Genomic DNA, 57,671 nt, shown 5'->3' with positions numbered 1-57,671 from the left:
GGAGTAACAGAGCATGGTTACGGCTGCTATGCTCAGGCCATTCACGAGGATGGCGCTCGCCTTGGCCGATACACAATGCGCTGGATGCGCAATTGGGAAGCGAAAATATTGCTTTCTGCTTCTTGGGTAATCGCTCCGACCCACAGCGGCATCGCTCAGATTGCCCGCGACTTGGGAATTTCTGCAGTACCATCAAACTGGTATCAAGTGGCTCATGCGCATCCGAAACTTAACCATTACGGAAAGGAAGAAGCACGAAATCGGCTTGGTTGGAACAGTAACACAATTTATTTACTTGCAATCGGCCGTATCGCACCAGTCAAACAGTTTCCACTATTGATTCAGGCTTGTGCCAGATTAAAGATAAAAAAAGACTTTCAATTAGTAATCCTGGGTGAAGGAAATCACGACGATCTACAAAAACTAGCACAACAATTGAGCTTTCCGCGAAAAATCATATTCGCCATTACCGAAGATATTGGTTTATATCTTTGTGCCGCCGATCTGTATATCAGTGCTTCTGCTTCTGAATCCTTCGGCATGGCCAATCTCGAGGCCTTAACTGCTGGCACTGCTGCGATCTGTACCGCTGTAGGCGGCGTACCGGAGGTGGTAGGTGATGGTGCATTCCTGGCAGAACCGGATCTTGATTCCTTGTCAGAAGCAATACAACGTATGTTGAATGACAAAGCGCTATGTGAAGAAATCGCACAAAAAGGACAATTAAGAGCCAAAGCATGGCCAGATATTATTCATGTTGCTGATATATATGAAGAAATTTATAGAAAAGTGGCAACAAGCTAAGATAGCCAAGTTACAGCTTTGTCCATTACCGGTTCCACTTATTCCTATCGAGGCTGGAAGAATACTTATTTTCGCACCGCACCCGGATGATGAAGTACTTGGTTGCGGCGGCACGTTAACTTTGCTTCGGCAAAAGAAATGTGCTGTCAAGGTCATTTTCGTCACCAACGGTGCCGGCGCCGGGATCCTCAGTGCCGATGCACTTATGATCCGGCGAAAGGAAGCAGCAAAATCTTTAGCAGTATTGGGTGTAGACGACATGTTTTTCTTCGATGAACCCGATGGCAGCTTCCGCACTTCAGCCGGCTTTGAGAAAAAAATCCGGCAATTACTGCAGCAATTTAAGCCGGATTGGCTGTTCATGCCTTCCGTACTTGACTATCACCGCGACCATGTTGCAACCGGTCAAGCCATTTTATCCTGCTGGCAACAGTGTGGCGCACCGGGGCGCGCATTTTTTTACGAGATCTGGAGTCCGCTTCCCGCCACGCATGTGGTGGATATCGCGAGTGTAATCGAACTTAAGAAACAGGCAATCTCCTGTTATGCATTGCCGCTGTCCCACTGCGACTACCTGTCTGCCAGCATTGGGTTAGCAAGTTACCGCGGTCTCTATCTTCCCGGCAAGCAAGGCAGCAACTATGCAGAAGCCTTCACTGAAATTGAAAAAAAAACCTCTTTGGGAGGCATGCTGCAAAAAATGTTAAACTTGCGCCTCTATCTCGAAAGCTTTTTACAGCATTAGATCTGATTTATCTCTTGAACTATTTCTCTCCTGACCGACCCCGGAATCACAGACACTTGGATGTTTGAAAAAAACGGCGTAACCCAACCTCTTGTCAGCATCATTATCCGCAGCATGGATCGCGATACGCTTCCCGATGCATTGGATTCTGTCGCCATGCAGACGTACCCGAATATTGAGGTCGTCATTGTCAATGCCAAAGGGCCAGATCATCGGAAGCTAGGCGATTGGTGCGGACATTTCCCGCTCAGAACTATTGCCATTGAAAATGATGAACCAACAGATAGAAGCCGAGCCGCCAACATTGGACTTCACTCAGCCAAAGGAAGTTATCTGATTTTCCTTGATGACGATGATTTATTTTGTCCGGAACACATTACCAATCTAGTTACTGCTCTACAAAGTCACCCCAGCGTTCGATGCGTATACTCTGGCGTTCGCGTTGAGCACTACGTGGATCAGCAACTTAAGAACGTCACTGCATTTAACGAACCTTATGATCGGGGTCGGCTTTGGGGAAGAAACTTTATTCCGATTCACGCCCTGTTGTTTGAACAATCTTTAGTCACTATCGATCATTGCGGTTTTGATGAAAATTTGAAAGTCTTCGAAGATTGGGATTTCTGGATTCAATTGAGTCAACACAGTGAAATATTGCATATCGATAAAATTACCGCTACTTATCGCAATTATGGATACTCTGGCTTAGGACTTAAACAGGATGAAGCTTTTATAAAGGAATCGAGAAGCCGAGTTTACGATAAATGGAAACTGCTTCTGACCGGTGAACAATTGGAGGAGTTAATTCAATACCGCGAGAATATGATATCCAGTCTCCGCGACCAGTCAGCTGATAAAGAACTATTGATCGCTTCGCTGCAAAATCGCCATGAGCAAGCTAGGCTTGCAAGTATTAGAAACGAACAATCGTTACAAAAAACAATTAACGATCTACAAAATACAATTCATGATTTGCAGAAAACAATCCATGATTTATCTCATTCAACCTCATGGAGAATCACTGCTCCGTTGCGCTTTCTAATCCGGATTATTCGTGGTCAGCATCAGGAGGCATGGGATGGGCTGCGCCGCAGAGTTTTACCTTGGCTGAAGCGTATCTACTGGCGGTTACCCGTACGCTGGCGCAACAAAACATTAGGTGTGGCTTACCGGATAGCCGGTCCTCTGCTCTCCGGAACGGGACATTATGAGATATGGCGTGCAAACAGAGCCGGTTTTTTAGCTCCGGGATCTGTCGATGCCTACGGCTTGCTGGCAGGAATGGTGGATCTTTCCACAATTGCTCCGCTAACAACACGACCAGCCGGACGCATTGCAATCCACGCACACATTTTCTATGCAGATCTGGCAGAGGAATTTGCAAAATTCTTGGGAAATATGCCGTTCCCCTATGACTTGTTTGTCTCAACACCCGATGAGGCAGCAAACCAAATATGCAAACAAGCTTTAGCGCATTTACCTCAACTGGAACAACTGACTATTACCGCTGTGCCTAATCGTGGGCGTGATATTGCCCCCCTGTTTTGCACCTTCGGAGAAATATTGCAGCAATATGATTACATCGCCCATATCCATAGCAAGAAATCACTTTATAACAAAAACACAACAAATGCGTGGAGTGGATGGCGAGAATATTTGTTCACAAATCTGCTAGGAAGCAAAACACAAATACAGAAAATATTCACACTCCTGACCGGAGAAAAAGCTGTCGGTCTTGTTTATCCGCAAAACTTCTCCGAATTATCCTATATTGCCAACTCCTGGCTTTCCAACAAAGCACTCGGATATCTCTGGTGCCACAAATTGGGTATCACCAGAGTCCCAATCGGGTATTTTGATTTACCAGCAGGATCCATGTTCTGGGCCCGGACAGAGGCACTGCGTCCGTTATTCAAAGCGCATATCCAGATTGAGGATTTTCCCGAAGAAACAGGACAAACCGACGCAACCCTGGCGCACTGCATAGAACGCTTATTTGTCCTGGTAACCAAGCGGTCAGGATTCGATGCCGTCATTCTTCGAGACAACAAATCCGTTAGTTGGTCTCGCTGGCGCTTTGAACAATATCTGTTACGAAGCCAAACGAATGCTCATGCTATGCTGGCTGATCCGGCTTTGCGTGTAGTTGTTTTCGATATTTTTGATACGTTACTGACTCGGCCGCTGCTTAATCCTGAGATGATTAAAAATATTGTCGCCCGGCGTGTCGGCGGTGAAGCAGGAAAACTTTATCTTGAATGTCGTGCCATCGCAGAATCTCAGGCGCGTCAGAAAGCAGGCCGCGATATTGGTCTGGATGCTGTTTTTACAGAGTTCTCCGTCTTATCTGGACTCTCACCCGAAGCCGCCAATCAGTTGCGTAGCCTTGAAGAAGCGATCGAGCTGGAAATCGTCACGCCACGACCGGAAGTCATCACTCTGCTACAACTTGCACTTTCCTTAGGTAAACGCGTCGTATTAGCCAGTGATATGTACCTATCCAAATCCGTTATCGAAAAAATGCTAACGCGCCACGGCATCAGTGGATGGCATGCGTTTTACTTATCTTCCGATAATGGCTTCAGAAAAGATACCGGTGATTTTTATCGGCAGTTGTTGATACATGAAAATGTGTCTCCAAGCGAAGTCCTGATGATTGGAGACAACGAACATTCCGATGTTCAAATTCCTGATAATCTGGGCATGAAGTTGCTGCATGTCATGCGGCCCGTTGAATTGGCGCGAACTATTCCCCGCTTGGGTCCACTCATCGAAAGTTCGTTATATAGCGATGATCTCCATCGGCAGCTTACCGTTGGCATGATTACGCAAGCAAATTTTCACCCTGTATTCTTCCCGAATTTCGATCCTGCAGATCTCGTTCCTGCCACACCTTGGTCGATTGGATTCACTATTGCCGGACCTGTGGTGCTGGCCTTCGTACAATGGCTGGCGGAAAAAGCCGCTGCCGACCGAATGGGGCGCTTGTATTTTCTTGCGCGCGAAGGGCAAATACTAAAAATAGTTTATGATCAGTGGGTATCCCATAATACCAACGCTATCGCATCTGACTATCTGGTGCTTTCCCGCCGCGCAATTACGGTACCTATGATCTCAAATTTTGATGATATGCTGCAAATTGCGCGTGTGCAGTATTTTCCAAACCAGTTAACTGAATTTATCCGGGAGCGATACGGATTAGCGTTATCTGATGACGATATTGAAGAACTTGCACGGCAGGGAGTCTGGTCAAAAAATAAGCTTGTCACAGTTGATAAAGGTGAAATTGATCATCTCATACCTGTATTGCACGCTCTGGAAAAACGTATTCTGTCCATTGCGCAATCTGAACGCCCAGGGCTGTTAGCTTATCTAAATGAGCTGGGATTGAATAAGGCAACTAATGCTGCCATTGTAGATATCGGTTATTCAGCTACCGTTCAAGGGTATTTGAATGAAATGATCAATCAAAGAATCAACGGCTACTATTTAATGACGCGCAAACCTGCCGAGCATGTCGCTTCTCAATACAAGGTCATCGCTGCGGGGTACTACTGTCAGTATATTAATCCTAATATTCACTCACCCATTATTTTAAGAGAAAGCTTTTCCTTGGAAAAATTATTAAGCTCTGATGATGCGCAAATCGTAAGGTATCATCAGACCGGCAATGGCGAGGTTCATCCTGAATTCCGTGAACTGGCAGCTGAAGAGCGTGAATCCATGATGACGCGCACGGAAATCAGGCGCGGAATAATGGATTTTGTAACCCAATCCATCACGATACGCGATAAATTAGTCGGCGATTTCAAAGTTCCTCCAGACATTGCAACCGGTTTATTTGAAGAATTTATCGAGCACCCTTCGCAAGCGGAAAAAGACATCCTAAGTGCATTGGTGCTGGATGATCACTACTGTGGCCGCGGGATTGTGAGTTAATGCCTCTCATATCACACGATAAGAAATATTGGCTTACAGTGTATTTTCAGATAACGCATTAATGAAGGAGCCTTTCTTCTCCGTCGTAATCGTCAATTATAATGCCGGTGACATGCTGCTTAAGGTCATGTCATCGCTAGCGCAGCAAACGTATAAAAATTTCGAAGTGATTATTGTCGATAATAATAGCCAGGATGATTCCTGGCGTGCGGCAGAAAACTTGCCTTTTCCATGCCGCTTAGTGCGATTGAACAACAATATTGGATTTGCCGCTGCCAATAATCTCGCTGTAAAAAATCATGTTCATGGTAAATGGTTATTTTTATTGAATCCCGATGCTTATCCAGAGCCCGAGTGCCTGGCAGCCATAGTAAAAAACATAAACCAAATAGACGTGGATTGCTTTTCCTGTGTATTAATTGACGCAAATCAGCCAACCCAACTGGATGGACTGGGCGATGCCTATCATATATCCGGATTACATTGGCGTAATGGTCATGGCGCTCCCTGCTGCATCATGCCCGCGTATCCGGTAGAAGTCTTCTCGGCGTGCGCGGCTGCTGCAATATATCGCACTGAAACATATCGCCGGTTAGGGGGCTTTGATGAAACTTACTTTGCTTATTCAGAAGATGTTGATCTTGGTTTCCGCTTACGGCTAGCCGGTGGGAAGAGCGTGTTACTACCCGATGCCAAAGTCCATCATGTCGGTTCGGGCATTACAGGCCGCACAAGCGATTTCTCGATTTATCATGGGCACCGCAACCTCACCTGGACATTTATGAAGAATGTGCCCGGTCCGCTAATACTCGTCCTCTTGCCAGTACATCTGCTCATGATATTTTATTTGGGATTCTTATTTGCTGCCTCTGGCCGCTTCAGAATTTATATGCGGGCTAAAGCCGATGCTTTTAAGCAGATCCGTTCTCTGTTGGCACGAAGGAAAGAAATCCAGCGTACCCGCACGTGTTCTTGCTTGGATTTACTGCAAATGATGTCCTGGATGCCACGCAGTTTTGCGGCTAAAGTACAAAACAAGTAAGAAAGTCGTAACCTCATTAACACATAAAGAAATAAGGATATGATTGATAAAGCGGGCTTTGCCCGGCTTAAGTCAATGCATCTGCAGATAGCTTACTCTCGTTCCTTTTGCAAAAACAACTGCGCACGGAAGTGTTCCATCTGCGTCAATAACATCGAGGGCGACACTTGGCTATCGAACACCAATCCAGTAGCATAATTTGCCACCGCCTCGGCGGGAGCTCCGAGATTGAAGCAACACAACGGAACACCGCACGCCATTAATTCGTGTGCAACGTAGGAAAAAGTCTCCGGCCAAATCGACGGGAACAGGAAAATATTCGCACCGGACTGCTCGATGGCTGATGCAAGCCCAGTCCTTTCATAACGTCCCGTCACATTCAAGCAGACCGCAGAAAACTCCGGCACTAGTGAACCAATTACTGTCACACGAAATGGCAAACGATGGGAATCGATCTCCTCACAGAGTTGCTTGACAATATTCCACCCCTTCTGCCAGCCGATTGTTCCGACAACACCAATATGCAGCGGCTTGCTAAGATCGACCGGAATAGAACGATGACGGAAGCGTGCCATTGAATGTGGCCGCACCACGATCTTTCCGGCATATTCCGGATAGATGCGAATGAATAAATCGCGCGTACTGTTAGAAAAAGCAACGATACTATTAACCATTGCCAGCGCCTTTTTCCAAGTTGCACGCCATTCGGCAATCGAGTCGGTGCCAATGGGGTAATCAATCGGTAAACGGCTAAAGCAGCGATTGCAGGTCGCGCTATCGGGCAATCCGCAATAATTTCTATCGCTATCAATAAGAAAAAGGCTTGGGCATAACATGAAGAAATCATGTAGCGCAATACTCACTGGAATTCCTTCGATAGCCGGCTCCTGCGAGAGCCAGTGCAAAAAATCCATCGGCCGACGGAAAGAATAGAGATTGTTGATCAAGATACTCTCCGGTTGGATACCGGCAATGACTCGGCCCCAAGCGGCGTAGTCGCTAAAATTCAAAGTGAGCCGCGCATTGGGCGAAACCCATTCGGCGCGTAATTCCCCGGTGCGGATATCATCCAGCAAGTGCAGCACAGGCTTGTCGGCATCAAGAGTATTAGCGATCAATTCGCGGCTATACGCGTAGGCCCCTCCTTCAATTACGTTATCAATTATAACGAGAGCAGGATGATCGGCCTGTTTTGCCAACACCATCAAATACAAGAAATCACGGAGCGGCCGGATAGGATCATGGCGAATAAAATCTTTATAATATTCGAACAATCCCGGGTAACGTTCGCGCAGTATTGCCTCATTCCGATCCGCCAGCGCTTGGCGCTCCTGCGACGGAAAAGAACCGCCATGCTTATGATATACAAACAAGTTGGGTGCCAAAACATGTTGATAGCCCGACACTTTAGCCCTTTGGCACCAATCATTCTCTTCTCGATACCCCTTGCCGAATACGGGATCAAATAAACCGATACGTTTTGCGGCTTCCTGGCGAATGGCCATACAGAAACCGACTCCGGTCGGAATTTCAATGGCCGCAGCATCCTGTAATCGAGCCAGCACAGCGTCTATTCGCAGCGCATCCATTCCTTGGGGAAGTGTGTTATCCACAAAAAATTTTGGAAAACTGCAAATCGTCCCGGCATTTGTAAACGGAGTAACACTCGCCACCTGCGGATTTGCCAAAATTGGTGCAAATAAACGTTCCAACCAAAAGGGAGGTACTTGCACATCGGAATTGAGCAAGACAAAATCATTTTCTACATGGGTAAAGAGCCTATTAACTGTTCCCACGAAGCCCAGATTGCTTTCGTTGTATAACAAAATAGTGCCAGGAAAATTTTGCAGACGCTGATTCAACCAAGGTTGCACGCGTTCATCCGTACTCGCATCATTGCAAACCAGTAAACGAAACGGTGTACTTGTCGCACGCTCGAGACTATCGAATAACGATTCAAGAAACTCAAAACCATTGTAGATCGGGATCAAAACATCGATACACGCCGGCAAAACCGGAAAAGATGGTGGATTATTATGCATATGCGGCGCAGCAGTAACCGGCAATGTGTGCCGATCGGATACTTCTGAAGCTTGGACTGCGAGCGATAATTTGCGTCGAGCAGGTGCCATCTGGCCGCTCAGCAGCCACCCCAGTACACGCAATCGCGCTCGCCTATCCAATAGACCAAATCCACGCCAAGCCCGTTGAGCCAGCCGAAGCTTGGTGACAACGCTGCGCAGAGGGCTGGTAATGCGCCAGGAGTGCGAACTTTCGTAAAGTGCGATTGTGCGCTGCTGATCCGCTTGGATTCTGCTTGATTCAGCCAACAAACGCATCTTGCCTTCCAACTCTCGTTTCAAATTAATGAGCTCAAGGCGATCCGCATGCGCTTGTACTTCCTGTAGCTGAGAATAAGCACGTGCCCGATTGACTAGATCATAAAAAATGGAAGTATCCATGCGTGTCTGCCACTTCGTATACATGACACGCTCAGCCAATCTTGCGAGTTCGGGATCACCATGGATAGCAAATTCACCACCCTCATCCATACGGTAATTTGCCGTTATAGCATCAACGAAAATAAAGTTACCGTATTGGGCAACTTGTATCCAGAAATCCCACTTCTCACAAGAATTCAATGCTTCATCGAAACGCGCTCCTGCCGTATACACTCGACGCTTAAACAAAACAGCATGATGGGTTGGCAAGAAATTGCCTAGATATAGCGAAAGTATATCGAATTGTGTGGCAAATTCATTTAGCAGATGCCCGTTGGAATCCATCGCGCGTATGCGCGAGTAAGCTGCGACAGCATCCGGATGTTCACGCAAAGCTTCCGCGAGGCACGTCACATGATCCGGGTGCAGTAAATCGCCATCTTCAAGAAAACCGATCAGACCTCCGCGAGACACCGCCAAGCCTGCATTTGCCGCTGCGCTATATCCAATCGAATCCCCTTCCTGATTGATCAGGCGTAATGGAAAGCGACCGCAACTTGAGCCAAGATCGGCATGATTGCCGCCCGTGGCATTAACCACTATTACTTCGATATTCGGGTAATTCTGTCCCGCCACTGAATCGAGTGTCTCACTGAGTGATGATTGACTCATACTGCAGATGATAAGAGTCACCAAAGGAGAAGAGGGGATCGCAAGAATACTCATCTTAGACTAACAGTGATGGAGCAAGCACGAATTGGGCGCATACCTTGACAAACGTCGTATTCAATACTTGATCAATCATAAAACTGGATATTACAGAATTTATTATTGCTGCTGAATTTACCTTGATAAGGCCGGTAACAATTTATTTATTAAAACAACCACAGTATTAGAAAACGGCTTTTCTTCCAAACTGTTTCAGGATAAAGTCGATACGAATGAAGATCAGCGAAGAGTCATTACGATGAGAAATACTTTGAGCTAACAAATTTTAATGTATATTCCGCAACAATGCTAACGATTTGATCGATGAAAATCCAGCGCAAAGATAAGAACTCAAATCGCAATATATAACAGTCACATCCATTTGGATCTCCATCACAACCATAGCCATAACCATAGCGAATACTAAGAATCCCGATATGTTCACACATAATTCTAATTCTCGATAGAGATACAAATATGTACAACGCTACATGAGCAGCTGTTTCTAGGAAATTAGAATATTATAATTATCAGTATTCCTAACTGGAATCGAATCATACCTTGCTCTACCCCAAAATAAGGACAAGACAAGGAACACAGAGATATCCATGAATTCCATAACCGGCGCTGATACAACAATTACGGAGATAAGAAATGGTCAGATATCGTAAGTACCGGTTAATTAGCACACGTCATTTCGACTGGTATCATCTACTAAAGAATCTAGATCCGAACATGGAGTTGGAATAAATTGCATATCTCCGGTCTTGAATCGGTTGCGGTTGTTATAGTTAACCACAATGCCGGTTCACTGCTCACTCAATGTGTCGTTTCTGCACTTGAGCAAGCACAGAATGCCATAGTAGTCGATAATGCTTCTTCAGATACCAGTCTCACTGAACTGGAATTGAGGTTTTCTACCGAAAATCGCCTGCAGGTCATCCGCTTAGAAAACAATGTTGGTTTTGCCGCCGGTTGCAATACCGGCCTTAGCGCCACAACGCAACCCTATATTCTTTTCCTGAATCCGGATTGTCTTCTGCAGGAAAATTCACTACAACGCATGGTTCAAGTGATGGAATCCGATCCTACTATCGGCATGGTGGGCGGCTATCTCATCAATCCGGATGGCTCCGAGCAAGGTGGCGGACGGCGCGCCATCCCGACGCCGTGGCGGGCTCTTGTGCGCGCCTTCGGCTTGTATCATCTGGAGAAATACTGGCCGCGATTGTTTTTTGATTTTCATCTGAATAAACGCCCCTTACCCCAAACTCCTGTCGAAGTTGAGGCGATATCCGGGGCATTGATGCTGGTCCGGCGGCAAGCCGTCGACGATGTCGGTCCCTGGGACGAACAGTATTTTCTGCATTGCGAGGATCTGGATTGGTGTATGCGGTTCAAACAAAAAAACTGGAAAATTGTTTTTGTGCCGGATGCACCAGTCGTTCATTTCCAGGGCACCTGCAGCCGCTCGCGGCCATTCTTCGTCACCTGGCATAAACACAAAGGCATGCTGCGTTTCTACCGGAAATTTTTCCGCCAGCACTATCCAAACACGTTGATGGGATTGATTACGGCAGGCGTATGGCTGCGCTTCGCTGTTACGGTGCTGTACCATTCGGCGCGAAACTGCTACCGGCTGCTGAAATTCAAGCATGAATAAGCAATACGTAGGCTTATTGGGCGCCACAAGCCTGGTCGGCGAATGTCTGTTAAGAAAACTGATCGAGAATAACTGGCATATCGCTGCATTTTCCCGCCGGCCAATCACAAATGTCATGCAGCACTCGCAAATTACATGGCAACAATTTGATACAATAGGCAGCGTGAAAGATTGCATCGAGGAAAACGAAATTCACGCTTGGTTATGTGTAGCGCCCATTTGGGTATTAGCCGAACACTTTGATCTTTTATCAGCTTATAACGCCCGGCGGATCGTCGTATTATCCTCCACCAGCCGTTTCACCAAAGATACTTCATCCGATCCCAACGAAAGAAAAATTGCACAACAATTGATTGAAGGCGAAGAGCGTTTACAAACGTGGGCTGCTGCGCATGGCGTGCAATGGATCATATTGCGCCCGACGCTCATTTACGGATACGGGCGCGACAAAAATATCGCCGAAATTGCACGATTTATTCGTCGCCTTGGATTTTTCCCTCTGTTGGGACCGGCGCGCGGTTTGCGGCAACCGGTGCATGGCGAAGATATCGCTGCGGCATGCTATGCCGCGCTTAGTGTATCCAATCTATCCGGTCGCGCCTATAACTTAAGCGGCGGAGAAACTTTGACCTATCGCGCGATGGTGGAACGCGTGTTTCAGGCAATGAATCGTCCCGTGCGTACATTCACGGTGCCACTGTGGCTTTTTCAGATAGCAACCTGGGGATTGAAATGGTTGCCGCATTACCGTAACTGGACTGCGGCCATGGCGGAAAGAATGAATCAGGATTTAAAATTTGACTGTTCGGAAGCCAAACAGGATTTACACTTTCGCCCGCGGCCGTTCAATCTGACAATAAACGATTTGCCTAGTCAAAGCTGACCATCAGCAATTATAATTAATTCAATCGATTACATTTTCACCGATAAATCTCTCAACAGCACGGTATTGATAACCAGATGAAGTTCAAATTTAAAGCGCCTCAGAATGAAATTGCGCAGGTACTGACCAGCTTTAAGAAAACCTTTAGAAACATTGGCGTTTTCAGCGCCGTCATCAATGTGCTGATGCTTATGCCGGCCATTTATATGCTGCAGCTTTATGACAGCGTATTAACCGGCCGCAACGAAATGACGCTGCTCATGCTGACACTGATCATGCTGGGCGCCTACACGTTCATGGGAGCGTTGGAATATGTGCGCAGCTTTGTATTAATCCGTGTCGGTGCGCAACTCGATATGAAATTGAATAAGCGCGTATACACGGCTGCTTTCGAGGAGAGCCTGAAACAAGGCGACAGCAATGCCGGGCAAGCTTTAAAGGATCTGACCAATCTGCGGCAATTCCTCACCGGCAATGCGTTGTTCGCTTTTTTTGACGCGCCGTGGTTTCCGATTTATTTACTCGTAATCTTCATGTTTCATCCCGTTTTGGGCGTTTTTGCTTTGTGCGGCACAGTCATACTCATCGCGCTGGCCTATATCAATGAAAAAATTTCGCATAAGCCGTTAGCCGAGGCCAATTCAATGGCGGTTGCATCCACCAATATCGCCTCCAATAATCTGCGCAATGCCGAAGTCATCGAAGCAATGGGCATGCTGCCCAATCTCCAAGCGCGCTGGTATAAACTGCACCGGCGTTTTCTCAATCTGCAAGCCGAGGCCAGCGAAAAAGCCGGTATCGTCACAGCGTTGTCGAAATCCTGCACTGTCGCACTGCAATCATTGATGCTGGGGTTGGGCGCCTTGCTGGTTCTGGACGACAGTATTACGCCGGGGATGATGATCGCCGGTTCCATCCTATTGGGCAGAGCCATTGCACCGGTGCAATTACTGATCAGCGTGTGGAAGCAAATCGGCGGTACACGCAGCGCTTACGAACGATTGATCAAATTGCTTGACCAGCACCCGGAAAGAAAAGCCGGGATGGCGCTGCCTAAACCGCAAGGTTCTGTTGCCGTCGAAAATGTCACGGCAGCCCCACCCGGCAGCAAGCTTCCGGTACTCAAGGGATTGACTTTTTCCCTGGCTGCCGGTGAAGTACTCGGCATCATCGGTCCGAGCGGATCGGGGAAATCAACGCTGGCGCGTTTGCTGGTTGGCGTATGGCCGGCTGCCGCGGGGAAAGTCAGATTGGACGGCGCCGACGTTTATCAATGGAACAAAGACGAGCTGGGGCCGCACATCGGCTATTTGCCGCAAGATATCGAACTCTTCGGCGGATCGGTTTCGGAAAATATCGCCCGCTTCGGTGAAGTGCATGCGGAAAAAGTTATCCTGGCGGCGAAACGCGCCGGAGTTCACGAAATGATTCTGAATATGCCGGATGGTTACGACACGCTATTGGGTGATGGCGGTGCCGGTCTTTCCGGCGGACAAAAGCAACGCATCGGCTTGGCGCGCGCAATGTACGACGACCCCTCGCTGATCGTGCTCGATGAGCCCAACTCCAACCTCGATGACGTGGGCGAGCAGGCGTTGCTGGCCGCCATCGTCGATCTGCGCAAACGCGGAAAAACCATTGTCTTGATCACACACCGCACCAGCATCCTGAGCGCAACCACTACATTACTATTGCTGCAAGAAGGAACAGCGAAAATATTCGGACCGACCAATCAAGTGGTGGAAGCGCTCGCGAAACAACAACAAGCGCAACAGGCGCAGCTCGCACAAAAAAAAGCCGGCCAGCAAACTGCGCCAAACCAAGTAACCCAAACCGTTCATGCGGCCGATTCCCAAAGCGGCTGATTCTTTGCCGCGCTTTTCCATCGCACATTTAGAAACATTGATACCGGACAGAAAAAATAATGAAGCCCGCAGCTGAAGAAAAAAAGACCGTTATTGCCAATGTTCCAACGGATTCAACGCATCATGTGGAGACAGACGAAACGCTGCATACCCGGTTGGGCTGGTGGATCGTGCTGGCGGGTTTCGGCGGATTCATTCTGTGGGCGGCTTTCGCGCCGCTGGAAAAAGGCGTACCGGTTCCAGGCACCGTCACTGTCGCCAGTCATTTGCAGGCTGTTCAGCATCAAATCGGCGGAATTATCGACAGCATTCTGGTCAAGGAAGGTGATCATGTAACAGTCGGTCAAGTGCTGGTACGGATGAACGATACCCAAGTCAAGGCGCAAGCTGAGATCACCCGCAGTCAACTCTATACCGCCCTGACCATGGAAGCGCGCTTATTGGCGGAACGCGATGGCGCGGATAAAATCACGTTCCCGCAAGATTTACTGGCAGCACAAAATGACCCGCGCGTCGCCAACAATATCATCACACAGACTCAGCTTTTTACATCGCGCAGATTGGCTCTGCAACACGAGATCGGCGCTCTGGACGAGAATATTGCCGGTTTAAAAATGCAGTTGCGCGGACTGGAAGCATCCAAATCCAGTAAAAACATGCAATTGAAGTTCCTGGAAGAGCAGCTCGTCAATATGCGTGACCTGGCGCACGACGGTTTTGTACCCCGCAATCGCGTGCTGGAACTGGAGCGCACATATACCCAATTGACCGGAGATATTTCTTCCGAAACCGGAAACATCGGCCGGATTCAACGGCAAATTGCCGAACAGGAGCAACGGCGCGTTTACCGTCAACAGGAATATCAAAAGGAGGTAGGACAGCAGCTAACCGAAACGAAGCGGGAAGTTGACTCCTTGCGCAGTCGCCTGAACGGGCAAGATTTCGAGTTGGCCAACATCGAGGTTAAAGCGCCTGTGGACGGTATCGTGGTCGGCATGAATGTGTTCACCGAAGGCGGCGTTATCAGCCCGGGATTCAAATTGATGGATATCGTGCCAAGCGACGATATCCTGGTCGTTACCGGGCAAGTACCGGTTCATTTGATCGACAAGGTGCATGTCGATTTGCCGGTCGATCTCATTTTCTCCGCCCTGAATCAAAAGAAAACACCCAATATTCCAGGCATTGTCACCCGGGTATCGGCAGACCGTCTGATGGACGAGCGAAGCGGGCTGCCATATTACAATATGAAGGCTGCCGTAACGCCGGAAGGCATGAAAAAACTCGCCGAAGAACAGATACGCGCGGGTATGCCGGTAGAAATATTTATCAAAACGGGGGAACGCTCGTTGCTGAGTTATCTTTTCAAACCGATACTGGATCGTGTGCATTCAGCTCTGAGCGAAGAATAGCGATAATGATGGATATTCCTAAAATCTCATTTTCAGTTTGGCTTTTGTTCAGTTCATTAAGCCCTATTCAGGCAATGAGTTTACTGGATGCCTATGAAGCTGCACTCAGCCATGATCCGATTTATCGCTCTGCTTACTATGAAAATGAAGCGGGACAACAAATGGAAGCGATTGGTTTGGCGAGTTTGCTACCCAATCTCGCAATTACGCATACACAAAGCAGAAGCACAGGTACTATAACAAACAATCAAAATAATACTTCCAGTTCAGGCAATTTCGACAGTCAGGTCAGCTCGTTAACGCTACGCCAACCTTTGATCAATTTAGAAGCCGTGGCCAGTTACCGGATGGGCAAAGCACAAGCTGATTCGAGTCGGGCAAAATTTACCGGTCGCAGTCAACAGCTTGTCGTGCGGTTAGTGGAAGCTTATGTGGAAACACTGCTTGCACAGGATCACGTCAAAATCGCCGAAGCGCAACTGAATTCTCTCGAAGAACTCAAGCGTGTCAATGAACGTATGTTGATAAAAGGCGAAGGCACCACCACCGATGTTCTGGAAACACAATCGAAACACGCGATTGCACAGGCTCAAGCCATTGAAGCAAGAGATGAACTGGAATCCGCCCAACTTATACTCGGAGCGATCGTGGGACAAAAAGTAACCCAATTGGACCGATTGTCCGATGCTTTCAATTCCCGCGCCATCCAGTTGCAGGATTATGACGAATGGCACGCCATGGCTTTGGAGCGTAATGCCGAGATCGTGACGCAACGCCACACCGTGACATCCGGCAAGGAAGAAATCAGAAAGAATTTTGCTGGTCATGCCCCGCGCGTTGATTTGGTCGCCAGTCTATCAAAAAATAACCGTGGATCTTTTGTCACACGCAATCAAGATGCGGAGCTTGCCACTATTGGTGTTGAAGTCAATTTTCCTTTATACGCGGGCGGCCGTGTGAATGCACTCACGGCTCAAGCCAAAGCCAATCACGCGCGGGCGGAAGCGGATCTCGACGCAATGACCGACAAAGTGCTCGTCGAGTTGAAAAAACAATACAATCTGCTGAAAAGCGGTGTCAAAAAAATTGACTCGCTAGAGCTGGCTGTCAAATCAGCCGAACTGCTCGTTGATGCGACACAAAAAAGCATCCGCGGCGGCATACGCATCAACTTGAACCTTCTGGATGCCCAGCAACAACTGTATACCGCGCAACGTGATCTTTCTCAGGCGCGATACGATTATCTGCTGGCCTATCTGCGCCTGCAACTGGCCGCAGGCACGTTGGTATTGGATGATTTAAGAAATATAGCCAGCTATTTTAAAGCGAATTTTCATTGACCCTTTGGAATACGGTACTGTCATTCTCAGATCAAAGCGTAACAGCCCATTCCAGCAGATACAGTTCATATCCGATCAACGTGCTATAACCGGCCAGCACCATATACTTGAGATGTCTGACGCGGATTTTTCCGGTCAGCCGGACATTGTGGTGAATAGCCAGCAAAATAAGCGCCATGGAAGTCAGCGCGAGTTTGCAAGCAACAAATTTTCCTGCGCTTTCTTCAATCAGCACCGCCATAAACCAATTAAGCTCCTCGCCGCCTTTAACGAGAATGTTAAGCGTCAAGTAAGCATCGCACGCACTCAAAAATAAAATCGCAACAACGCAGAACACCAAGTTTCCCGCATAGTGATCTACGTATCCCGGTTTCCGGCTCGCCGTTATCCGGCGCTCGCCGATCCGCCTGCCCGTCTTGATTCCCAAGTGATAAGCGCAAAAAAACGGTATATCCTGACGGCGGTCTTGTTTTCTGGTATCTGCAATCGCAATTACATCAGCCATATCAAACTCCCTTTTTTGTATCCACTCACATCCGGGCAAAAATAATCATCCTTCCACTCCATCTACCCGGTCATCAATGCACAATTGAGCGTATAAGCATAGCAGAACGGATCGACTCTATTTCTAGTATATCTATACTAAAAAAAGAGGAAATAACGCCTATATACTCAAGAAAGTGATTGTTTTACATTGCGGCAGTAAAAATTCCAATAAATAAAAATAGTATGATATAAATTGTTAAAGTGTAAGAATTACTTGCAGCAGTTGTTTTTGTAGTCGTGTTCTTTATTTTTATGCCATGGAGATAAAAAATGAAAAAGAAAATAGTAGCTAATATAATCGCGCTGACTTTCGTCGGTGCAGCAGGCGGAGCATATGCCGGGGCCATTCCCGACAGTTACAACATGCTGAACGGCAACACCGGCAGCTATAATTACTGGGATGAAACTTACAACGGCGCCGGTTGCGTGACCTGTGATAACGCAGCCTTATCGGGTGGGCGCGGTGATCTGACCGACGGGTTTATCGCAACCGACAACTGGTTTGTCACTGAAGCCCTCCCCGGCAATGGACCTTATGTCGGATGGACTCTGAATCCAACCATTACCTTTCATTGGAACTCTCCGGTCAATGTCACTTCAGTCACATTCTATTTTGACGATTCCAATGGTGCTGGTGGCGTCAGTGCGCCGTCAAGCGTCGATGTCAATGGCACGAATTTTCCCATCGCGGATCCTGTCGGCTCAGCACCCTTCTCTTTCGTGGCAAGCGGTTTATCGTTTACAGGAAACGACCTTGCCGTGACACTCCACAGAAATAATGCATGGGTGTTTTTGAGCGAAGTCCAGTTTAATGTTTCACCAGTTCCGGAACCTGAAACCTATGCCATGTTGCTGGCCGGCCTCGGGTTACTGAGCTTTGCTGCTCGCCGTAGAAAATCGATTGCATAATTTAAATTTTCTGAATAAAAAACGGGAGTCTTAGCTCCCGTTTTTTATTGGAAAGAGATAAAAGCTTAATAGGCGAAGTATCCAAGCCGGATTTGAAAATCACACAGGGAATTATCAAGCCGGTTCTGCAGCTTTGGCATGCTGCAGGCGATAGCCATATCCATAGATTGTCAAAATATCCCACTCGCTTTGCGCCGAGAGATTGAGTTTATTGCGGATGCGGCTGATGTGCGTATCCACGGTACGCGTATCGATCTCAGCCGAGAGTCCCCATATTTTCTCCAGCAAATGAATGCGTGATAGCAGTTTGTTCATATTTTGAAACAGATAGCTAGCAAGCGCGAATTCTTTCTGGGTAAGTCCGGCATTTTTGCCGTCAACGATAATCGCTTGGTTTTCCGAATCGATTTTGTAGGGACCGAATTGCAACATTACCGGTTGTTTTTCCCGGCTGCGGCGCGCCAGCGTCTCAATTCTGGCGAGCAGCTCGAAATGCCGGGAAGATTTCACGAAATAATCATCCGCGCCCATATGCAGGACATTGACAACATCCGCTTCGCTGTTGCGCGAAGTGACGCAAATAATCGGAATATGCCAATCCAGATTTTCGCGAATCCATTTGAGTGCTTCCCCAGCGGTACCGTCCGGCAGTATCCAGTCGATCACGAGCAAATCGAATTTCTTCTCCCGCAGTGCATCGAGGAACGAAGCAATGGTTCCAAAAAATTCACATTGATATCGATTCGACGGAAGCAGCAGCTCATAAATGGCTACCTGGGTTGGTTCGTCTTCAAGTATTCCTAAGCGCATAGACATTGAATTTAATACGATTGATTTAAGTTGATATCCGTTTAGCAGCCCGACTGCCGCGTACTCCTCAGTGCGCAGCAATTGCTGGATTGATAATCGGGTATTCAGGGCATTTCTTGAATCGAGAGTGTGAACAGCAAAACACGCTTATTTATAAGTTCTTCAAACCGGTTCCAGGTGCATCCACCTGAAATCCAAGAAAAACCAAACAAGCGTGCACCCGGACGATAACCGGAACCTTGCAGCACTATGCGGAAACTTCGTCTAATACGATACCTAAAGCATCGGCGATCCCCTTTCCGTACGCCGGATCGGCTTTCAGGCAATTACGGATATGGCGGATCTGAATATCGCGCGGCGCGGCACTGATGGAGCGAGCGGTATTGCTGAACAGCACCTGTTGCTGCGCTGGCGTCATCAACCGGAACAAGGCGCCGGGTTGCGAGTAGTAATCGGTATCTTCGCGGTGATTCCAGTGATCGGCCGCGCCTTCGAGCGACAGCGGCGGTTCGCGGAAATCCGGCTGCTCCTGCCATTCACCGTAACTGTTAGGCTCATACCCCAACGTACCGCCATGATTGCCGTCGACCCGCATCTGGCCATCGCGGTGATAGCTGTGGAACGGGCAACGCGGCGCGTTGACCGGAATCAAGTGGTGATTGACGCCCAAGCGATACCGTTGCGCATCGCCGTAGGAAAACAACCGGGCTTGCAGCATTTTATCCGGCGAAAAACTGATGCCGGGCACGACATTGGCGGGATTGAACGCCGATTGCTCGACTTCGGCGAAGAAATTCTCCGGATTGCGATTGAGTTCCATCACGCCCACCTCGATCGGCGGAAAATCCCGGTGCGGCCACACTTTGGTCAAGTCAAACGGGTTGTACGGCACTTTGGACGCTTCGGCTTCCGACATGATCTGCACAAACAGCGTCCATTTCGGAAACTCGCCGCGTTCGATGGCTTCATACAAATCGCGCTGATGGCTTTCGCGATCCTTACCGATGATCGCCTCGGCCTCGGCATCGGTCAAATTTTTGATGCCTTGCTGGCTCTTGAAATGGAATTTCACCCAATTGCGCTCGTTGTTCGCGTTGATGAAGCTGAACGTATGCGAACCGAAACCGTGCATAGTACGGTAACTCGCCGGGATGCCGCGGTCGGACATGACGATGGTGATCTGATGCAGCGCTTCCGGCAGTGAAGTCCAGAAATCCCAGTTATTCTTCGCGCTACGCATATTGGTACGCGGATCGCGCTTGACCGCGTGGTTCAAATCGGGAAACTTCAACGGGTCACGCAGAAAAAACACCGGCGTATTGTTGCCGACCAAATCCCAATTACCCTCCTCGGTATAAAACTTGACCGCGAAACCGCGAATATCGCGCTCGGCATCCGCCGCGCCACGCTCACCGGCAACCGTAGTAAAGCGCGCGAACAACTCGGTTTTCTTGCCGATCTGCGAAAAAATCCTGGCACGGGTGTAGCGCGTAATATCGTGCGTCACCGTGAACGTACCGTAAGCGCCGGAACCTTTCGCGTGCATACGCCGCTCTGGAATCACCTCACGGTCGAAATGCGCCAGCTTCTCGAGCAGCCACACATCCTGCAACAGCGCCGGGCCGCGCGGTCCTGCGGTCATCGTGTTCTGATTGTCCGGCACCGGCGCACCGGCAGCTGTGGTCAATTTCTTTTGATCGCTCATGGCATCCTTCTTGTCAATGTGAATCAGCAGTTTACAATGCAACGAAATCAAATAGACAGCAAGCCGGAAAAAACATTTCCCGAACTGAAGATTTAAGAACACCGGAATTGGGCACAAAGCGGAACCGCCAAAATCTGAAGCACGCAAACTGCCGCGGTTTGCAGCGTGCAACCGGCTTCCGGTTAAGCAATCCGGGTCAACTCACCGTAACCGCCCTATTCTTCTGAATTCTTAAGTTACTGTGCTGATGTTTTCAACAAACGCTTGAACTTTTGCGGGAAACGTGTATCTTAAACGAGTCTTTTGGATTCAAGTTGTGAAATGTGATGCTTATTAGTTGAGCTTTTTCCTTGATATTCGATGGTCACTACGGATCACTGTAGAAGAAGTAAATTCATAAATTATTAAGGAAATAAACATGGCAACAGGTGTAGTTAAATGGTTCAATGACGCTAAAGGTTTTGGCTTTATTACCCCGGATAACGGCGGAGAAGATTTGTTCGCACACTTCTCTGCAATCAACAGCAGCGGCTTCAAATCATTGCGTGAAGCACAACGCGTTACTTTCGACATTACCACAGGCCCTAAAGGCAAACAGGCATCGAACATCGTGCCGCTGTAAGTCGAGCGTAAAGCTTAAATAAAAAAACCCCGGTAATCCGGGGTTTTTTATAGGTAAAACCCAATAATCGTTTCTTTCCTTGAGATCTTTACGGCGCCTGCAGTAAATCCGGTTTTGTATAAGGTTTGCCAAACAAATCCACCGCCAGGTAAACCAAATCTGCATTGAGCTTTGGCATATCATCCTCAAGGCAAATCTCTCGCAGCAACCAATCCGCATTTTCACACGCTATTTGCGGCAGGTGTTTCTCACGCATCAGTTGATACAAGGCATCATTCACCAGTGTGCTGAGAGGAAAATGATGGCGCAATTTGTGGCAAACATCACGGCAGATACGGTAGCATAGCGGCTTTTCAATAACCGCAAAGATGACACTATGCCCGTCAATATTCCTCCACTAACCCCCGAACAATTGCTGCCCGTTGCGGGTGTTGCGCTTGGCATCGCCGAAGCCGGGATCAAAAAGACTAATCGTAAGGATTTGCTAGTGATGGCGCTGGATGAGGGCACGCGAGCAGCCGGGGTGTTTACGCAAAACCGTTTTTGCGCCGCGCCGGTGACCGTGGCGAAGCAGCATTTGGCGCACACCGCCGTCCGCGCATTGGTGGTCAACACCGGCAACGCCAACGCCGGAACCGGCGAAGCGGGCATTCAGCATGCGCTGGCGACCTGCGCCGAAGCGAGCCGGTTATTGGGTTGCGCCACGCAGCAGGTGTTGCCGTTCTCGACCGGTGTGATCATGGAACCGCTGCCGGTCGATAAGATTGTTCAAGGATTGTCCGCTGCGGTGGCGAATTGCAAGGCGGATAACTGGTTTAACGCCGCGCATGCGATCATGACGACGGACATCGTGCCGAAAGCAGCGTCGCGGCAAGTGCAGATCGGCGGCAAAACGGTCACGGTGACCGGCATCGCCAAGGGTTCCGGCATGATCCGCCCGAACATGGCGACGATGCTGGGGTATGTGGCAACCGATGCGGTCATCAGTCAAACTTTGTTACAGGAACTGGTCAGGTACGCGGCGGATCATTCGTTTAACCGTATCACGGTGGACGGCGATACCTCAACCAACGACGCTTTCATCGTGTTGGCGACGGGAAAAGCCGGGCATGCGGAAATCACCCGGCAAGACAGCGCGGAATTCGCGCAATTACAGCAAGCCGTCACCGCCGTTGCCGCCGACCTGGCGAAAATGATCGTGCGCGATGGCGAAGGCGCGACCAAGTTCATTACCGTGCAAATCGAAGCGGGCAAGGATGCGGAGGAATGCGCCAAGGTGGCATACGCGATTGCGCACTCGCCACTGGTCAAAACCGCGTTTTTCGCCTCCGATCCGAATCTGGGCAGGATTCTCGCGGCCATCGGTTACGCCGGGGTCAATGATTTGAATGTCGATACCATTCAGCTTTATCTCGACGACGTGCTGGTGGCGGAGAAAGGCGGCCGGGCAGCCCATTATCAAGAAGCGGATGGACAGCGCGTGATGAACCAGTCTGAAATCACCATCCGTGTCGTGCTCAATCGCGGTGCCGCATCGACGACCGTGTGGACCTGCGATTTTTCTTACGATTACGTCAAGATCAATGCGAGTTACCGCAGTTGATGAAGTGAAGCATCGTGAGCGATTGGAATAAATTCTATCAACGGGCGGACAGGCTGCTCGATCACCTGGAGAAGCTGCTGCCGCCCGCACAACCGGAACCGGATTGGCAAGCGGCGATTGCCTTCCGCTGGCGCAGACAGGGAAACAGCGGATTTATTCAACCGGTGACGCAGCCGCACCGCATTACGCTCGACGCGTTGTGCGGCATCGACGAGCAGAAACGGCGTATCGACCAGAACACGCAGCAGTTTGTGCAGGGATTCTCCGCCAACAATGTGTTGCTGACCGGCGCGCGCGGCACCGGCAAATCGTCGCTGATCAAAGCGCTGTTGAATAAGTATGCGCAGGATGGCTTGCGCCTGATCGAAGTGGAGAAGCATCATCTGGTCGATCTGCACGACATCGTGGAAAAGATTTACCGGCGCCCGGAGCGTTTCATTTTGTTTTGCGACGATCTGACGTTTGAAACCGACGAAGCGGGTTACAAAGCGCTCAAAGTGGTGCTGGACGGTTCGATCGCCACGGTGTCCGACAACGTACTGATTTACGCCACATCGAACCGGCGTCATATGGTGCCGGAATTCATGCGCGACAATCTCGACACCAAGCATATCGGCGGCGAAGTACATCCGAGCGAAGCGATCGAGGAAAAAATTTCGCTGTCGGAACGCTTCGGTTTGTGGGTGTCGTTTTATCCGTTCGATCAGGATCAATATCTGGACATCGTGCGCTATTGGCTGGCTTATTTCGGCATCGCGGAAATGACCGCACTGACGCGTACCGAAGCGCTGCAATGGGCGATCGAGCGCGGTTCGCGCAGCGGACGAGTAGCGTGGCAATTCGCGCGCGATCTGGCGGGACGGCAACAATCAAACCATTCGCCATGAATCACATGACTGCTTCAGCCGTTGAATCCGCTCCGCTGGTGGAAGTCGTCGCGGCGGTGATTTTGCGGCCGAACGGACAATTTTTGCTGACACGCCGCCCCAGCGGCAAAATCTATTCCGGTTATTGGGAATTTCCCGGCGGCAAAGTTGAATCTGGCGAATCGCTATTCCATGCGTTGGAACGGGAATTATGGGAAGAACTCGGCATTCATGCCGTTTATGCCACCCCTTGGATCACGCGTATTTTTACTTATACGCATGCCACGGTGCGATTGCATTTTTTCCGCGTGACGGAATGGGAAGGCCAGCCTGCGCCGCGAGAAAAACAGGGATTATCCTGGCAATTGCCGCATCAGGTTGACGTATCCCCGATTTTGCCTGCCAATGATCCGATTTTGCGGGCGTTGTCGCTGCCGCCGGTTTATGCCATTACCCGCGCCGCCGAGATCGGCGTTGAAGCCGCCTTAAAGCAAATTGAACAAGCGCTGCAAAACGGTCTGCGCTTGCTGCAAATCCGCGAAAAGCACATGACCCCGGATCAGCTGCGCGCTTTCATCAAGCAGGTCTTGTCTCTCGCCCGCACTTATCAAGCCAAAGTGTTGATCAATGGCAATGCTGCAATGGCGCGGGAAACCGATGCGGACGGCGTGCATTTCACAGCGGCACAATTGCTCGCGATGCCATCCCACCCCGACCCAGCCGATGGGCTATGCGCCGCATCGTGTCACAATGCCGAAGAACTGTTTGCGGCGGAACAGCTGGGATTGGATTTTGTAGTGTTGGGGCCGGTGCAAGCCACACTCAGTCATCCGGGATTATCGCCATTAGGCTGGAGAAGGTTTGCCACGCTGATTCGCGATTATCCGTTACCGGTTTATGCCTTAGGCGGATTAAACACGGAAGATTTGCCCATCGCCCAGGAAATGGGCGCGCACGGCATCGCGATGATGCGTGGAATCGTATAAATCGTCTAATCCGTTACCGCATCGGCGTACACCGCCACCTGATTGCGTCCGCCTGTTTTGGCGGCGTAGAGCGCCTGGTCGGCTCTATCCAGCAAGGTCGTGCAGATAAAATCGGCATCGTGTTGCTGCGCGGTCAGCAGGCTGCGCAGGCTTGCCATGCCGATCGAGATCGACACCTGGAATTGCTTGTCTTGAAAACTCAGCGCTGTGGCGCAAACAGCCTGGCGTAACCGTTCGGCAATTTCGTGCGCCGCTTGCAGTGCTGTCGAAGGCAAAGCAACGACGAATTCCTCGCCGCCATAACGCGCCACGATGTCGCACGACCGGACCTGTTCCTTGATCAAACCGACCATATGCTGGAGTACCCAGTCGCCGGTTTGGTGACCATAGGTGTCGTTTATTTTTTTGAAATGATCCACGTCGAGAAACATACAAATCAGATCATCATCCCAGCGCACGCAGCGGGCGATCTCATCTTTGAAACGCAGGTCGAAATAGCGGCGGTTGTAAGCTTGCGTCAACACATCCTGGTAACTGATTTCCTTGAGCCGTTGCTGATTGAGACAGTTTTCGATCGCAACTGCGGCCATCGCGGATATCTTCTGCAGGAAAAGCGTCCCGATACCGGCTTGATAACGATGCGGATCGTGACTGAGCAACAATAGCGCGCCGATTGTCTGTTCGCCGCGCAGCAGCGGCAGGAATGCGGCGCTTTTGACCTGAGCGCGGTTTTTCAGATTGGCGATCATCCAGCGGTAATTCTTCAACGCCTCCGCGCCCAGCACCGGATGACCGGCCAGTGAATGGATGATTTCCGCATCTTTTAAGGTATCCAGAATCAAGAGCTTGTTCTCGTAGCTCAGCTGCACCTCTTCATCGCGTTCAAAGAACAGACGCTCGGTGTCTTTATGGTAGTCGACCAAGCACAGAACGACATCGAGCAGTTGAAAACGCGCAATGGTTTGCGACAACAGCAGATCCCGCAGCTGTTTGGGCGTGCTGGCACCGATGATCTCAAAGCCGAAAGTTTCATAGAGCTCCTGCTTTTTCTCATTGGCTCTGGCCTGTTTGAGCAGATGATCGAGCTTGCGCTGCAACTCGCGGTTCTTCTCGTGGACCGATTCATCCATCATAGCGGCTCAGTGGTTGAATTATCTTGCGGATCTTTTTCAGACTCAGGAATGCGGTAAGATTCTTGGGCCCATTGCGACAAGTCATTCGTTTTGCACCGCCCCGAACAGAAGGGACGAAAACGGCTTGCCGGTTCCCAGACTACTTTCTTACCGCATTGCGGGCAATTAACGGTGCGCTGTTGCATAAAAGCAGATCATTGCTAAATTGTTCTATGAAAGGGTGTTGTTTTAGCAAAAAATAAGCTGAATAGTTATAAAATTACTATACGTGCATAAACTTATTGTATTTTACAAAAATTTTGCATCGGTTAGCTTTAACTTTTCAAATTATTTTTAATCACTTACTTAAAGGTCGGAATCCTGGCAACTCGACAAGAACTATCAGATTTTCTGATTGAAACCGAGAAACGTGCCTATAAACAAGCCTTGTTCGCAGTTCATGACGAACATATGGCATTGGATATCGTGCAGGATTCCATGATGAAACTCACAGCAAGTTACGCCGCAAACCCGGTAGAAGAGCTGCCGCTTTTGTTTCAGCGTATTCTGCAGAATACCATCCGCGATCATTACCGGCGGCAGAAGATCCGATCGCTATGGACTACGTTGTTTTCAGCGTTTGCGCCCAACGATCAAGATAAAAACCAGGAAGACTTCGATATTCTCGAAACTTTACAAGTAAAGCAGGAATCGAATGATCCGGATGCTCAGCTTGAAAGAACGCAACTGCTTAATTTAATAGAGAAAGCAATGGAAATTCTCCCGCCACGTCAACGCGAAGCCTTCGTACTGCGTTACTGGGAAGAAATGAGTTTGGCTGAAACGGCCGCGATTATGAAATGCTCGGAGGGCAGTGTAAAAACGCATTGCTCACGCGCAGTTCATACACTGGCTACAATACTCAAAGAGAAAGGAGTAAAACTATGAACGAGCAAGAGTTTGGAAAAGAAATTGCTAAGTTATTGGATCAGGCTGCTGACCAGACTATCAAACAAAGTACGTTGTACCGTTTGCAATCAGCTCGTCGTGCAGCTCTGGAAAATTGCCAACCTGCATTGAATATCATCCAGTCAGGCAGCGACACTTCCGTCTATGGCAAGCACGGCGGACACTATTACCTGGGTAAAGCGTTATTGCTGATAACCGTGTTGCTGGTTCTCATGAACATCGTTTACTCTCAATTTTGGGAAAATGATAAATACGCGGCTATTGATACCATGATACTGGCCGACGATTTACCGATAGATGCATACATTACCAATGAGTTTGATGAATGGTTGGATATCGATTAATCATATTCGGGTTATTATTTCTTCTCTCCGTTGATGCTTTAAGTGAATCCGAATTCAGTAAGCCTCGATGGAGTGAACTAAAACCGCAGCAGCAAAAAATTCTGGAGCCGTTAGCTGGAAGCTGGGATACTATGGACTCGACCAGAAAGAAGAAATGGCTGGGTGTCGCAAAACGTTATCCTAAAATGACGGCGCAAGAGCAGCAGCGCATCCAATCGCAAATGCAAAACTGGAATTCGCTGACTTCGGAGCAGCGAAGACAAGCGCGCGAAAGATACAAAAAAATGGAACAGTTGCCAGCCCAGAAACGTCAGGAAATCAAACAACGCTGGTACGAATATGAACAATTGCCGGGAAAGACCTGAGAGCGAAATAATTCCAAAATTACCGTCCACCGGTAAATTGAGCTCACTATGTCCTTCTGCAATTTAATAGGCAAAATGCATACAACCATAAATTTCTCGGGAAGCTTGTTGTAAATAACTGCTGCGGTCAATTCGATTCGCGGTTGATTGCACTACTTCCCCCTCCGATAAAAATCCCTTTTTGTATTTATTCGCAAGCTTATCTCATGCAACAGATTCATCATTTATCATTGAGCACCTTGCCTTCGAAATGGATTGACGGGCTTTCTTCACAATTAACCGATGAAGAAAATATTCTTGCCTGGCTTGAAATCGATTTAGATCATCAATTGCACTTTAATGCAGGCATTGTGGTTGTGACCGATAAGCGCTTACTGGCGAAAATGGCTGCTGATGAAATTTGGCACGCATGGCCTTATCAGCAAGGATTATTGCTGGCACAGCGCGATCATGCCGGTGTCGGTTGCCTGGAGTTGTTTGATCAACATGCACAATTGACTTATTGGCGTTACCGGTTAGGTAACGGGATGGTGGTCAACCGATTGATCGAATGCTTCACACAACAACTTGAACATCACCTGAGCGGCAAGCCGATTGAATCAGCGCACGCATCGATTCAATGCTCCAATTGCGGCGCCTTCCTGCCGGCCGAACAAGAGGAATGCCCGTTTTGTGAAAAACAAAACCATACGCCGCCTTCCACCTGGACATTACTGCGCTTGTGGCGCTTCGCAAAACCCTATAAGGGACGCTTGCTCATCGGATTTCTACTGACTCTATGCAGCACCGCCGCAACCTTGGTACCACCGTACTTAACCATGCCGCTCATGGATAACGTGCTAATTCCCTATCAGAACGGCCAACCCATCAATACCGACTTAGCGACATTCTATCTATCCGGTTTGCTGGTCGCAGCAGTTCTCGCCTGGATGCTGGGTTGGACGCGAACCTACATGCTGGCGCTGGTTTCGGAACGCATAGGCGCTGATTTGCGCACCACCACCTACGAACATCTGCTGAATCTCTCGCAGGAATACTTCGGTGGTAAACGGACCGGCGATTTAATGGCGCGTATCGGTGCTGAAACGGATCGGATCAATCTTTTTATTTCGCTACATTTGCTCGATTTTGCCACCGACGTCATCATGATCTGCATGACCGCCATCATCCTGATATCGATCAATCCCTGGCTGGCGCTGGTAACACTGGTACCGCTGCCGATCATTGCCTGGTTGATTCATCTGGTTCGTGACCGTTTGCGCATCGGCTTCGAAAAAGTCGATCGCATCTGGGCTGAAGTGAACAATGTGCTTGCGGATACGATCCCGGGCATCCGGGTGGTCAAGGCTTTCGCGCAGGAAAAAAGAGAAGCGGCACGTTTCCACGCGGCAAATCAGCGTAATTTGCAGATCAATGATCGAGTCAACAGAGTCTGGTCATTATTTACCCCGACCGTCACCCTATTAACCGAAATCGGCTTATTGGTGGTATGGGTGTTCGGTATCTGGCAAATATCCCAGGATGAAATTACCGTCGGCGTACTTACCGCTTTTCTTGCCTACATCAGCCGTTTTTATATCCGGCTCGACTCGATGAGCCGCATCGTATCGATCACACAAAAAGCTGCTGCGGGCACCAAGCGCATCTTCGATATTCTGGATCATGTATCCAGCGTTCCGGAACCTGCCAATCCCGTGCATTTGCCGACGACTCAGGGGCAAATCGAATTGCGCCACGTCGGTTTCCGCTATGGGACACGCAGCATCACGCACGACATCAATCTGGTTATCAAGCCCGGTGAAATGATTGGTCTAGTCGGGCACAGCGGTTCGGGTAAAAGCACGCTGGTTAACTTGATCTGCCGATTCTACGATGTCACGGAAGGAACCATTCTGGTCGACGGTCATGATATCCGTACACTACCGGTCGCCAAGTATCGCAAACATATCGGCTTGGTGCTGCAGGAACCCTTTTTATTCTTCGGCACCATCGCGGAAAACATCGCCTACGGCAAACCGGATGCAAGCCGGGCGGAAATTGTCGCAGCGGCCCGTGCCGCACATGCACACGAGTTCATTTTAAGATTACCGCACGGCTATGATTCGCTCGTCGGCGAGCGCGGCCAGGCATTGTCGGGCGGCGAACGCCAGCGCATTTCGATTGCCCGTGCTCTGCTGATCAATCCGCGTATCCTGATTCTGGATGAGGCCACTTCCTCGGTCGACACCACCACTGAAAAAGTCATCCAGAAAGCATTGGACAATCTGGTACGCGGCCGCACCACGATCGCAATCGCACACCGCTTATCCACTTTACGCGAAGCCAACCGGCTGATCGTCCTGGATCGCGGCAAAATCGTCGAAATCGGCAATCACGCCGAATTAATGGCGCGGGCAGGCTATTACTATCGCCTCTATCTGGCGCAAGCGCGCAATGTCGATACCGAAGACCGCGTGGCTATTCCAACCGTGGAACATAGCATTGCCAGTGAAATAAAATGAGCTACACAATCGATTATCAACTAAGCCGCAATTCTTTTGGCCGCCTGATTTTCACGGACAAATCCGGTGTGATGCACGAAGGCGTGATACCGGTACGGTCGTTTCCGATTACCGAACCGGAACAAGGTATCGCACTCATGGATTCGCATGGCCACGAACTGGCCTGGATTGAACGACTTGATGACTTGCCGGAAGAATATCGCTCGCTGATCAAAGCCGAGCTGGCAAGCCGGGAATTCATGCCAGAGATCAAACGTATTTTGAAAGTTTCGAGTTTTATCACGCCGAGTACCTGGCAAGTGGCAACGGATCGCGGTGAAACTGCGCTTGTTCTCAAGGGGGAAGAGGATATCCGCCGCTTAACCTTATCGTCGCTCATGATCACAGACAGTCATGGCATTCATTTCCTGATTCGGGACCGTTCGGCTTTGGATCGCCACAGCATTAAACTGCTGGATCATTTTCTCTAGTGCTGGATTGCGCATGTTAAAAGTGGATGGCAGAAATAACCACAGTCAGCTCAAGTACGATTACGGCGCAAAAGGCAAGGTCAGATGAAATTTGGCGCCGGGTCCTCCATCGGGCTCCACCCAGAGTTCGCCCCCGTTTGCTTCAATCAATGCTCGGCTGATCGCAAGCCCCATCCCGATGCCAGTTTGTTTGGTGGTAAAGAAGGGTTCGAATATGCACTGTGCCATGGCCTGATCAAGACCGGGCCCGTTATCTTGCACGATAACCAGCGCCCTATTTTCATCATTCAGGGTTCGTACCTTAGTGATGATCGTCAAAATGGGTGCATCGAGGGTTCGCATGGCTTCTACAGCATTCCTAAAAAGATTCACAAGAACTTTATGCACTTGTGTGCGATTGCACTGAACAACAGGAAGGTCTTTTTCCAGCTTCAATCTCGTACGGAATCTCGCAGATCCGTCGTTGACAACAATATCCAACGCCTCACGTATCACATCATTCAGATCCAGTGGTTCGGTTGCCAGCTCGCTTTTTTGCAAAAACGCAATCAATTCGTGCAAGCCACGGCCAGCACGCTGCGTTTGCTCCACACAACCTTGCAGCGCATTTTTCAGATGCCTAACGTCAAAGCTATCGTTTCGTAATGTCTGCAGTACTACTTCACTATAAGCGGATATCGCGGTCAGCGGCTGGTTAAGTTCATGCGCAATAGCCGAAGCCGTGCGCGCAGCCACTTGTTGTTCAGGAATATTTTCCGCTTCATTGTGCGGTATTCGCAATTTTTTCTGGAGAATTTTCTGTGCCGTCACATCCCGGGCAACACTCACCAGCCGGTTTGCACTACCGGCTTCAAAATATACTCGTCCCGCAACGGCAATCCAGCGTTCGGTTTTATCAAGCGGGTCAACGACACGATATTCCGCCTTGTATGCGCCATGACTGACCGGATTCATCGCATAATCCAAAGCCGCTTGCCGGTCAGCTCGATCCGCAGGGTGTATCATGTCAACGAATCCTTCGTAGCTGATAACCTCCCCGGGATACCCGCCCCAGAATTCACGCATTTGCCTATCCCAATAAACGATGCCTCGTTTGAAGTCATAGTCGAAAATACCAAAACCCCCGGTCTGCTTGGTCAAGCGTAAACACTCTTCACTCACTCGCAGTTTATCCTCGATTTTCAGACGTTGCCGGGAAACTGTGAATGTGATTAAAACATACAGTTGTTGCTGCGCTTCTATTGGACTGAAGCTTGCATCCAGCAGCATTTCCTGACCGGAACGACCGCATACCATGAATTCGTTGCCGGTTCCCATGGGAAGCTTGGCCGGTTTGTCCAGAAAAAGCGTTTGATAATAGCGGTACTGCTTCCGGTAGCGCGGCGTTATCAGCATTTCAACCGCCAAGCCCATGAATTCATTTTCGCTATAACCGAATAACTGCTGCGCGGTCGGATTCATCAACACGACATGCCCGGTGTTTTCAATCACTATCGCTGCATCCGCCATCGCGTCAAATAATGCTCTGAAACTTAAATTTTTTAATGCTTCAACCACATTATGTACCCCCATATAAAGTAATTATTTTGTTATAAAAAAATATTTAAGTTCAATTTTGATTCTTTCCCACTAATTTCCCAAATATAAGGGTTTAACCTTATGTGATTATTGATACGTGCTTACGCGTATATTGCATTCTTTTTTATGCAAGTAATATTTTCCAGGGAAATAAATTTTTTAAATACATCATTGGAAACTAAATAGGGAGAGGTAAAAAGAATGACTTGGAAAAATGCACGGCGTACCCGTTGGATGGCTTTGGCCATTACCGGGTCTCTGTTAAGCAGTAATTATTCATATGCAGCAGAAGCAGAAAAAACCGAAGGGGACAAGACAAAAAAACCATCCGTTGTCGTGCAAAACAAAACCGTGCCGGCCAATGGAACCAATGGCGCACCCTTTGGTGCACTGGGAACACCAGGAAGTACACGGTTTGACTTTGACAACTTGACCAAGCTGATGGAAGAACACAAAACGCCGCTGGCAGCAATGGCGCCGGATTGGCTGAATGTCGCAATCGAGCACCGCACGCGTTACGACGTCTACGATCACGGTTTTACCAAAGCTATTCCGGGATTTAACGATCAAGTTAATCAACGCACCCGCTTCTTGTTTGAAGTCAAGAATATCATCGATCCGCTCAAGTTCACGCTTGAATTGACCGACTTCCGCGTCCCGATGGCCAGTTACGGACAAGAACATAACCCGAATCTAGCCGATCATTTTGACTTTACTCAACTGCACCTCGGTGTGCACGACAAAAACTTTCTCGGCACAGGCTATGCGGCGAAATTCGAAGTTGGACGTTTCTTGATGGATTTGGGAGAAGCCCGTCTGGTAGGGGGACATCGCTGGGGTACCTTCACGCCCGCATTTGACGGCTTGCACTTCATGATGGGCAATACGGATGAAAAATGGAGTTTGCGCGTGTTCGGTTCCCGGCCGGTTCAGCGGGATCCGACATCCTTGAATTGGAACACCCCCGAAACTTACTTCTCCGGTGCTTACGTGACCAACCGCGATTTACGCTGGGCTAATTTCGACGGTTATTTCCTGCAGCTGAACGAAGGCGATAATCTCAGACGGCGCAACTTGTCGACCACCGGTTTCAGGTTGTTTGCCAAGCCGACGAAAGGCAGTGCGGATTATGAAATTGAATCCATGTATCAGTTTGGCGATACCCAGAATGAAAGCGTATTCGCTCATCGCCATCACGGCGAGGTCGGGTATAGCTTCAATACACCGATGCCGCTGCGGGCCGTTTACTTATTCGACTTCGCATCGGGAGACCGCGATCCGAACAAGAATTTCGATATTCTGTACGCAAAACGCCGCGTCGAATATGGACCGACCGGTATGTTCGGGCCGTTCTTCCCATCCAACCTGTTGTCGCCTGTCGGCTTCCGCGCCACACTCGTCCCTATACCCAACGTGCGTTTGATGATGTCGCATCGCGCGTATTGGTTGGCCGATAAACACGGCGCTTTTGTCGGCAGCGGCCTGCAAGACCCGACCGGCCGTGCCGGCGGTTTCTTGGGCAATATGCTGGACCTCAGCCTAGGTTGGGATCCGCAGTGGAGTTACTTGAAGCGGGTGAGTTTCGATTTTGGTTATAGCCATATATTCAAGGGCGATTACTTCGATAAGGTTCCATTTAGCCCGGGTATGAAAGACACCAATTACGGTTACACTATGGTGACGTTCAAGTTTTAGTCCTATAAATATCTGAAAAAAGGCTGCGAGCATCAGCCAAGTAAGGCGAAGTCGGGTGAAAAAACGCAATTTACAAAGAACAAATGAGCATTTTTCGCCCGATTTCAACACAGCAGTTCTCCAAAGCTTTCCTGACAGATTCATCCATACAACTGCCGCTTCAACCCACAGCGATCCAGAATGATCGCGCTGATTTCCTCGATGGAAATGCGCGTGGTGTCGAGGTATGGGATATCGAAACGGCTAAACAATGACTCCTGCCACTGAATTTCCTGCTGGCACTGCGCCAGCGAGGCGTATTGACTGTTTGGGCGGCGCTCCTGGCGGATGAAGTGCAATTGCGCCGGGGTAAGGGTCAGACCGAACAGTTTGGGCTTGACCGGTTCCAGCACTGCCGGAAATTGTTGCACGTTCATGTCGTCGGGCGTCAATGGATAGTTCGCCGCGGCGATACCGTATTGCAGGCCCAGATACAGGCAGGTCGGCGTTTTACCGCAACGCGATACGCCGATCAGAATGATGTCGGCTTGCGCGAAATGCTTCGGATTGACGCCGTCGTCGTGTGCCAGCACGAAATTGATCGCTGCGATTCGCTTGGCATACGCCAGGTGGTGCTGCACACCGTGCGAACGCCCGGCCATGCGCGCGAACGGCTGGCGCAATTCTTCTTCGACCGGACCAATGAAAGCTTCAAAAAAATCAAGCACCCGGCAGTCGGCTTGCTTGATCAAATCGAGAATATCCGGTTGCAGCAGTGTGCTGAACACCAAAGGCCGCTGACCGTCGCGCTCGGCAGCCTGATTGATCTGCGCCGCCACAGCCTGGGCTTTTTCGCTGTCATCCAGAAACGGCACGTTGACTATCTCCCAGGCGACGCCGTCAAACTGTGTCAGCAAGCTATGACCGAGTGTTTCCACGGTGATGCCGGTACGGTCGGACAAATAGAATACGGTGCGTTTGTGCTGCGTCACGCGGAATTCGGTTTGTTCAATTTGGATAGGCGCAGCCAGGTATCCACCACGGAATCGGGATTGAGCGATAGGCTGCTGATGCCTTGCTGGTAGAGCCAAATGGCAAAATCCGGATAATCGGATGGTCCTTGACCGCAAATGCCGATGTATTTTCCCTGCTTGCGGCAAGCGTCGATGGCCATTGCCAGTAATTTCTTGACGGCCGGGTTGCGCTCGTCGAAAACAGGCGCCACCAGACTGGAATCCCGGTCGACCCCCAGCGTCAATTGCGTCATGTCGTTGGAGCCGATGGAAAAACCGTCGAAGTACTGCAAGAATTCTTCCGCCAGCAACGCATTGGAAGGGATTTCGCACATCATGATGAGGCGCAAACCATTCCGGCCGCGCACCAATCCCTGCGACGCGAGCAATGCGGTGACTTGCTCGGCTTCCTCCAAAGTGCGGCAAAACGGAATCATGATCTCGACGTTGGTTAATCCCATGTCATCACGCACCTTGCGTAACGCCCGGCATTCGAGCTCAAAACAATCGCGGAACGGAGCAGCGATATAACGCGATGCCCCACGAAAGCCGATCATCGGGTTTTCTTCGTGCGGTTCATAGCGGTTGCCGCCGATCAGATTGGCGTACTCGTTGGATTTGAAATCGGAAGTGCGCACAATCACCGGATGCGGGTCAAACGCCGCCGCCAAGGTGGCAATGCCCTCGGTCAATTTTTCCACGTAAAAATCGACGGGGTTGGCGTAACCGGCGAGGCGCCGGCTGATTTGATGTTTCAGATCGCTGGGTAATGCGTTGAATTCCAGCAATGCCTTGGGATGAATGCCGATGCGGTTGTTGATGATGAATTCCAATCTTGCCAGTCCGACCCCTTGATTGGGTGTGCGGGAGATTGCGAAGGCGTGCGACGGATCGCCGACGTTCATCATGATTTTGACCGGCAGATCGGGCAGGTTGCCGGTATCGGTTTTCAGGTGTTCGAACGGCAATAATCCTTCGTAAACGCGCCCGGTATCCCCTTCCGCGCAGGAAACGGTAACCGCCGCGCCATTGGCGATCAGCGCGGTGGCATTACCGCAACCGACAACGGCCGGAATGCCCATTTCGCGTGCGATGATCGCGGCATGACAGGTGCGTCCGCCGCGGTTGGTGACAATGGCAGCAGCGCGCTTCATGATCGGCTCCCAGTCAGGATCGGTCATGTCGGTCACCAGCACATCGCCTGCTTCAATGGCATGCATCTGATCGACATTCTTAATCAAGCGCGCCGTTCCCTGGCCGATCTTGCCGCCGATCGCACGCCCCTCCGCCAGCACCAATCCTTTGCGGTTGAGCTTGAACCGCTCCAGCACCGCTGTGGCACGGCTTTCCACCGTTTCCGGGCGCGCCTGCACGATATACAGTTGCCCATCCTGCCCATCCAGCGCCCATTCGATATCCATCGGCCGGCCGTAATGCTGCTCGATGATTACCGCCTGACGCGCCAGCGCCTCGGCTTGCGCATCGGATAGCGAAAAGCGCATACGCCGCGCCGCTTCGACGTCACGCGTCCATGTGAATGCGCCGTTGTCGCTTTTTTTATCGGCGTATACCATCTCGATGGCTTTGGTGCCCAGCCGCCGCGACAGAATTGCCGGTCTTCCGGCGGCAAGCCCACGCTTGTATACGTAAAACTCATCCGGGTTGACGATACCCTGCACGATGGTCTCGCCCAATCCGTACGTAGCCGTGATGAAAACCGTATCGCGAAAGCCGGATTCGGTATCCAGCGTAAACATCACACCGCTCGCGCCCAAGTCGCTGCGCACCATTTTCTGGATACCGGCGGACAAATATACCTTATCGTGCGGAAAGTGCTGATGCACCCGGTACGCGATTGCGCGATCGTTATACAGCGACGCGAACACCACCTTGACCGCCGCAATGATTTGATCCAATCCGCGCACGTTCAACATCGTCTCCTGTTGCCCAGCAAACGACGCATCGGCCAGATCCTCGGCTGTGGCCGACGAACGTACGGCAAACGAAGCCTCGCCGCTGGTTGCGGCAAGCTTGTCGTAGGCCTGCGAAATGGCTTGCAAAATCGCATCCGGCAATGTCGCACTCGACACCCAGCCGCGAATGGTTTTACCGGCAGCAGCCAGCGCTTGGATGTTATCGACGTTCAAGCCGTTCAGTAACTGATTGATGCGATCCGTCAAGCCGTTAGCCGCCAGAAATTCCCGGTACGCGGCGGTCGTGGTGGCAAAACCGGCAGGCACAGTCACACCGGCTTGCGCAAGATGGCTAATCATTTCACCCAGCGAGGCATTCTTGCCGCCGACTAGACCGACATCGTTCATAGTCAATTGATCAAACCAGACAATATATTCAGACATTGAAATTCCCATTGCTTAGATGACGAATACTGCCATTATTCAGTGTTGCGCGTGATTTGCCAATGTTACGCATATTATCCGGCAAATCGCAAATATTCGGCATGGCACAAAACACACTGCCAGCCATAGCTGGCAATTCAAGGAACAAGGGATATCTGTGCGTGGTTTCGAGAAACTGTAAAAAATAAGCAGCTGAATTGACGACTTCGATGACGGAAACAAAACATGTCACGGGAAATCCCTGCTGCAACACTGCAACACTATTCAGCAGGAAAACCATGTCATTTGCAGCAATCAAAGCCGAATCAGAACGGATCCGTCAATAAAGCTCACGCTTCATTGACCGACAAACCTTCATTCCTGTCTTTCAGCACGACCTTGCTGTTCAACGAAGCAGCGGTTTCCGGCCAGCGCGCGCAGCGGAATCTGTCTTTGCTTAACCACATCAGACAGACTTCGTCCGACTGATTGCCGCCGAGAATCTGATAGGCATCGGCATCCTCGCCGACATAAAAACCAACATGACCTTTCCCGCTGGCCAGCGATTCGCGCCAGAACACCATGATGGCACCGACGCGCGGATCGGTAGCGCTCCCGAACTTCTCCCATTGCCGCGCCCCCAATGGATTTCCCGGCAGTACTTCCTGCTGCAAAGTGGTGCCGACACAATGTGCGACAAACAACCCGCACCATGGCACATCGTCACCGGCATAATGGATATCGAGATCCTTTGCCCAATCCATGATGACAGGATTATTCTTATCGCCAAGCACTTCCTTCGTACCCATCAAGTGCTTGGCTTCTTCAAACCAAGGTAGTAACGGATTGTTTGAGATAGCGGCGGTAGCATCCGAGAAAAGTACCGCCGAAGTTTTGGGACCGACAATGCCATCCACCTCAAGGCCCTGTTGCTGCTGAAATTGCTGCACTGCAGCAATGGTCTTGCGCCCCCAAATGCCGTCGATTTCCCCCGGATCAAACCCTTTATTTTTCAGCACTTGCTGAATCTGCTTGACCGCATTGCTAGCCATCATACCTCCTGGAATTCATGTGAACTGAATGGAAAACCCAGTGGTGGAATTATGCAGTATTTTTCTCTAGCAAGCCGTTTAAAAACGTACTTAAGGCAGTCGATGCAAAGCAAAGACAAGTGAAAAACGCAGTTTATGCTTAACAAATATGCATTTTTATGCAGAGGGCTGCAAAGGAAGGAAAGCAAGTTCCGGTCAGAGCACAAATCCCAATATGCTAAACTATCCCCTGACATTGGCCGGGGGAATTAAAAGTTCCGGTCAGAGCACAAATCCCAATATGCTAAACTGGGATTGAAATTGACAGGATGGCACGGAGGGTTCCGGTCAGAGCACAAATCCCAATATGCTAAACTCCATCATGAGCCATACGGAGCAAATCGAAGTTCCGGTCAGAGCACAAATCCCAATATGCTAAACTTATTGGCGCTTATGCTAACTGGATTAACAAGTTCCGGTCAGAGCACAAATCCCAATATGCTAAACTGTACATCTGCTCTATATAATACGTGCCGGTGTTCCGGTCAGAGCACAAATCCCAATATGCTAAACTAATTAGTCCTTATTAAATATATGGTTGTGAGTTCCGGTCAGAGCACAAATCCCAATATGCTAAACTCAATAAATCTCCCGATCAGTTGCTTGGCTAGTTCCGGTCAGAGCACAAATCCCAATATGCTAAACTATGTGACAGAAGTGCAAGTGCGCGAAATCAGTTCCGGTCAGAGCACAAATCCCAATATGCTAAACTTATAGCAATTACTAATAACTCCCCCTGCTGGTTCCGGTCAGAGCACAAATCCCAATATGCTAAACTCACACACGACAGAACCACAGTTGACTAGGTGTTCCGGTCAGAGCACAAATCCCAATATGCTAAACTAAAAATTTTGGTTTCGTGATACCAAGGGCAGTTCCGGTCAGAGCACAAATCCCAATATGCTAAACTGCAATTACCGGCGATACGCTATCCGTACACGTTCCGGTCAGAGCACAAATCCCAATATGCTAAACTGAAAATGACTGGCGTAATGGCGGCCTACCCGTTCCGGTCAGAGCACAAATCCCAATATGCTAAACTTCAGACTCACGTCGATTTGTATCCATTTTGGTTCCGGTCAGAGCACAAATCCCAATATGCTAAACTAATAGCCCGTTGTAAATCATCTCTATTTTCGTTCCGGTCAGAGCACAAATCCCAATATGCTAAACTTGTCAAAAAGTAGGTTATGATGATAAGATCGTTCCGGTCAGAGCACAAATCCCAATATGCTAAACTTATTCATATAATGAATATGAGCCGATAACAGTTCCGGTCAGAGCACAAATCCCAATATGCTAAACTGAATTGCGACATTGCGCGCTACTACCTGTAGTTCCGGTCAGAGCACAAATCCCAATATGCTAAACTTACCGCGATAAGATAGAATCCGATCAGTAAGTTCCGGTCAGAGCACAAATCCCAATATGCTAAACTGATGCGTAGTACCTCGTAGGTGTCAGCTACGTTCCGGTCAGAGCACAAATCCCAATATGCTAAACTAGTTGTTGGCGGGATCATTGCTATTCAATAGTTCCGGTCAGAGCACAAATCCCAATATGCTAAACTGAATGCGATCTTGCCATCTGGAGCGCGGAAGTTCCGGTCAGAGCACAAATCCCAATATGCTAAACTTGTGACCGGCTGTTTGTGTGTAGTAAGGATGTTCCGGTCAGAGCACAAATCCCAATATGCTAAACTACTCGCTACATGCTGGCAACACTGCGTACAGTTCCGGTCAGAGCACAAATCCCAATATGCTAAACTCTGCTTCAAGGCCTCTAGGCCGTCATAAGGGTTCCGGTCAGAGCACAAATCCCAATATGCTAAACTATGTGGCTAAGCCGATACAGACTGCCGTTAGTTCCGGTCAGAGCACAAATCCCAATATGCTAAACTAGCTGCACATTAACCTTATGATTGTTAATAGGGTTAATGTGCATACTAGTATAGAAATACTGATAATCTTCAGAAAAGCTCATACTGCTGGGGTGGTTTTTTACTCGGTTGTTTAGCTTTTCCGCTAAAAGTAATAATGCGTTCGTATTGCTTGTCGGTAAATTGCAGGATATTCACTTTACCCCCTACAGGCAAGTTTCTCTCTACCTGCGTGCAATACGTGTCGATCTGACTCTGGCTGCTACAGAAACGCATATAAACAGAAAATTGCGACATCTCAAATCCCATATCTAATAGAGTATTACGAAAATCCGTTGCTGCTTTGCGCTCAGCTTTTTCAACGACAGGTAAATCGAACATGACTATAACCCACATTAACCGATATCCCGAAAGCATGGCACGTTAATCCTCCAGAAATGATGCGGCTAAGTCGAGTGGCAATCCTGGCAAAGGCAAGTCAAGCTTATTTCTCTCTCCCATAAAAACTTGCGCCAGTGAGACGGCAAGTTTCTGCGTACAAACTATTAAAGGAGTTGCGCCTGTGCTGGTTTGCATATCATCGTATAGCGTTCTTACCAATTCACGTTTGCTTTCTGGTGTTACCTGGGGTTCCCCATGTCGATATAATTGCCAGACTTTCAGATCTATCACAGGGCGAAAAGGCTCCATTAAATCATCCACCAATCGCATGGCATTGCTTTCGTTGCTGTGATGTAATCCAATGGTTGGATGCAATCCCGCTGCAACCACTGCGCGCGCGGTAGTTGCGCGCAAAATGGTATAACCGTAGTTGAGCATGGCGTTGAGGCCATCACTTTGTTGATCGCGGCGGAAATCATCTCCAAACAAAAGTCCCCAATAACGCCGTGCCCCTTGCGCTTCCAAATTGTCTGGATCACCCGAACGCACTTTACGGACTAAAGCAGATAGAGGAATAAATGGTGCGCCCGCAGCTTCCAATGCATCAGCCTGCTGTTGCAGCTTTGACTTGACAATTTCTGCCCAAAGACGCTTTTTAAGCGGCTGGCTAGCAGCGAGTTGCGCGTCAAATCGTTTTGCTTGTTGATAGTTGCCATCTATCGTCAGCATCATGCCTACCGCATTGTGATTAGCTGCACATAATACAAAAGGAGCGCAGCGCTCGGCCAACGCTACCAAGAGGTTATTGGTATAGCTCAAACCATGTGCATTGGCGATAACGGCGGCAATATCGTCCAGCGGTATCTGCCCCAATTCCTTGCGCTCGCCTTCGGTATCTTTTACCACTAGGAAACCGCGTGATAGGAACAGGTGCCGCCGGTCATCTGCTACCTCGATGATGCGGCCTATCATCTGAGTTACCCCTTAAAACCAGGGTCGCGAAGCTCGCCAATAGGAGAAATGCTGATTTGGCGGGCTTTGGCTTTCTGTAGAGAACCACCCGTCTTGAGTACATAAGAAATTTCTTTGGCTCTGGTCCTCGAATCGACATTGGCTTCAGCCACATCTGCTAGCGCAATCTGGCCATCCTCTCTCATTTTACAAACACGCAATGTTCTTGTTACACCTTCAAGTTCTAGCCGAACAAAGTCATTACGAATCAAACGCATCACCAATGGTTTCCCGCTGATACCTAAGTCCGGATGTCGAAGCCGCGCTGCACCATGCTCACGCACCAGCTGATAGGCATTGAATGTGGAAATAACTTCGCCCTCCCATTTTCCTTTTTCATTGCGAATAATCTCAATGCAATAGTTGCTGTCACCTTTGTAGCCTTTGTATGGCCTTGGCTTGCCAGTTGGTAGCAAACCATGCCGATCTAGGGCTTTGGCATCGGAAATTTCAATGACCTTAAGGTTGTCCTCTATGCATTCACGTTTTCCATCCACCATTTTATGAAAACTGACTTTGCCATTTTCTCGTAAACCATAAGCTGTATCATTATGCATAGCGCCTTCATGACTATGATCTGGTTTATGACTAACCCAAATAGCGGCAATGGCACGCTGCACGTGCTCCCGGTAGCTTTCCCACGGCAATGGCATTGTCTCCACCAAACGATTAAGCTGCCGCTCGCGCGCATTGGCGCTGGCTTTTGCAAAACGCTGCAACAAACCCTGATCAGTCACGGCAATCACGCAGGCATCGACTGCATGGTGGCGATGATCGTTACGATTCTTCTCACCATTTAAACCAAGAACGTCGTTCAGACCGAATTTCGCGCGCAGCATGGCGGTCATGCGGCCGGGAATAACGCGCGTATTGGGGCAGACCAAGCTCATGTATTCACGTGCTACTTTGCTCAGGTGGCGAGTGTCGTTCAGTGCCCGTGCCAAAAAACCTGCATCGTCTCTCAACCAGTGTTGGTAGCCATCTTCGCCAAAGCGATAACGCTTGGCTTTGGACATTTGTTCAGCTCTGGCGAGAATGCTTGCATAGTCCCAGCCTTGAGCGGCAAAATCGTTCCGCGCATCCCAAGGCGTACGATTTCCCTTAATACGATTGGCTTGACGGAGTGCCAGTGTTTTGTTGTTAAGGCTATCGTCGAGCGTCTGCGAAAAAGGCAGAATATGTTCAATTTCCACTCCTTCGCTTAACAACATGGCAGCACTGATTTGCGCGCCAGAATACGGGCAACGCCGATCTGCGGCATTTCTTGGGTTAAGTTCCTCCCACAAGATCATTTTTTCAATGTCGTCGCGTCTGACACGCTCTTCATTAATTTGTAAAGTCTCTGCAATGATAGTACGCAGCCGCTTGTTGCGATTTTGATTCTCGGTTTGCCGCTTGTTTTCTTCATCGCGCTGAAGTTTGCTTTGTTTTAGGTCACGCGCCACTTCAACAATCACTTCGCTGGGGTGACCGTAGCGTTTGATGAGTGCATTGACCACAAGACGAACTTGGTTTAATCCGATATGTACGGTGGGGTTGGCTATTTTGCCATACCGTTTCTCCGCAGAATCTTCTGGTTTTCCACTACCAAAACCGACGTGACGTTGCAGATATTCGCCGTAGTAAGGCAACTTCTTGTGAACATGAAATTCCTTGATTTCACCTGAATCCTGATCAATATTTTCGATCTTGAAGGTAATACCGGGAATTTCAGTGTTTGAACCAAGCCGGCTATGATGCTCAAAACCAGCCGCTTGTACTGCTTTGTCATAGGTCACTACGTCCCGCCGCAATTCCGGCAGAATGCGTGCCAATGCTTTTGCGCATAAGCTACCATAGCCTTCTGGTAAACCAATATTGGCGATAGCTTCAGCACATTGCTCATCAATACCTGTTTCATCTTGCAGCCAGCGTACAAGCTTGGCTTCATTTTCTTCCTTGATCAATTGCAACACGATGGCATCTTGTTTAGTTTCATCAAATGCAAACCAGGCATCGCCAAAATGTTCTTTTTTACTAAGAATAGCGCTAGTGGTATTGCCTTTGAGTTCTTCACGTTTCGGATCTTCAAAATTGAACTGAACTGCGCCGCCAACTCCAAGTAATTTCTTGATCTGCGTAAAGGTACGCTTACTGTTTTTTTCCAGGGCAGCAATCAGCTCATCACGCTGCTGTAACATCAGCGGTTCTTCCCTCAGTCCTTCCCGCAAGATACGCAGATTATTAACCTCCTGATACATGCGAAAGCGTTGGGTGCTGGGTAAGGCTAACGGCGCGCGCTCTTCGTCGGGCATGAATGTACAGCGCCCTGGTTTGACGGGTTTAAGCGGGCGCTGATGCAACAGAACGTCTCTCAGATCGGCACGTGCGGTTTCGGTGAATACAGCCGGATTCAGTTCCGCTTGTTTTTTCCATAATTGATCAAACTCATGCTCAATCATCGCGCGATCAATGTAGAGATCATAATATTTATCAATTTTTGTCTTGCCATCATCTTTTATGGTTTTATTCTGACGATAGCGGGCACGAACGGTTTGATTTGCTTCATTGCGCTTGTGCAGCCACTCACCTACTGTACGGTAGTTTTCTGCTCTAAGTGTTCCACGCAGTTTGCTGATGGCGGTCTTTAACGCACCACTGTCATTGTCTTTTTTATCGGTTTTGCGATTACTCTTAAATCCGCGTCGCTGATTAATGTGAAACAATGCACGGCCAAATTCAGATGGAGTAAGCGCCTCATCCAGTCCTTTGGCACGTAGTGCATAAGGATTGAGGGTTTCCAATACTTTACGCTGTATTTCTTCGGCAGGAAAAAAACCATATTCGATGAGTGTACGCATCATACGTGCTTTGCGCTTCAGTAAGCGGTCACGGCGACGGCGCATGGCGCGCGCTTCGCGGCGCGTTACAGCCAAAGAAGAGCCATCTTTCGGGTTACGTCCATTTGAAAAAATACGTACCCCTGCTTTGATAACTGCACAAGGTTGTTGATTGGCATCCAGTCTAATCATTGACCAACCTAGTGAAGTTGCCCCCAAGTCGAGGGCTAGTCGATAACCCATCTTATTCTTATGCAACAAGGTGTATTCTCCAGCTATGATTAAAGTTTCTATATGATTTTATTGATCGTCTTGAGCTTTGTCATTAGAATGTACGCCACAATAGTATATTGGGATTTGTGCTCTGGACGCTAACAAGCAGAAAGATGCACCAAATGAGAGGGCCGCTATATGCGGCCCTTATTTTTATGGGTGCTATTTCCTGATAAATTCAGACAAATGATCGAGCAGTTCTTCCTCTTTGTAGGGCTTGCCGAGAAAGACATTGACGCCCAGATCCTTGGCGATTTTGCGGTGTTTCTCCGCCGTCCGGGAGGAGATGATGATGATCGGCATAGGCGCCGTCTCGGAGTCGGCGCGTATTTTCCTGATCAATTCAAAGCCGTTCATTTTCGGCATTTCCAGATCGATCAGCATGACATCCGGCGTGGTTTCCTGCAGAATCTCGACTGCTTCCGCGCCGTTCTTCGCGATCAGCACGTCGCAACCCTCGCGTTCCAACAGGCGGCAGGTGACTTTGCGCACCGTCAATGAATCATCCACCACCATGACGGTGGGCGGCGCGGCTGTTTTCTTCTGCGGTGCCGCAGCCAATCCGCTGGCAGGTGTGCTAAGCACCGTTTGCACGTCGCTGCGCTGCAGCAGTTTTACCGGATTCAGGATCAGAATCACTTCACCGTCGCCGGTGATGGTGGCGCCTTCCACGCCCGGTGCTTGCGCCAGTTGCGCACCGATATTTTTGGCGACCACTTCACTGCTGCCGAGCAATTCATCGGTATGCACAGCCAGATGCTGCGTGCCACTGTGCAAAAACAATACCTGGCGATGCTGAACAGTCTCCGCAACATGACCGGTTTCACCCAGCAGGTGCGATAGATGAGCAAACGGATAGGTGATGCCATTCAACACGACACGATGATCCTGGTAGATTTTCTGCAACGTATCCTGATCGAATTCGCGCTGATGCTCGACGATGAAAGCAGGGATCGCATACGTTTGTTTCCCTGCGCGCACCATCAATGTTTGCGCCACGGATAACGTGAGCGGCAAGCTGATCGCGAAGGTTGTTCCTTGACCGGCAACGGATTGCACGCTGATGCGCCCGCCGAGCATTGAAATCTCATTCTTGACGATATCCAGGCCAATGCCACGGCCGGCAATTCCGGTGACCGAATCGGTCGTTGACAAGCCTTGCGCGAAAATCAGCGACATGATCTTGTTGTCGTCGAGCGCTTCATTTTTCTGAACCAAACCTAGGCGCTGCGCTTCCTCGCGGATGCGTGGCAGATTTAAACCGCAACCATCGTCGCTGAGCATAATGCTGACTTCGTTACCTTCTTGACGCAACTGGATAACGACTTGACCGTTCTCGGCTTTGCCCGCTTGCCGTCTTTGCGCCGGTTCTTCGATACCGTGCGCGATGGCGTTGCGCAGCAGGTGTTCCAGCGGCGGACTGATTTTTTCCAGCACGCTGCGATCAATATCGACTTCAGCGCCGTGAATCTCGAAATTGACTTTTTTACCCAAATCCTCCGCCACTTGCCGGGCGATACGATAATACCGCTCGGCATAATTACTGAATGGAATCGTACGGATTTGCAGCAACGATTGCTGCAGCTGACGGTTGATCACCGCTTGTTGCGCCACCGCTTCTTCAGCGGCGGTCTGCGTTGCCCGCAGGTTTTTTTGCACCGTGACGATGTCATCCACGCTTTCGGCCATCAACCGGGTCAATTCCTGGAAGCGGGAAAAGCGGTCAAACTCGAGCGGGTCAAAGCTGTGTTCATTGTCATGCTGCTGCGCAAGATGCGACTGCATTTGCGTTTCCGCCTGGATTTCCACTTCGCGCAACTGATCGTGCAAACGATGCGTGCTCTCCGTCAAGTCCTGCAACGATTGTTTGAAATTGCTCAGTTGTGTTTCAATTTTTGACCGCAAAATGCTGGCTTCACCGGCGTCATTGACGAGGCGGTCGATCAGTTCGGAATTGATGCGCAGCAGCGTTTTGGATTGCAGCAATCCGGTTGTTTCGGCAGGCGGCTGTACCGCTTCTGAGATCGCCACAGCAGCTTGATGTTCTTGAGCCGCAGCGCTTTCGCTGTGCTGCAATTGTTCAATCTTGCCGCTGATGGCGTCAAATTCGCTTTCGAGCTGATCCAGCGCGGCATCGTCAATCAGGCGATCGCGAAAAACCGCTTCCACATGGCTTTCCATCGCATGGATCAGTTCGCCTAACTGCAAAGCGCCCGCCATGCGCGCGCTGCCTTTCAGCGTATGCAGCAGCCGCAGTAGTGCATGATGAATATCCTCGTCTTGCGGCAACATGCGCCAGCCGCGCAATTTCCCGCCGATTTGCGGGATGATGCTGTCGGCCTCTTCCAGAAACGCTTGCAACAATTCCGGATTGATCCGATCGGATGGTTCCGCCGCTGCCGGCAAAGTTTGCAACGGCTGCAGCGCCTGCGCGGTTTCGGCTGGTGCCGGTGTCAGCGATGGCGGCGATTCTATGGCTGCAGCAGCCTGAACTGCCTCGGTTGCCGGCGTGATCGCTTCGGCTTTCGGCTTGGCGGCTGTTTTTTTGCCGGCTTTCTTGCGGGTTAACAATTCCTTCGCCGCCGACAGCAATGCTGCCGCATCGACATCGGCGCTGCCCTGTTCGCGCAGATTCCGGCACCACTCGCCATACGCCTGATGAGCGCTGCCGATCAACTCCAGCAACTGACCGGAGATCAACCGCTTTTCACTCAGCCAAAGATTCAGCACTTGCTCCACGTTCCAAGCGACTTCACTCATTTCTTCCAGCCCAACCATGCGGCCGCTGCCTTTCAGCGTGTGAAATCCGCGCCGCAGGCTGGCAAGCGGCTCGCGATCGGCAGTGTCGATGCGGCATTTCTGCAAATCTTCGGCGATGCTGGCGAACACGATGTCCGCTTCTTCCAGGAAAATATCGAGGAGTTCCGGATCGATACCGGCATGTACGGTTTCAGCAGTTGCAGGCTCTTTCTCCGTCATGACGGCAGGCTTGGAAGCGGCCGTTTCCGGCACCGGCACAGGTGCGCTCGGTTGCGCCGGTGAGGCTTGGAACCGTTGGATGGCTTCCTCGACAATCAGCTCACTGTCGGGTTGCCCGCTGCGCAGCGCTTCGATGTAAAAACCGAAACTGCTCAATCCATCGACGAGCAGGATTTGTTCCGCCTCGGCAATGTCGTAACCCGGTTTCAACAGTTTCTCGATCAGACCTTGGCACAGATGCAGCAACGTATGCGCGCGCTCCAGATCAAGCATGACCAGCGTACCGGAGATTTGCTTGAATAAATCGGACAGCAATGGCAATTGCTCGCGCTGCGCCGGTTCGAAGAAGAATTTATCCAGAATGCTTTCGATTTGCGCCAGACTGGTCAGAATTTCCTGCGCCACTTGCGCTTGCAATTCTTTTTCCTGTGTCTTACCTTCCAGCGTTTTAAAGGTCGGCGCAGCCGGCAGGTCGCTGACGTTGCCCTGTGTGATGCCGTGCAGACGGGATACGACCACATCGATCTGCTGCGATAGATCGGCAGGCAGCTTGTTAAAGTCGTCGATGATACTTTCCACCAGCAACAGCGCGGCAGCCATTTCCATCGCCAGCTCTTCGCTGGCATCCTGGGGATGATCGTGCAAATAACTGACCGTGTCGCCGATAGCGTCGACCAGCTTCCCTAGGGGCGCATATCCGGTCTGCCGTGCTTGATGACCGAGCCAGTCGACGTATTCCAGTAGAGAAACCAAACTTTCCTGTTGCCCGGCGCAGAATTCGCGCCAGATATCATTGGCTTGCATCAGCGTTTCGCGCAGCCTTTCCAAGATAGGACGCAAGGCTTCCGACTGTTCAAAGGTCGGCGTATCCTGGTCTTTTGCCTGACTCGGCCAGACATAACTGTTCTTGATGGCGTTGATGCGTTGGCTATCCGATTCGCTGTGCGCAATGTGATACAGCAATTCCCGCATTAACACGGACGTATTGCCGGGTGTTCCCGCCGCCAGATGGCGGATCGTTTGTTCGATCTTTCCGCACAGACGGCGCACCGGCAGGTCGATCTGACCGCCTTGCAGGCGCAGCAAATCTTCCAGAAAACCGGCCGCCACCCACCAGAATGCGCGCGCTTCGGTGCTTCCGGGAAATTCCTCGATCTTGTCCGCAACCACGGCCATTTGCCGCAGACCATCTTGATTCGACGGATCGCGCAGCCACTTCAGCAAACCGGCCTGATACTCGGCGCCCAGTTGCTTTGCCAGGATTTTGGCGGCAGCGTCATCCAGCGGCGGAGCTTCGGCCTTTAATGCCGGCGTGGCCATCAAACGGGGAAAAAACAAATCGCTTTCCGGTGCATTTTCAAAACCGTACACCTGCATCAAGCCGCGATACGCCGGAAACAGGCGCAACGGATTTTCTCCGGCGCCGTCGATCAATTCGTTCAGATAGTACAACAGCGCCTTAGTGGATTGTTTCAGCGCATCGAAAACCGCCGCACTGGGTTCAATTTTCTTACTGAGCAACGCTTCGACCAGTTGCTCCATCTTCTCAGTCACGATGGTGATGCTGGTTAACCCGAGCATTTCAAGCAATCCATCGAGTTGATGAATATAATTGCGGCAATCGCTGAGCAGATTGATCTTGCCGGGATGCTGGCTATATACGTCCAGAGTCTGATCGATCAATGCAAAGACTTGATAAATGCCGTCCTTGATCCCGATTATCGAAGCAATATTAAGTTTGGGTTGCGCGTTCATGTGTTTGTACCATCAAACGATATTGAGACCGGCCATGCCGTCACACCTTGAAATTGGATACCGATGCCTTCAGCTCGGATGCAAATCCCGCGATCTGCTTGATCGATCCCGTGGTTTTCAGCGTTCCTTGCGTCGTCTGCCGGGTAATATGAAGAATTTCTTCCATATTGGCAACCACCTTATGCGCTGCCCGCGTCTGCGTATTGGTGACGTCGAAAATATGCGTCACCAGCTGCGCCAGTTGCTTCGACACTTGCTCGATTTCCTCCAGCGCCCGTCCCGCCGCATCGGAGCGTTTTGTTCCTTTCGCCACGCCGAGCGTGCTGCGTTCCATCGCCGCAATGGCATCCCGCGTATCGCCCTGGATGGTAACGATCAACTCGCTGATCTGTTTGCTGGCTTCCGCCGAGCGCTCGGCCAGACGCTGCACTTCTTGCGCGATCACGTTAAATCCGTGCCCCGCTTCTCCGGCGGTAGTGGCTTGCAGCGCCGCATTCAGCGCCAGCACATTGGTCTGGTCGGTAATGTCGGTGATCAAGGCGACAATCTCGCCGATCTCTTGCGAACTCTCGCCCAGACGCTTGATCCGCTTGGAAGTATCTTGAATATGCGTGCGGATCTCGTTCATTCCGGCAATCGATTCACGCACCGCCAGCGTTCCCTTTTCCGCAGCCGCGAGCGATTGTTTGGCAACCTTGGCGGACTCCGTCGCCATATCCGATATCGCGCCGATCGACTCCGTCATGCCGACAACGGCCAGCGTAGTTTGTTCGATTTTTGCCGTTTGTTGCTCGGCCGCATGCAGCAATCCGGATGACACTTGCTGCGCCTGATGCGATGCTTTCACCACCAGTGCGCCCGCCTGGTTGACCTGTTCCACCAGGGTATGAAGTTCTTCGATGGTGCTGTTGATGGCATCGGCAATCGCGCTGGTCATGTGATTGGTGATGTCGGTGCGCACTGTCAGATCGCCATCGGCGATTTTTTTCATGTCGTCCAACAGTGTCACGATCGCTTTCTGCGCTTTCTCAACCTCGTTGCGGCTGGCCAAATCCTGATAGTAAGCATCGCGGCGCAGCGCGCGCACCAGAAAAATCAGCGCCGCCAGCACGCATATGCCAAAAGCGATCATCACCATGTTAAATCGCGTTGCGCTATGGCTGCGTTGTTGCTGAATCTCATCGTCAAGCACCCGGGCCATATTCAGCATGGCAGCATTGTTGTTCACGATCTCATCGACGGCTGATTCGACGGTCACTGCCGCTGGAATTTCTTTGCGGATGATGTGCAAATGATCGTCGAATTTTCTCAGTTGCGCATAGACATGCGAGAGCAAATCCTGAATCACCTCATGCTTGCTGGAAGCCACACCCAGGCCATTGCTGCCTTGTCCCAAAGTCTGAATCATCGTTGAAATCTGCGCATGATCCTGAGCAAGCTGCGCAGTCATCTCCGCCATCGGCAATTCGATAGGCAGCAGGGTTTTCACATTTTTGGCGATACTGCGCGCCTGCATTTTGATCGTCTCCACAGTGCGCACTTCTTGCTGCAGATTTCCGGCTTCGGCCAAGCGTGCGGCAAGTTCCTCGATACGCCGCGCCAGTTGGCTATGCGCGACATTGACCGCTTTGATGCTGCTGTTGAGCCGCAGCAGGGATTCCTGCTGGTTTAGGATCAAACCGATCTTTTTTTCTTCCGGCTGCCAATGCTTGGAATACGCGAGCACACTTTGCATCAACCCTTCATCTGCAACCGGCAGCGCCGTGTCGCGATACGAGCCACCTTGCAACAAGAGCGTAATGACATGATTGAACTGATTGCGGCTGTCCTGTAATTGCGCAAATGCCGCCGCATCGCCCATCAGCGCCAACTGCGCGGCATTTGCGATACGTTCATGGTGAATTTGTAACTGCGCGGAAAGCTCCGGTTGAATTGCACTTTGCCTGGCCTGCCACACGCTGATCATCGATGTGATGAGCAACAACGCAGTGAAGAAGATCACAATGCCGCCCAGTACCCAGCTATTGCTCAGCAGAGCGGCACCTTTAGGAACACTCTTCCTCGCCGGTGCCGCGATTACCGGTAATTTTTTACCCAACGCAACCAAACCGGTCGTCAATTCAAATTTAGAAAAATTGCCTGCCATCGTGTTCTCCAGCTTTAAGTCAGAATCACCTGAATGTCCGGTCTTTTTAAAGACAAACAGCGTCGGACATATCGCATGTTGAGCGATAGCTTAACCGCCAACGGAGATAGCCAAAGGCGGAATAAAACCTGGAAAACAACGCTTTTTAAGAGTTGAGCGTATTGATGCGGATGAATTCAACGATAAAATTACTCGGGCAGCTCGCCCGCATTCGTACTAACCTGGGAGCCAGTTTCGCAGGTTACAGTCCTGGCAAGTTATGTGCATTTCCTTCCCAGCGATTTCTTGAAAACCGCTCACGCAGCCAAGGAAGTCGATTACTTTACCACCTGGGTAACTTATAAATTCTAGCAAACCCCTATGAATCAGGATGACAATTTATTAGCCACGTTAGCGACGTGAACACCTTGAAAATGTGCAACTTTGATTTCATTGTCGGACGGTTGGCGCTTGCCGTCGCCGCCGGCCAGCGTGCTTGCCCCATAAGGTGATCCGCCAGTAATTTCACTCATATTCATAATCTCCTGGCAGGAATAAGGGACACCTACGATAATCATGCCATGATGGAGCAAAGTGGTATGAAACGAGGTAATCGTAGTTTCCTGCCCGCCGTGCTGTGTGCCCGTGGATGTGAACACGCTGCCTACCTTACCGATCAGGCCGCCATTCAGCCATATGCGGCCTGTCTGATCGAGAAAATTGCGCATTTGCGCGCACATATTGCCGAAACGGGTAGGCGTGCCGAAGATAATGGCGTCATAGTCCGGCAATTCATCCACCGTCGCGATCGGTGCCGCCTGGTCAAGCTTTGCACCGACCCTGCGTGCAACCTCCTCCGACATGAGCTCGGGGACGCGTTTAACGGCGACCGCGGTATTTTCGACGCTGCGAACGCCTTCAGCGACCGCGTGAGCCATGATTTCGATATGACCGTACATGCTGTAATACAGAACAAGAACTTTTGCCATGCTACGTCTCCTGATTTATGAGGTTGCGAACTGAAACCTTGCCACAGTTGAATAGTACCCGTTTTATACCGCTTAAAAATCAGCAATTCGGAAGTGTCATTTACCTTTCCATACCTACTCCAGCTTTATCGTGTGTAACCGCAATGCATTGCCGATCACGCTGACCGAAGATAGCGACATCGCTGCCGCGGCAAAAATCGGCGACAGCAAGATACCAAAGAATGGAAAAAGCACGCCGGCTGCGATCGGTACGCCAGCCGTATTGTAAATAAAGGCAAAAAACAGATTCTGGCGTATGTTGCGCATGGTTGCCTGGGATAGACGCCGTGCCCGGACAATGCCCAGCAGATCGCCGCGCAGCAAGGTTACGCCAGCGCTTTCAATCGCGACATCGGTGCCGGTGCCCATGGCAATGCCGACATCGGCGGTGGCCAAGGCCGGCGCATCGTTGACGCCGTCGCCTGCCATGGCAACCACCCGCCCTTGCTGGCGCAATCGGGTTACGATTGCCGCTTTCTGATCGGGTAGCACCTCCGCTTCCACTTCGTCGATACCCAGTTGCCGCGCGACCGCCTCAGCCGTTGTGCGATTGTCCCCGGTCAGCATGACGATGCGGATGCCATCGGCATGCAAAGCATCGATAGCGGCAGGCGTGGATTCCTTTACCGGGTCAGCGATGGCGATCATGCCTGCAATCACGCCATCGACCGCCACGAAGATCACGGTGGCTCCATTCTGACGCAGTTCATCGGCTTGCATTTCCAATACCCGGGCATCAATATGCAGTTCCGCAAGAAATTTCGCGTTACCCAGCACAATCCGGTGACCATCGACACTGCCGAGCACACCTTTGCCAGTCGGCGAATCGAAATCGGCCGCCTTGGCCAGCACAATCGAGCGTTCCTTGGCTGCGGCTACGATGGCGGCGGCCAACGGGTGCTCGCTGCCCTGCTCCAGACTGGCCGCAAGGCGCAGCAGTTCATCCTCGCCGATATTGCCGCCAGCAGGACGGATTGCCGTGACTCTGGGCCTGCCTTCGGTCAGCGTGCCCGTCTTGTCAATCACGATCGTGTCGACCTTTTCCATACGTTCCAATGCTTCGGCGTTCTTGATCAGAACACCTGCGGTCGCGCCCCGTCCGATACCCACCATAATCGACATCGGTGTCGCCAGGCCCAGTGCGCATGGGCAAGCGATGATGAGCACGCTGACGGCCGCGATCAGCGCATGCGCCATGGCCGGTGGCGGCCCCCAGATCGCCCAGGCGGCGAAAGCCAGCATGGCAGTTACAATCACTGCCGGAACGAACCAGCTGGCGACGATGTCCGCCAAGCGTTGAATTGGGGCGCGTGAACGCTGCGCTTCCGATACCATGCGAACGATCTGCGCCAACATCGTGTCACGCCCGATTTTTTCCGCGCGCATCACAAAACTGCCCTGGCCGTTGATGGTGCCGCCGATGACCTGATCTCCGGATTGCTTGCGAACCGGCATGGATTCACCCGTCACCATCGATTCATCGATATTGGAACTGCCTTCGATCACTTGGCCGTCGACAGGCACCCGGTCGCCCGGGCGGACTCTCAATCGATCGCCTGCCACTACCTGGTCCAGGTTGATTTCCTCTTCGGTATCGCCATCACCAAGACGGCGGGCGGTAGTCGGTGACAATTTGAGCAAAGCTTTGATCGCACCCGACGTGCGTTCACGAGCGCGCAATTCCAGCACCTGACCCAGTAACACCAGGACGGTGATGACTGCCGCCGCCTCGAAATAAACCGCGACCGAACCATCATCGCCGCGGAAGATATCAGGGAAGAGACCGGGTGCGACGGTTGCGACGATGCTATAGATCCATGCCACGCCGGTACCCATCGCAATGAGTGTGAACATATTGAGTGCGCGGTTCGAAATCGATTGCCAGCCGCGCACAAAAAACGGCCACCCCGCCCACCAGACCACCGGTGTTGCCAATGACAATTGCAGCCAATTGGAGGTTTGGGGTGACACTACATGTGCCAATCCGATCAGATGGCCGCCCATTTCCATGATGAAGACCGGCGCGGCTAATAGGAGGCCAATCCGGAAGCGGCGGGTTATATCCGCGAGTTCCTCGCTCGGTGCAGCATTCAGCGATACTTCGGCCGGCTCCAGCGCCATGCCGCAAATCGGGCAACTCCCCGGCCCGATTTGCCGCACTTGCGGATGCATGGGGCAGGTATAAATGGCATCAGGCAGAGACTCTTCGCCAGGAGTCTTACTGGCTAAGTAAGCACTTGGCGCGGCCACGAATTTATCGCGGCAGTGTGTCGAACAGAAATAGTAAGTCCGTTCATTATGTTCCGCATGGTATTTTGCGCTATGCACGTCGACTTGCATGCCGCAAACAGGATCAATCGCTACAGACGGATTACCCGTGTGATGCTCGTCGCCATGCTTTTTATGATCGTGCGTCATAACTTGCCATCCTTTAGAACATTGTCATTACCTTTACAAACTTAAGCACATAGATCTAATTGCTATTAGCTTGAACAAACTCTGCAAACCCAGTAAGAAAATCTTGAAATTGCTTACGCACCGCTTCATCGATCATCTCACCTGATTCGTTAAAAACTTGGTGCGCCCGCGATACGAGTAGCCGCCCACCAAACCATGGGTGCATACCTAATGCCCGTAATACAGGAAGCCAAGCATTTTGGGACAGAACCGTACCGAATCCGCCAATCGATGCACCGATCACCGTAACCGGACGATTGCCAAAAATTCGTGCAATACCGCTGGGTGGCCGCGATAGCCAGTCAATCGCATTTTTGAATACACCCGGTATGGAATTGTTGTACTCCGGAGTAGCTAACAATAGTCCATCGGCGGCGGCAATTTGTTCTTGCAGCACAAGAACCGCTTCAGGAATGCCCTCATTGACCTCGACATCCCCATCATAGAGCGGAATACCCTTGAGTGTTGCGATCTCCAGCGTAACACCACTCGGCATTAATCCTGCAGCCGTGCGCAACAAGGCGGTATTAAACGAACCGCTACGCAGGCTTCCTGTAATTCCGATAATTTTTGTCATGGTACCTTCCTGTTTATTGATCAACTGCAAAATAGCTATTTACAACGGTACTGTATAGCGCCACTGTGTTGCGTGCAATGGAAGCGCTTGTAATACGGATACGGATTTAAAGCCAGAACGAATGGGGGGAAATTCATATCGGGTGCAATAAAACACGCACTTTATCTGATCGTAACATGATATTTTCTTCCCCATTCATCCATCGCAAACAAAATGGTTTTAAGTGAATGTCCCAATGGCGACAACGAATATTCGACGCGTGGAGGAATCTCGTTGAAATTATTTCTGACGACCAATTGATCGGCTTCCATCTCCCGCAACTGTCGGCTCAAGGTACGATGAGTAATGCCTGTCAAATCCCTTTGCAGCTGGTTGAATCGCATGGTGCCGTTTAACAGCTGATGAATAATCAAAACCTTCCATCGTCCCCCAATCACTTTCAATGTAACTTCAACAGAGCAATAAGCTGCTTTGCTGGGCATTTTTCACCTCCTTTTTTGACGGTATCCTTTTTGTGCGTACTTGTAATCCAAGCTGATGATATTAATCTATCACGTAAATATAAATTTCTTGTGGAGGGCAATAAGCCATGCCGACAATACAATCTGAAGCATCCGCCAAAAAACTATCGCGCATTCAACGAAATGTCCATCAACATTGGGTGGGTGACGGTTTCCCGGTACGTTCCCTGTTTTCATATCCGGAACTGGGCTCGATGATCAGTCCTTTCCTATTATTCGATTACGCCGGGCCGATGGAGTTTTCGCCGACCGAGCAGCGCCATGGGGTGGGAGAACATCCACACCGCGGTTTTGAAACAGTCACCATCGTGTATAGCGGTGAAGTGGAGCATCGTGACAGTTCCGGTGGCGGCGGCAAAATCGGTCCCGGCGATGTGCAATGGATGACGGCTGCGTCTGGCCTGGTGCACGAAGAATTCCACGGCCGCGACTTCGCGCGGCATGGCGGCGTGCTGGAGATGGTGCAATTGTGGGTCAACTTGCCAGCCAAGGACAAGATGTCATCGCCTCGTTATCAAAGTATCCTGGCTAGTCAAATTCCTGTCATCGATCTGCCGGATAATAAAGGTCAAGTGCGCGTCATTGCGGGAAAATTCGGTGAAGCTACCGGGCCAGCCCATACCTTTACGCCGATGGACGTATGGGATTTGCGCTTGACCAGCGATCAGTCTATCGACCTTGCCGTGCCGGATGGTTACAACACTTTGCTGGCAGTGCTCAAAGGTTCGGTGCGCGTCAATAATTCTGAAACTCTCAATGCAGCGGAAGTTGGCTTGTTCGATCGGGCAGGTGATCATATTCGCATCAGCAGCGAGCCCGATACCATCGCACTGTTGCTGAGTGGTGAGCCCATCGACGAACCCATCGCAGGCAGCGGCCCGTTTGTCATGAATACTGCGGAAGAAATTCGCCAAGCCAAGATAGACTATCAGAGCGGCAAGATGGGAAGAATATCACGGACACAGTCGTCATAGATTGCTTTAACCAACCAGCCTCATTCAGGCGGTAATTTTTTATTTAATCAAACCACAGGAGAATAAATACGATGAGTCATATCAATCCCGACGAAACTCTGATGCTTCTCATCGATCATCAGAGCGGCTTATTTCAATTGGTGAAAGATATTCCAGTATCAGACTTGCGCCGCAATGCCACTGCACTTGCCAAGATTGCTACAATACTCAAGATGCCGGTCATTACTTCCGCCTCCGTCCCGGATGGTCCGAATGGGCCACTGATTCCGGAAATCCATCAAGCCGCCCCGCACGCACAATATGTGGGGCGCCGCGGAGAAATCAATGTTTGGGATAGCCCCGATTTTGTCAAAGCCGTCGAAGCTACCGGCCGCAAAACGCTGATCCTTGCCGGTACGCTCACCAGCGTATGCATGGCTTTTCCATCTATCAGCGCAGTAACCGCCGGTTATAAAGTGTATGCCGTTGTGGATGCCTCGGGTAACTGGAGCAAAATGGCTACCGACTTAACCGTTGCCCGTATTGTGCAAGCAGGGGTCATTCCGATCGA

The 57,671-nt window shown here is 50.3% G+C and carries 42 protein-coding genes, 1 pseudogene and 1 CRISPR repeat array (2 of these 44 cut by a window edge); of the genes and pseudogenes, 22 read left to right on the top strand and 21 right to left on the bottom strand.

Features of this window, described 5'->3' with window-relative positions; genetic code table 11:
* The 4 genes from HRU78_01335 to HRU78_01320 form a co-directional block, all read left to right on the top strand.
* Positions 1-804, top strand: the 3' portion of a protein-coding gene (locus HRU78_01335; GenBank protein QOJ22450.1) for a glycosyltransferase family 4 protein. It extends 366 nt beyond the left edge of the window; the window shows 804 of its 1,170 coding nt (coding positions 367-1,170); its start codon lies off the left edge, out of view; its stop codon occupies positions 802-804.
* Positions 770-1,549: a PIG-L family deacetylase gene (locus HRU78_01330; GenBank protein ID QOJ22449.1), complete on the top strand. Its 780-nt coding sequence runs from the start codon at positions 770-772 to the stop codon at positions 1,547-1,549. Before HRU78_01335 ends, HRU78_01330 begins: the two co-directional genes overlap by 35 nt.
* A 60-nt stretch (positions 1,550-1,609) precedes the next feature.
* Positions 1,610-5,488, top strand: coding sequence for a glycosyltransferase (locus HRU78_01325; GenBank protein QOJ22448.1), 3,879 nt, complete (start codon positions 1,610-1,612; stop codon positions 5,486-5,488).
* A gap of 61 nt (positions 5,489-5,549) precedes the next feature.
* Entirely contained in the window at positions 5,550-6,530 is a 981-nt protein-coding gene (locus HRU78_01320; GenBank protein ID QOJ22447.1) for a glycosyltransferase family 2 protein, read from the top strand.
* 92 nt (positions 6,531-6,622) lie between these two features.
* Here HRU78_01320 and HRU78_01315 read toward each other — a convergent pair whose 3' ends face one another.
* Positions 6,623-9,643, bottom strand: coding sequence for a glycosyltransferase (locus tag HRU78_01315; protein QOJ22446.1), 3,021 nt, complete (start codon positions 9,641-9,643; stop codon positions 6,623-6,625).
* A gap of 787 nt (positions 9,644-10,430) precedes the next feature.
* Here HRU78_01315 and HRU78_01310 point away from each other — a divergent pair.
* From HRU78_01310 to HRU78_01290, 5 genes are all read left to right on the top strand, one after another.
* Positions 10,431-11,342: a glycosyltransferase family 2 protein gene (locus tag HRU78_01310; protein ID QOJ22445.1), complete on the top strand. Its 912-nt coding sequence runs from the start codon at positions 10,431-10,433 to the stop codon at positions 11,340-11,342.
* Positions 11,335-12,225 (top strand): NAD(P)-dependent oxidoreductase, encoded by an 891-nt coding sequence (locus HRU78_01305; GenBank protein ID QOJ22444.1) that lies wholly within the window; start codon positions 11,335-11,337, stop codon positions 12,223-12,225. Before HRU78_01310 ends, HRU78_01305 begins: the two co-directional genes overlap by 8 nt.
* 77 nt (positions 12,226-12,302) lie before the next feature.
* Positions 12,303-14,090, top strand: coding sequence for a type I secretion system permease/ATPase (locus HRU78_01300; protein QOJ22443.1), 1,788 nt, complete (start codon positions 12,303-12,305; stop codon positions 14,088-14,090).
* A 59-nt stretch (positions 14,091-14,149) separates the two neighbouring features.
* Complete coding sequence (locus HRU78_01295) at positions 14,150-15,502, top strand: HlyD family type I secretion periplasmic adaptor subunit (protein QOJ22442.1); 1,353 nt, start codon at positions 14,150-14,152, stop codon at positions 15,500-15,502.
* Positions 15,503-15,507: 5 nt separating this feature from the next.
* A complete protein-coding gene (locus HRU78_01290; GenBank protein ID QOJ22441.1) occupies positions 15,508-16,842 on the top strand; it encodes a TolC family outer membrane protein in 1,335 nt (444 codons plus the stop codon).
* A gap of 31 nt (positions 16,843-16,873) precedes the next feature.
* On the opposite strand, the gene HRU78_01285 is transcribed toward HRU78_01290, so the two are convergent.
* Entirely contained in the window at positions 16,874-17,347 is a 474-nt protein-coding gene (locus HRU78_01285; GenBank protein ID QOJ22440.1) for a hypothetical protein, read from the bottom strand.
* 851 nt (positions 17,348-18,198) lie between these two features.
* On the opposite strand from HRU78_01285, the pseudogene HRU78_01280 reads away from it, so the two are divergent.
* Positions 18,199-18,297 (top strand): annotated as a pseudogene (locus HRU78_01280) (PEP-CTERM sorting domain-containing protein).
* 114 nt (positions 18,298-18,411) lie between these two features.
* On the opposite strand, the gene HRU78_01275 reads toward HRU78_01280, so the two are convergent.
* Both HRU78_01275 and HRU78_01270 read right to left on the bottom strand, forming a co-directional pair.
* Positions 18,412-19,113 (bottom strand): response regulator transcription factor, encoded by a 702-nt coding sequence (locus HRU78_01275; GenBank protein ID QOJ22439.1) that lies wholly within the window; start codon positions 19,111-19,113, stop codon positions 18,412-18,414.
* Positions 19,114-19,354: 241 nt separating this feature from the next.
* Positions 19,355-20,812 (bottom strand): catalase, encoded by a 1,458-nt coding sequence (locus HRU78_01270; protein ID QOJ22438.1) that lies wholly within the window; start codon positions 20,810-20,812, stop codon positions 19,355-19,357.
* Positions 20,813-21,230: 418 nt separating this feature from the next.
* Between HRU78_01270 and HRU78_01265 the strand changes: the two genes are divergently transcribed.
* A complete protein-coding gene (locus HRU78_01265) occupies positions 21,231-21,434 on the top strand; it encodes a cold-shock protein (protein QOJ22437.1) in 204 nt (67 codons plus the stop codon).
* Positions 21,435-21,522: 88 nt separating this feature from the next.
* Here HRU78_01265 and HRU78_01260 read toward each other — a convergent pair whose 3' ends face one another.
* A complete protein-coding gene (locus HRU78_01260) occupies positions 21,523-21,744 on the bottom strand; it encodes a hypothetical protein (GenBank protein ID QOJ22215.1) in 222 nt (73 codons plus the stop codon).
* Positions 21,745-21,810: 66 nt separating this feature from the next.
* Between HRU78_01260 and argJ the strand changes: the two genes are divergently transcribed.
* From argJ to HRU78_01245, 3 genes are read left to right on the top strand one after another with little or no spacing between them, the layout of a single operon-like run.
* Complete coding sequence (gene argJ / locus HRU78_01255; protein QOJ22436.1) at positions 21,811-23,037, top strand: bifunctional glutamate N-acetyltransferase/amino-acid acetyltransferase ArgJ; 1,227 nt, start codon at positions 21,811-21,813, stop codon at positions 23,035-23,037.
* A 14-nt stretch (positions 23,038-23,051) separates the two neighbouring features.
* On the top strand, positions 23,052-23,924 hold the full coding sequence (locus tag HRU78_01250; protein ID QOJ22435.1) for an ATP-binding protein: 873 nt from the start codon (positions 23,052-23,054) through the stop codon (positions 23,922-23,924).
* Complete coding sequence (locus HRU78_01245) at positions 23,921-24,889, top strand: Nudix family hydrolase (protein QOJ22434.1); 969 nt, start codon at positions 23,921-23,923, stop codon at positions 24,887-24,889. Before HRU78_01250 ends, HRU78_01245 begins: the two co-directional genes overlap by 4 nt.
* A gap of 5 nt (positions 24,890-24,894) precedes the next feature.
* Here HRU78_01245 and HRU78_01240 read toward each other — a convergent pair whose 3' ends face one another.
* Both HRU78_01240 and HRU78_01235 read right to left on the bottom strand, forming a co-directional pair.
* Positions 24,895-26,019, bottom strand: coding sequence for a sensor domain-containing diguanylate cyclase (locus tag HRU78_01240; protein QOJ24859.1), 1,125 nt, complete (start codon positions 26,017-26,019; stop codon positions 24,895-24,897).
* Positions 26,019-26,207: a DNA gyrase inhibitor YacG gene (locus HRU78_01235; protein ID QOJ22433.1), complete on the bottom strand. Its 189-nt coding sequence runs from the start codon at positions 26,205-26,207 to the stop codon at positions 26,019-26,021. The genes HRU78_01240 and HRU78_01235 overlap by 1 nt, the downstream gene beginning before the upstream one ends.
* 175 nt (positions 26,208-26,382) lie before the next feature.
* Here HRU78_01235 and HRU78_01230 point away from each other — a divergent pair, with 175 nt between their 5' ends.
* The 5 genes from HRU78_01230 to HRU78_01210 all read left to right on the top strand — a co-directional run bounded on the left by HRU78_01230 (position 26,383) and on the right by HRU78_01210 (position 30,650).
* A complete protein-coding gene (locus HRU78_01230) occupies positions 26,383-26,949 on the top strand; it encodes an RNA polymerase sigma factor (protein ID QOJ24858.1) in 567 nt (188 codons plus the stop codon).
* Positions 26,946-27,314, top strand: a complete 369-nt coding sequence (locus HRU78_01225; protein QOJ22432.1) for a DUF3619 family protein — start codon at positions 26,946-26,948, stop codon at positions 27,312-27,314. The genes HRU78_01230 and HRU78_01225 overlap by 4 nt, the downstream gene beginning before the upstream one ends.
* Positions 27,296-27,679: a DUF3106 domain-containing protein gene (locus HRU78_01220; protein ID QOJ22431.1), complete on the top strand. Its 384-nt coding sequence runs from the start codon at positions 27,296-27,298 to the stop codon at positions 27,677-27,679. Before HRU78_01225 ends, HRU78_01220 begins: the two co-directional genes overlap by 19 nt.
* Before the next feature lie 206 nt (positions 27,680-27,885).
* A complete protein-coding gene (locus HRU78_01215; GenBank protein QOJ22430.1) occupies positions 27,886-30,180 on the top strand; it encodes an ABC transporter ATP-binding protein in 2,295 nt (764 codons plus the stop codon).
* The gene (locus HRU78_01210; GenBank protein QOJ22429.1) at positions 30,177-30,650 is read left to right on the top strand and encodes a DUF1854 domain-containing protein; all 474 of its coding nucleotides are present in this window, start codon (positions 30,177-30,179) and stop codon (positions 30,648-30,650) included. The genes HRU78_01215 and HRU78_01210 overlap by 4 nt, the downstream gene beginning before the upstream one ends.
* A gap of 60 nt (positions 30,651-30,710) precedes the next feature.
* Here the strand turns inward: HRU78_01210 and HRU78_01205 are convergent, their stop codons facing one another.
* Positions 30,711-32,222 (bottom strand): PAS domain S-box protein, encoded by a 1,512-nt coding sequence (locus tag HRU78_01205; protein ID QOJ22428.1) that lies wholly within the window; start codon positions 32,220-32,222, stop codon positions 30,711-30,713.
* A 207-nt stretch (positions 32,223-32,429) separates the two neighbouring features.
* Between HRU78_01205 and HRU78_01200 the strand changes: the two genes are divergently transcribed.
* Positions 32,430-33,923 carry an alginate export family protein gene (locus HRU78_01200; protein ID QOJ22427.1) on the top strand — a complete coding sequence of 498 codons (1,494 nt, stop codon included), beginning with the start codon at positions 32,430-32,432 and terminating at the stop codon, positions 33,921-33,923.
* 140 nt (positions 33,924-34,063) lie between these two features.
* Here the strand turns inward: HRU78_01200 and HRU78_01195 are convergent, their stop codons facing one another.
* The 13 genes from HRU78_01195 to HRU78_01135 all read right to left on the bottom strand — a co-directional run bounded on the left by HRU78_01195 (position 34,064) and on the right by HRU78_01135 (position 56,108).
* Positions 34,064-34,894, bottom strand: a complete 831-nt coding sequence (locus HRU78_01195) for a kinase/pyrophosphorylase (protein QOJ22426.1) — start codon at positions 34,892-34,894, stop codon at positions 34,064-34,066.
* Positions 34,891-37,272 carry a phosphoenolpyruvate synthase gene (gene ppsA, locus HRU78_01190; protein QOJ22425.1) on the bottom strand — a complete coding sequence of 794 codons (2,382 nt, stop codon included), beginning with the start codon at positions 37,270-37,272 and terminating at the stop codon, positions 34,891-34,893. The genes HRU78_01195 and ppsA overlap by 4 nt, the downstream gene beginning before the upstream one ends.
* Complete coding sequence (locus HRU78_01185; protein QOJ22424.1) at positions 37,265-37,570, bottom strand: hypothetical protein; 306 nt, start codon at positions 37,568-37,570, stop codon at positions 37,265-37,267. Before HRU78_01185 ends, ppsA begins: the two co-directional genes overlap by 8 nt.
* Before the next feature lie 31 nt (positions 37,571-37,601).
* Complete coding sequence (locus HRU78_01180; GenBank protein QOJ24857.1) at positions 37,602-38,303, bottom strand: TIGR02594 family protein; 702 nt, start codon at positions 38,301-38,303, stop codon at positions 37,602-37,604.
* A gap of 188 nt (positions 38,304-38,491) precedes the next feature.
* A CRISPR array of direct repeats spans positions 38,492-40,242; the repeat unit is 36 nt; unit sequence GTTCCGGTCAGAGCACAAATCCCAATATGCTAAACT.
* A gap of 69 nt (positions 40,243-40,311) precedes the next feature.
* A complete protein-coding gene (gene cas2 / locus HRU78_01175; protein QOJ22423.1) occupies positions 40,312-40,638 on the bottom strand; it encodes a CRISPR-associated endonuclease Cas2 in 327 nt (108 codons plus the stop codon).
* 6 nt (positions 40,639-40,644) lie between these two features.
* A complete protein-coding gene (cas1, locus tag HRU78_01170) occupies positions 40,645-41,574 on the bottom strand; it encodes a type II CRISPR-associated endonuclease Cas1 (GenBank protein QOJ22422.1) in 930 nt (309 codons plus the stop codon).
* 5 nt (positions 41,575-41,579) lie between these two features.
* Positions 41,580-44,675, bottom strand: a complete 3,096-nt coding sequence (gene cas9 / locus HRU78_01165; protein ID QOJ24856.1) for a type II CRISPR RNA-guided endonuclease Cas9 — start codon at positions 44,673-44,675, stop codon at positions 41,580-41,582.
* A 192-nt stretch (positions 44,676-44,867) separates the two neighbouring features.
* Positions 44,868-49,439: an Hpt domain-containing protein gene (locus tag HRU78_01160; protein ID QOJ22421.1), complete on the bottom strand. Its 4,572-nt coding sequence runs from the start codon at positions 49,437-49,439 to the stop codon at positions 44,868-44,870.
* 40 nt (positions 49,440-49,479) lie between these two features.
* On the bottom strand, positions 49,480-51,585 hold the full coding sequence (locus HRU78_01155) for a methyl-accepting chemotaxis protein (GenBank protein ID QOJ22420.1): 2,106 nt from the start codon (positions 51,583-51,585) through the stop codon (positions 49,480-49,482).
* A gap of 365 nt (positions 51,586-51,950) precedes the next feature.
* Complete coding sequence (wrbA, locus tag HRU78_01150) at positions 51,951-52,553, bottom strand: NAD(P)H:quinone oxidoreductase (GenBank protein ID QOJ22419.1); 603 nt, start codon at positions 52,551-52,553, stop codon at positions 51,951-51,953.
* Between the two features lie 114 nt (positions 52,554-52,667).
* Positions 52,668-55,010, bottom strand: coding sequence for a heavy metal translocating P-type ATPase (locus HRU78_01145; protein QOJ22418.1), 2,343 nt, complete (start codon positions 55,008-55,010; stop codon positions 52,668-52,670).
* A 55-nt stretch (positions 55,011-55,065) separates the two neighbouring features.
* Positions 55,066-55,626, bottom strand: a complete 561-nt coding sequence (locus HRU78_01140; protein QOJ22417.1) for an NAD(P)H-dependent oxidoreductase — start codon at positions 55,624-55,626, stop codon at positions 55,066-55,068.
* Between the two features lie 161 nt (positions 55,627-55,787).
* Positions 55,788-56,108, bottom strand: a complete 321-nt coding sequence (locus HRU78_01135) for a helix-turn-helix transcriptional regulator (protein ID QOJ22416.1) — start codon at positions 56,106-56,108, stop codon at positions 55,788-55,790.
* Between the two features lie 107 nt (positions 56,109-56,215).
* Between HRU78_01135 and HRU78_01130 the strand changes: the two genes are divergently transcribed.
* Positions 56,216-57,121, top strand: coding sequence for a pirin family protein (locus HRU78_01130; GenBank protein ID QOJ22415.1), 906 nt, complete (start codon positions 56,216-56,218; stop codon positions 57,119-57,121).
* 71 nt (positions 57,122-57,192) lie between these two features.
* Positions 57,193-57,671, top strand: the 5' portion of a protein-coding gene (locus HRU78_01125) for an isochorismatase family protein (protein ID QOJ22414.1). The gene runs 154 nt beyond the window's last position; only the first 479 of its 633 coding nucleotides appear in the window; it begins with the start codon at positions 57,193-57,195; its stop codon lies beyond the right edge, outside the window.

It is taken from the genome of Gammaproteobacteria bacterium (assembly GCA_015709635.1).
Classification (GTDB): Bacteria; Pseudomonadota; Gammaproteobacteria; order Burkholderiales; family Nitrosomonadaceae; genus Nitrosomonas.
Note: the sequence above shows the minus strand (reverse complement) of the source record. Positions and strands in the feature narration are given on the sequence as shown.

What these genes read in the sequence shown, in the direction of transcription:
- HRU78_01145 (QOJ22418.1), bottom strand. Translation starts at nt 55,010, where the DNA reads ATGACGCACGATCATAAAAAGCATGGCGACGAGCATCACACGGGTAAT.
- HRU78_01320 (QOJ22447.1), top strand. Translation starts at nt 5,550, where the DNA reads ATGAAGGAGCCTTTCTTCTCCGTCGTAATCGTCAATTATAATGCCGGT.
- HRU78_01130 (QOJ22415.1), top strand. Translation starts at nt 56,216, where the DNA reads ATGCCGACAATACAATCTGAAGCATCCGCCAAAAAACTATCGCGCATT.
- HRU78_01235 (QOJ22433.1), bottom strand. Translation starts at nt 26,207, where the DNA reads ATGCAACAGCGCACCGTTAATTGCCCGCAATGCGGTAAGAAAGTAGTC.
- argJ (QOJ22436.1), top strand. Translation starts at nt 21,811, where the DNA reads ATGCCCGTCAATATTCCTCCACTAACCCCCGAACAATTGCTGCCCGTT.
- ppsA (QOJ22425.1), bottom strand. Translation starts at nt 37,272, where the DNA reads ATGTCTGAATATATTGTCTGGTTTGATCAATTGACTATGAACGATGTC.
- HRU78_01245 (QOJ22434.1), top strand. Translation starts at nt 23,921, where the DNA reads ATGAATCACATGACTGCTTCAGCCGTTGAATCCGCTCCGCTGGTGGAA.
- cas9 (QOJ24856.1), bottom strand. Translation starts at nt 44,675, where the DNA reads ATGGGTTATCGACTAGCCCTCGACTTGGGGGCAACTTCACTAGGTTGG.
- HRU78_01270 (QOJ22438.1), bottom strand. Translation starts at nt 20,812, where the DNA reads ATGAGCGATCAAAAGAAATTGACCACAGCTGCCGGTGCGCCGGTGCCG.
- HRU78_01220 (QOJ22431.1), top strand. Translation starts at nt 27,296, where the DNA reads ATGGTTGGATATCGATTAATCATATTCGGGTTATTATTTCTTCTCTCC.
- HRU78_01300 (QOJ22443.1), top strand. Translation starts at nt 12,303, where the DNA reads ATGAAGTTCAAATTTAAAGCGCCTCAGAATGAAATTGCGCAGGTACTG.
- HRU78_01315 (QOJ22446.1), bottom strand. Translation starts at nt 9,643, where the DNA reads ATGAGTCAATCATCACTCAGTGAGACACTCGATTCAGTGGCGGGACAG.
- HRU78_01210 (QOJ22429.1), top strand. Translation starts at nt 30,177, where the DNA reads ATGAGCTACACAATCGATTATCAACTAAGCCGCAATTCTTTTGGCCGC.
- HRU78_01215 (QOJ22430.1), top strand. Translation starts at nt 27,886, where the DNA reads ATGCAACAGATTCATCATTTATCATTGAGCACCTTGCCTTCGAAATGG.
- cas1 (QOJ22422.1), bottom strand. Translation starts at nt 41,574, where the DNA reads ATGATAGGCCGCATCATCGAGGTAGCAGATGACCGGCGGCACCTGTTC.
- HRU78_01290 (QOJ22441.1), top strand. Translation starts at nt 15,508, where the DNA reads ATGATGGATATTCCTAAAATCTCATTTTCAGTTTGGCTTTTGTTCAGT.
- HRU78_01305 (QOJ22444.1), top strand. Translation starts at nt 11,335, where the DNA reads ATGAATAAGCAATACGTAGGCTTATTGGGCGCCACAAGCCTGGTCGGC.
- HRU78_01155 (QOJ22420.1), bottom strand. Translation starts at nt 51,585, where the DNA reads ATGGCAGGCAATTTTTCTAAATTTGAATTGACGACCGGTTTGGTTGCG.
- HRU78_01135 (QOJ22416.1), bottom strand. Translation starts at nt 56,108, where the DNA reads ATGCCCAGCAAAGCAGCTTATTGCTCTGTTGAAGTTACATTGAAAGTG.
- HRU78_01275 (QOJ22439.1), bottom strand. Translation starts at nt 19,113, where the DNA reads ATGTCTATGCGCTTAGGAATACTTGAAGACGAACCAACCCAGGTAGCC.
- HRU78_01225 (QOJ22432.1), top strand. Translation starts at nt 26,946, where the DNA reads ATGAACGAGCAAGAGTTTGGAAAAGAAATTGCTAAGTTATTGGATCAG.
- HRU78_01200 (QOJ22427.1), top strand. Translation starts at nt 32,430, where the DNA reads ATGACTTGGAAAAATGCACGGCGTACCCGTTGGATGGCTTTGGCCATT.
- HRU78_01295 (QOJ22442.1), top strand. Translation starts at nt 14,150, where the DNA reads ATGAAGCCCGCAGCTGAAGAAAAAAAGACCGTTATTGCCAATGTTCCA.
- HRU78_01160 (QOJ22421.1), bottom strand. Translation starts at nt 49,439, where the DNA reads ATGAACGCGCAACCCAAACTTAATATTGCTTCGATAATCGGGATCAAG.
- wrbA (QOJ22419.1), bottom strand. Translation starts at nt 52,553, where the DNA reads ATGGCAAAAGTTCTTGTTCTGTATTACAGCATGTACGGTCATATCGAA.
- cas2 (QOJ22423.1), bottom strand. Translation starts at nt 40,638, where the DNA reads ATGCTTTCGGGATATCGGTTAATGTGGGTTATAGTCATGTTCGATTTA.
- HRU78_01240 (QOJ24859.1), bottom strand. Translation starts at nt 26,019, where the DNA reads ATGGATGAATCGGTCCACGAGAAGAACCGCGAGTTGCAGCGCAAGCTC.
- HRU78_01140 (QOJ22417.1), bottom strand. Translation starts at nt 55,626, where the DNA reads ATGACAAAAATTATCGGAATTACAGGAAGCCTGCGTAGCGGTTCGTTT.
- HRU78_01180 (QOJ24857.1), bottom strand. Translation starts at nt 38,303, where the DNA reads ATGGCTAGCAATGCGGTCAAGCAGATTCAGCAAGTGCTGAAAAATAAA.
- HRU78_01265 (QOJ22437.1), top strand. Translation starts at nt 21,231, where the DNA reads ATGGCAACAGGTGTAGTTAAATGGTTCAATGACGCTAAAGGTTTTGGC.
- HRU78_01205 (QOJ22428.1), bottom strand. Translation starts at nt 32,222, where the DNA reads ATGGGGGTACATAATGTGGTTGAAGCATTAAAAAATTTAAGTTTCAGA.
- HRU78_01330 (QOJ22449.1), top strand. Translation starts at nt 770, where the DNA reads ATGAAGAAATTTATAGAAAAGTGGCAACAAGCTAAGATAGCCAAGTTA.
- HRU78_01325 (QOJ22448.1), top strand. Translation starts at nt 1,610, where the DNA reads ATGTTTGAAAAAAACGGCGTAACCCAACCTCTTGTCAGCATCATTATC.
- HRU78_01285 (QOJ22440.1), bottom strand. Translation starts at nt 17,347, where the DNA reads ATGGCTGATGTAATTGCGATTGCAGATACCAGAAAACAAGACCGCCGT.